This is a genomic window from Martinezella multihospitum, assembly GCF_900094585.1.
Taxonomy (GTDB): domain Bacteria; phylum Pseudomonadota; class Alphaproteobacteria; order Rhizobiales; family Rhizobiaceae; genus Rhizobium; species Rhizobium multihospitium.
In genome coordinates this window covers 1,035,232-1,092,004 of the sequence record NZ_FMAG01000001.1, presented here as the reverse complement: position 1 = coordinate 1,092,004, position 56,773 = coordinate 1,035,232, and the positions used below count along the sequence as shown (strand labels likewise).

Sequence of the window (56,773 nt, the reverse complement as noted above, 5' to 3'; positions counted from 1 at the left end):
CCGCCGACAATTGCCGACAGGATGGCGTCGTGCTGATCGGAGATGCTTACCTGACTTCCTGTCCGGCAAGCGGCCTGGGCGTCAGCCGGCTTCTGACCGATGTAGAGCGCCTGTGCTGCACATATGTCCCGCAATGGATGACAGAAACGGCCATCGATCACACCAAGATCGCCGCTTATTATGACGACCCGGAAAAGCTTGATATGGACATCAGTTCGGTGCAAATGACCGATCGTCACTTCAATTTGACGACGAAAACCGATGTCGGTTGGCGCCTGCGCCGCCAGTTCCATTTCATGCGGCGACGCGTGCTATACGGCATCGAAAGCATAAGTCCAGCTCTTGCCACAAGGCTTCACCAGCTCAAGACGATACGCGCCCGGTCTGCGCTGCGATCGGCGGTGTTGAACACGAAACCGATGGCATAGCCAGACTGACAAGCTGGAAATGATGCTTCGGGAAATATTCGTTAATAGAAATATAGTATGTTTCTAAAATGTGAAGCACGAATTGCTGTATCGGTAATATTGTGGGGTTGACGATGGCAGTTTTAGGCGCATTTCCTCCTGGACTTACTTGCCGGCCGATCGAAGAGAGCGACTGGGAAGGCATCATCGATTGCCTCCGCAGAAACTTTCCGACGCGCGACCGAGGCTATTGGGAACGCGCCGTCACGCGCATGGAAAAGCGGCCTTTCGTGCCCGACCTGCCAAAATACGGCTTCGTCCTGGATATGTCCGGACGCATCGTCGGCGTCTTGCTGGCGCTCTATTTTCGGCATGAGGGGCTGGAGGGCGAAGAGCTCCGCTGTAATCTGTCGAGCTGGTCTGTCGATCCGGAATACCGTGCTTTTGCCGGCAAGATGGTCATCGCGGCGCTGAGACGAAAGAACGTGACCTTTATCAATGTTTCGCCGGCGCCGGGAACCATCAAGGTCAATGAGGCACTCGGCTTCCGCCGCTATGCCGATGGACAGCTTGCTTTCCTGCCGATGCTGAGTGTTGCGAGACGTCCGTACCGCGTGCTCGAAGCCCTCTCCGATCTTCCCGAAATGTCGATGCTCTCGCAGGGCGACAGGGAGATCCTTCTCCAGCATGCGGCGCTCGAATGCCTGTCGCTGATTTGTGTCGACGGCGACAAGGCATTTCCCTTCGTATTCAAGACGCGCCGCATCGTCCATGGCATCGTTCCGAGTGCCCAGGTGATTTACTGCCGCACGCCCGAAGAACTCGGCCGGTGCGCCGGCGCGCTCGGCCGCCATCTCCTGCGAAAAGGCATATTCCTCTGCGTCGTCGACGCGAACGGGCCGGTGCCGGGACTCGTCGGACGCTACTTTGCCGGAAGCGGGACCAAGTATTTCAAAGGCCCGAAGCCGCCCTCACTCGGAGACCTGACATTCACCGAGCTCGTCATCTTCGGTTTCTGATCCTGAGAGAGGACCGACGCCGGGCTTTTGGAGTTTCCGCAAGGCTTAGGCACATTCCAATCGTGCTATTCGTTCCCTTGGACGAACGGCGCCATGCGGGCACGATTGAAGATCGACCGAGTCATAGTTGCCGCGACGGCATATGTTCGCCCGACTGGCTGAGCACACCTCGCGACATGCCGAGCGCACGCCAGCGCGTACCAAAGGAAACACCGACAAGCAGAAGGCAGAAGCCAAGCGCCAGAGGCGAAAAGAACGCTTCTTCCTGCAATACCGCATTGGACGCGATCGTGACGACCGCGACGAAAGCGAAGAGAAAATCCGGGTTGCCGCTGGCAATCAGCTGCTTGCGCGCAGATAGGGCCAGTGCGGCAAGAAAACCGAAGAAGACGAAGCTGCCCACGCCCATCTGGTAGAGCATGACGCCGACCGCGCTTTCGACGGGGACGGAGGCAACACCCTCATCCTGCGCTCGGTCCCAATCCAGATTGAGACTTGTACTCGAAAGATTGCCGCCGATCCCCAGGCCCTGGCCGAGCGGATTGTGCAGGAACTCGCGAACGCCCGCAATCAGGCCGAGAACATGGTAATCTCCATGCGTCGCACCGAAAAGGATGGCCGCGACCGTCCAGACGATGGCCAGCGTGACAACTGCAAGCAACGTCAGTTCCGCACGCGAAGGGCGATAGATCAACCGAGCGCCGATCGCCACCAGCAGCATGAACGTCGCACCCTTGGAACCGATGACGAGCAGCAACGGCAGCGCAGCAATCGGCAGCAGCCAGCGTCCTCTGAAGAGGAGCCAGGCGGACATGATGCTGAGCCCGTAGGCATAGCTGATGGGATGAAAGTTCGGACCGCCATTGCGGAAGATCGGCGGAAACAGGTCACTGAACAGCTTGATGTTGAAGAATGTCGTCATCATCGTGTCTTCGATACCGCGAAGCACGAAACCGGTCTCTCTCAGCTTCTTTTCCCATACACCGGCCTCGATCTGAGCCTTCAGGCCACGGTGAATATAGAGATCGCCGTGAAACAGGCTCAGGAAATCCATCCGGAAGATCTGCTCCAGATAGCCGTATATGATGGCAATGGCGCAGAGCCAGAAAATGCCCTTGCGCAGGTCGATGGGATAGAGACTGGCTGCCAGAATCGCGATGTGGAAACATGCAAGCGGCGTGATCGTATTGCGGAAATAGATGACGGCATCCTTCGGTCCGCCGTGAACAGCCCCAAGCGCCAGATAGAAACAAACAATGCCACACAGCATGAAGCTGAAGATCAGCCAGGGCCGCAATTCTGTCAGAGCCCGCGCGCGGTACTGGAAAGAAGCCATGACGAAAGCGCCGAACGCCGTCATCAGGATGACGAAATTGGCGCCGCGCAGCGCATCGAACGTATTGTGATCGGGCACAAAGGGGGTGAACCAGGCGACCACGAGGTTCTGGTAGAGAAAGGAACAGGCAATGACGATCGGGATGCAACCGGGCTGAGCGATGGACAGGACGAGCGTCAAGGCAAATGTCGCCGCTACCCCAAAAGGCGTCCAGACGGCGAAGGCCGAAACGGAGGCGATGACCGCGAGAATGGCGATGCAGAGATGGAAGACCGCGTCCGAGCGCAGCGAACTCACGCCTCCCGCCCCGAAGCCGGCGCGACCTCCCGTAATGCTCATCGCCAAACTCCATTCGTCCGCATCAGTTGTCGTTCCGCGCTGCCATATTCCTCGGCATTTCAGCCTCCGCCACGGCCATCCAGAAGTGCCGCCATCATGCCGTCGTCAAAACCCTCGGTACTGCGCCGGCTCTTGATGATGCCAAAACCCTGATCGAGCTCCCAATAGGCCCAGCCGACCTGATTGGCCTCTGCCGCTTGCCGCACGGCCCGAACCCAGAACCTGCGGCTTTCGGCGGTGACACAAAAGTTGAGCACCCCAAACTCATTCATCATGACAGGGCAGTCATGCGTCTCGGACCAGCGCCTCAACCTCACGAATTCGGAGGCAATCGCCGCTTCTGTCCAGGGCGTCGCCAGTTGTTCCTCGATGAGGTTTGCGGCCTGCTCATCCCCGTCGGCACGCAGCTTGTCGATGCTCTCCTGCACGAGAGGCGTTTCGATGGTAGCCGGAAAGGGCAAATTCGAAATCCGCGCAAGCGGAGATGCATCCCAGGTCTCGCATTGATGGGTGAAGGCCGTGGGCGCATAGAAATGAATGGCGGCGATCTGGTTATCGTCGGCGAGAGGCGGCGTCTCGCCTATTTCCCAGATGCCCTGAGAGGGCGATGGCCCCCAGATCAGCGTATGGCTCGGGCATTTTGATCGCACGACCTCGGCAAGCCTATCCCGCAGTTGCAGCCAGGCGTCACTCCGCATGGGCGGCTCATTCAGGAGCTCCGGATAGACCTTGTCACTCGGGAGGTTCGCGACAACGCTGCTTAATGCCATCCAGGCTTCAGCCGCCCTTTGCGAACCGGCCTCGAAATCCTGACGGAGAGCCGTGTGCAGACTTTCAGAGGGATGCATGTCTGCAAGGACGGAAAAGCCTAGCCGATTGAGATCGGTCACGCCAGCTTCGATGCGACGGAGCGCGGCCGTGTCAGTTGCTGACAAAAGATCGCCATTGATCGGCAAGCGGATGGTTTCAAAGCCCGTTTGGCGAAGCTTTTCGAGCACCGGCTCGCTTGGCGCCACTCCATCGTGGCTATCGAACCATCCAGGCAGATTGATGCCACGCGAGGGTACGATGGGCTTGGCTGCCGCACGCGCCGCGCCGGCAGCCGGAAGGGCAGCCAGAATGGAGCTGCCTGCCAGTTTGAGAGCGCTTCGGCGTGATATCATCGTCGATCGCAAGCCGCGTCCCACGTTCATCCCCTTGCAGAGATTCGATCGCCCTGCCCTCCATCGTCAGCCGATCGGATGGGTCGCACCACCTGGCTACGGCGCGTATCGATGTTCTCCGGCGCGATCGTCAGCGTGGCGCTGCGCGCGATCTGATCGGCGTCGAGCCGTTGACGAAGCATGTTGGCGATTTCCGCCGCTTCCTCGGCGGGGCTGAGCGCAAAAAGCAAGAGATCCGCTTCAGCGAAAAGCGCTGGGTCCCAATTGCCATCGACGATGGAAGATCCCATCAGAAGCACGAAATCGAACGAGCCGGCAGTGGCCACTATATCGTCGAGGCCAAGGCACACCGACGGTTCCGAATTCTCGGCGACGGGCCTATGGTACACGATGGTCCGCAGGCCGCTCGCCCCGCTGATGAAGACGCCGTTACCGCTGCGCGCTGGCGCCCCCAAGCCAGGCAGGTCTCCGAACTCGACCACGAGCACATTCTGTTCGGCCTGTTGGAGGCCGAGGCCGACCATCGCGCCCGCAAGTCTCGCCGCCAGCGGCGTGTGAAGCGAGGAGACCAGCAGCACATACGGCTTCGGATGCTCCCTCAGATGCCGAATGATGCGCCGCATGAGCTGCAGCACATCACGCGAAAAGGCTTCGTTTCCGGCCTGGAAAAAGCGTCTTCGCATCGCGCGGATGCTGAGATAGGCGCCGACACCGGCAACGCCCGGAAGCCGATACTCTCCAAGATCGACGGGCGCCGGCTCCGTCTTTGCGATTTCCGGCGAAGGGTCTTTATGGGGCTCGACGTCGAGGAGGCTGCGTCTTATGGGGCTCGTTGGATCCTGTTCCGGCTGATGTTTGGGTCCGCGCACCAGGGCAAGACCACAGCCGATGATAAGACCGAACGCAGCGCTGACCGGCAAGAGCAGCAGCGGCTTCGGCCAGGTCGGCTGCACCGGCGGAGCGGCGGCGCTGATCACCCGCGCCTCCTGCAGCTGCAGGCCCTGCATTTGCGATGTCTCCTCGGCGCGCTTCAGGAAATCGTCGAGGACCGTGCGCGCCGCCTTCGTCTTCGCCTCCAGCTGCCGCAACTGCACCTGCGCGGCATCCGAGCTTTCCAGCCTTTGGCGGAGGTCGTCGAGCTTGGTCTGCAACGTTGCAACGTTCTGAACGGCGAGATCGGACTTCGCCTTCAATTCCCGCGTGATGCGTTGCGCCTCGACGGCCATAAGACCCTGCATCCTGTCCAACTCGGATCGCAGTCTTTTAATGATCGGATGACGCGGCTGGTACATGGCCTCGTAATTGGCGAGATCGGCTGCCCGCTGATTGTAGTTTTCGCGAAGTTTGACCGTGGCTTCGGAGGAAAGGATTTCCGAGAGCTTGGCAAGCCCGGCCGGCGAAGTGCCTGCGGCGACCGCCTGAGCATATTTATCCTTGGCCTGATCGGCCTCACTTCGCGCGCCGATCAGCTGATCCGTAAGCTTGTCGATCTGGGACTGAAGCGTGCCGCCCGCGGAAGCATCGAGGATCTGATGCGAGACCTTGAAATCTCCGACTTCCTGCTCGGCATCGCTGACGTTCTTCTGAAGATTGCCGATCCGGCTCGCAAGCAGGGAATTCACGTCGCTGTTTGCAGTCTCCCGCTCACCCGACAGACCGGCCCTATAACGATTGACGATGGCATTGGCGATCCGCGCCGCCTTGTCGGAATATCGAGACGCGAAACTGACATCGATGACATAGGTCAGCCCAGCGCGTTCTACGGTGACGGCGCGCTGGAAATTCTTGAAGATCGAATCCTTCGTGGGATGTGACGCCAGACCGATACGCGACAGGAGACCGCCGTTTGCAAATTCGGGATCGCTCTCGATATTCTCGCTCTCAAAGACCTTCATCAGCAGATCGCGCGATTCAATGACGAACACCTGGCTTGCGATTGCCGCGCTATCGCTGCCGATGCCGGGCAGAACATTGTTGAGGTTCGTCGCGCGCGGATCGCGCGGATCGATCATGACGGAAGCTGTCGCGGTATAGCTCGGCTTTGCCACGGCAAGGTAAGCGAGCGTCAGGAGAAGCACGGCAACGGTACACGCCAACACGGTCAGCCAGCGCTGCCAAAGGATGGTCCACACGGCACCGACATCGAACAGCGGCGGAAGCGAGCGCTCGTCAATGTTAAACGGCTTCATCCTGTTCCTCTCCGCGTGCCGCGGATCTCCGGCTCATCGCACATCACTAAATTCAGTATTAGTGAATAATGTTAATCATCCGTTGAATTTACACCAGAGCGTGTGATCGACTTGAGACATCGCAAGTAACCATGTTGCGACTTCGTTCTGGCGCAAGCATCAGTACTTACGATATTAGAGATACATTCTATTTCAGGCATTGCAGGCCATTCGGTCGACAGCAATCAACACAGGATCAGGGCGTTGGGTGAGAAAGCTGGCAGCAGCGATACTTTATCGGCCGAAACGCCGACGCCCGCGAGCAACCTGCGCTTGTCGATCGGCGCGCTTGCCAGGAGCGGCGCCGTTGCCGGTGCCATCAAGCTCGCCAGTGCCGGCCTTTCGTTCCTGATGTTCGTTGCGGTCGCCATGACGACCGATGAGCGGCAGTTCGGTCTTTATAGCGCCGCCTATGCCGGAGCGAGCCTGGTTTCCTTTTTCGCAATAGTCGGCCAGCAAAGCGCAGTGCTCAGGTTCTGGCCGCAATATGCCGGCAACAACGATCTGAATTCGGCAAACGGCATGATGGCCCGCTCCATCCTTGTTGCGCTTGCCGGGCTTGCAAGCTTCAGCCTGGTCATTCTCCTTATCGGCTTTTTGCCATTCGCCGGCAGGCAAACGCCGGAATGGCTCGCGATCTGCGTGGCAACCATGGTGCTGGCCTTCGCGCTCGGCTGGTCGGAATTCGTGGCTTGCGCCCTTCGCGCCAAGAATGCGCTCATCTTCGCGCTGCTGCCGCGTGACGTCCTGTGGCGGGCAGTGGCAATCCCCGTCTTCGTACTTGCCCATGTCATGCAAATGAAGATGAGCGCGGTGACCGCAACCTACCTGACAGCCGGGTTGCTGCTCCTCATGATCGCTCCACAAACATTCGTGCTTTTTCGCGACACGATCCGCACGCAGCGCGGCCCGCTTACGAAAGAACAGAAGGATGAATTCAAGACGGTGACGTTCGGGCTCTGGGGCGTCACGGCGCTGCCGCCTGCGCTCAGTCAGGCGAGCACCTTGCTTGTCGCGGCCATTCTCGGCCCCGAGGCCGCAGGCGCGATTTTCGTCGCGGATCGAACGATGCGGCTGGTCGTCCTCGCGCTCAACGGCATCAACCAGGCGCTGGCGCCGCAGATCTCGGCCGCCTTCTACACCGGGGACAGGGCGCATGTGCAGCGCATCACCCGCCTCGCGGCGCTCGGCGGCTTCATCATCGCCTTGTGCGTGCTGGTATCGTTCCTGATCTTCGGCGACCTGATCCTGTCGATCTTCAATCACGCCTATGCCACGCCGACGATGCAGGTGACCCTGATCATCTTCGGCATCGGCGCTACCATCGGTACCGCCTGCGGGCCAACCGAAATCCTCATGCAGCTGACAGGCCTCCAGCACGCGCTTTTCAAGCTGCTGGTCATCGTCAACACGTTCGGGCTCTGTGCAACGGCGGTGCTGACCTATTGGCTCGGCCCGATCGGCGCAGCGCTCGCCATCGCCGGCACGATCATCGTCTGGTGCGTGACCGCCGTGTTCATCGCGCGCCGCACCATCGGCATCAACCCATCGATTCTCGGCTTCCTCGCCGGCGAAGACGCCATGGCCGCCCGCTCTTTCCTGAAAGGCCGCTCATGAAAATCTTACAGGTACAGACCCAGGCGGAAGCGGGTGGAGCACAGCGGATTTCGGATATGCTCGGTGAGGGGCTGCGGGCGCGCGGCCATGAGGTGCGTACCGTCTTCATGTACAGGAAGACCGATGTCTATGACCGCGATCCATACGCGGATTTCATCCTCACCAAGCCGCCGCGTGGTTTGCCAGGCCAGATGCGGGCGGCCATTGGACTTGCCGGCTATTTGCGCAAAGCTCGGCCGGATGCAGTGATCACCTTCCAGCACTACGGCAATATTTTCGGCACCATCGGTGCGCGGCTCGCCGGCGCGAACTTCATCATCGCAAACCAGAGCGGTGCACCGCAGACAAGTGGCGTCAGAGGAATCCTGACGCAGATCGACAAGCTGATGGGTACGCTCGGCGTCTATCATGCCAATGTCGTCAATTCGCGCTGGACGGAGGCGCAGTTCGACACCTTCCCAAAAGCCTATCGGCGCCGGACGTCACGCATCGATCATGGCGTTTCCGCACCCTCGACCGCCTTCGACAAGCGGGCGGCGCGCGCCGCCTTTGGGCTTCCCCGAGAGGCATGGCTTGCCGTCTCTTCCGGCCGCATGGCGCCATCGAAAAACCAGATCGCGCTCGTCGGCGCCCTCGTCCATCTGCCTGATATTCATATCGCCATAGCCGGCACCGGTCCCGAACAAGAGTCGATCGTCGCTTTTGCTAAGGACAACGACGTCGCCGACAGGCTCCATCTCGTCGGCGAAGTGCCTCCCTCGCGCATCTTCGAATTCCTCGTAGCAGGAGACGCCTATGCTTTTTCATCATTGACGGAAACCTTTGGCCTTGCCGCCGTCGAAGCCGCCATTTCCGGACTGCCTGTTGTCACCAGCAAGCTGGATGTGCTGCGGGAAGTGCTGACGACGGACGATGGGCAAGCGGCCGCACTCTTCGTCGAAGCCGATGCCAAGAGCATGGCTGAGGGCCTTGCCCAACTCATTGCCATGCCCGAGCTTGCAGCACGGCTCGCCGCGGCCGGACGGCAACTGAAGGAACAATATTCGCCGGCGCGCATGTGCGCCGGCTACGAAGCCCTGCTTCTGTCCCGCTCACTTCCGCACGGCTGCAATCCCGTCAATAACCTCCAGTCGGCCTGAGCGATTGAGCGTATGGATTTTCGGATAAGGCCAATTGCCATGTGCCGCGATCGATTTAGGCGGCGATAGCCGAACCGTCTTCTCATCCAGCTCCAGCAGTTGCGAGATACCGAGCCCGCCACCATAGCCGAGCGTTCCGTCCTGAACCGGCAGATAGATACTACTCCCCTCGCAGACGAAAGCCCCTCCCGGGCGCGCCATGCGACGGTCGATGAGAACCGGGTTCAACACATGCGGCGTCCAGGGGCCTGCAAGTTGCGGCGCATGGAAGACCACGAGCGTATCGGAGGTGCTGCCATAGCCGTCGCGATTGGTCGCAAACAGCCATAGCTGTCCGCCATGATCGAGCAGGGTCGCATCAGAAATCTCGCCTTCGATGAGCACGGCTTCGGGAGCCCAGCGATCCGGAAACGCCGTCGCCCGATAGAGGACGAGCTGCCCGCCCGAGCTCGCCTCCGGCAGCATCCAGATCGCGCCATCACGTTCGAAGACTTGTGGATAGGAGAGATGGTATGGCTCTTCCAGCACGCATCGCGGCTCTTCTGGCACACCGTTGGCATCGAATGGCACGACGGAGATGACTGCCTTGCCTGTCGCATGCGGATAATCCTCCACGAACAGGAAAGAACGATCCTGCCATTGAAAAGGAAAGGGATCGGCATAGAAGCGATCTCCCGCATCCGGCAGCTCCAACCAACCGTCGCCAAGCTCACAGGTGCTTGCCACGCCCGGCCCATCGGTAAAACGATAGCCGACGCGCCAATGCGCATGGCGAAAGCGCGCCCGCCGCATCGCCTCCCGGCCCAAGCGCGGCAGGGCGCTGGCCGCATATGAAGATGCAAACCCCAGCATTCCAGTGACGGGATTTTCAGGCGCTGTGGACACGGGTTCGTCCATAGAGAGCCGGCTTTCGGCAAAGGCGCGAACGGTGGAAACGGCAAGCGTGATAGTACGCGCCAAGACATCTTCGACACCGAGCGAGGCGGATTCCTGCTTGTCGATCATCGGCCAGGCTCGGCCTATCACCGTCTTTCCATCCAGGACGGTCTCTATGACGGGCAAAGCGCCGGAGGCGACCGACATCGGGACCGAGAGATCCGATCGCGATCCGTCGAACCGCAACGCGATGGTCGGAATATCCGATGGCGCAGCATTGCCGGCAAGATCCAGCCGAAGTGCGGCAGGCCTGCTGCGAATGCTGGTGGGGATTTCCGACAGGGGAGCGGCGAGCGCCGGATCGCGCCGGCGGAAGATTTTTCGTTCAAGAGCCAAGGCGGCATTGACCGCTGCCGGCCATGCGTCCGACCTGGACTCATGCAAAACGGCAATGTCGTGTCCGTCCGCTTGCAGACGCGTGATCAAAATCTCCTGCCAGCGGCGCGGCGCGGATTTCGGCACGATGATATCGATCGATGGCATGACGCTCCCATCCGCCGCGGCATCGGCGAACCTTCTGAGGCCTGGGAACTACATTTATTCGGGAAAGCTTACTTTCCCGTTATACTAAGGTTGTATTGAAGAATTGCGCGTCAGTACCGGTCATGAAGAATTTCCATAAGTAAATTGGGGCGATCGCGACACCCATGGTGGAGCGCCGCGATCGCTTATCGCCTAGTTTCACTTCCGCTCCGGCGCCAGCACGAAATCTTGCTCGACCTGCCAGAACGTGCCCCGGAAACCCAGGTCTTTGGCGCGGGTGGGATCTTCGGTGAGCTTGAACTCGGCAAGCAGGCTCTCCTTGACGCCGAACACCGCATCGGAATGGATGTAGGGATCGTCGGGATCGAAGATGTGGGTCGTCAGCGTCTCGAAACCATCCGCCTTGATGATGTAGTGCAGATGCGCCGGTCGGTACGGATGGCGGCCGAGTGCGCCGAGCAATTGACCCACAGGACCATCATCCGGGATCGGATAATATTTCGGCTTCACCGCCCGGAACCAGTAATGCCCGTCCTTGCCAGTGCGGAAGACGCCGCGCAGGTTGAAATCGGGCTGGATGCCCTTCTGCTGGACATCGTAGAACCCTTCATCATTCGCCTGCCAGACATCGAGCACCGCGTTCTCGATCGGCCGGCCGTCGGTATCGAGGATGCGGCCGCTGATCACCATGTCCTCACCCTTCTGGTCGAGGCAGATATTGGCCCCCATCGGCAATTCCGGCGCGTCGGCGACGTGGAAGGGACCGAGGACCGTACTTTCCGAGGCACCCGACGGCTTGCGGTTGTTGATCGCGTCGACCAGCATCGACACGCCGAGCACATCCGACAGCAGGATGAATTCCTGCCGCCAGTCCGTGCAGGTATGACCGGTGCGGGTAAGGAAGAAGATTGCCTCCATCCACTCGTCCTGCGTCGGCTCCAGCTCCTTCACCGCCTCGTGCAGCTTGCGGGTGACGACCTCCATCACCTGCTTCAGCCGCGCATCCTTGGCTTTGGTATTGCGGCCGGTGACCACCTCGACGGAATTTTCCTCGGTGAAATAGCCTTTTTCTTCCACACTCATGGTCGCCTCACAGATCCAGTATTGTCTTTAGCACGCGACGTAGCTCGCGTTCCGGGTCGTCAACCGCCGCATCAGAGCGCCAGGCGACGTGATGGTCCGGACGCACGAGCAAGACGCCAGCATCGCGGATTTCGCGGGCACGCGCCCAGTCTCCGGTCAGATCCTGCCATTCCTGCCGCGGGCCGATCTTGTGAACGGCGATCGGCAGGCCGAGTTCTTTCGACAGCGTTTTTGCCGCCGTGACCCAGCCGTCGCCGCCGATGCCGGTCAGCACCGTGAAGACACCGTGGCCGGTGAGATCGAGGCTCGATACCTTCTCGCCGCTGTCGCTGAACAGCCAGGCGTGCGGCAGTCGTGCGCCCGGCCAGCTCGTTGGCTGGAAATGCAGCTCCGCATCCTGCTCGAAAGCGGGCTCCGGCTGGTCGTCCTTGACGACGGCGTTCGAGGCGTAGCGATGGTTCATCTCGACGCCATGCGCGTCGAACTCATAGACCTTGTAAGCAATCGCCTCGCGAATGGCCGTGCGCTGGCGTTCGGCCTCGGCGGTGTCGTTGCAGCGCGCATCCATATTCTGCTGCATCTTCACCGGATCGACGGAATCGAGCAGGCCCAGCGATTTGAAGATCGGCCCGAACTCCTCGATCGATTTATTGGCGCGGGTGACGATCTGCTTGGCGACCGGCGCGCGCTCCGCCTGATAGCTGTCGAGCAGGCCAATGCCGGCCTGACCCTTCAGCACCAGCGCGAGCTTCCAGGCAAGATTGAAGCCGTCCTGAATGGAGGTATTGGAGCCGAGACCGTTCGAGGGCGGATGGCGATGGACGGCATCGCCCATGCAGAACACCCGGCCGTTCGACATGGTGGTCGCGTACATGTTGTTCACGGTCCAGGTCGAGACGGATTTGATCTTCGGCTTGAGATCGGCAACGCCGACCAGTTCGCGCACGACTTTGGTGGCAAACGCGTCATCGACCTGCGGCGCCGGCTGGTTGATGTCGTAACCCCAGACGATCAACCATTCGTTCCACGGCCTGACCATCCGCACCAGCCCCATGCCGATGCCGCCGACATCGGCGCCAGGCTGCAGCACCCAATAAAGCACCGACGGCCGGTGGGCAACGTAGCGCGAGAGATCCGCTTCGAACAGGATGTTCATCGAACCGGCCACACCCATCTTGCCTTCGAAGGTCAGGCCGGCATGTTCCGCCACCTTGGAATTACCGCCATCGGCGCCGATCAGGAACTTCGAGCGGATCGTCAGTTCCTTGCCGGTCAGACGATCGAGACAGGTCGTCGTGACGCCTTCGGCATCTTGAACGTGGCGCAGATATTCCGTGGACATGCGCGCCTGCGCGCCGCGCGAGCACGCCGTCTTGAAGAGCAGCGGCTCCATATAGGTCTGCGGCAGGTCGTTCATATGGGCGGGCGAAGACAGCAGGTGCTCGGCGCGCGACAGCGGGTGGTTGCCCCAGCTCTGCATGCGGCCGATCTCCTCGCCGGCAACCGCCGTGCAGAAGACATTCTGCCCCATCAGATCCTGTTCGACCGCGAAGAGATAGGCCTCATCCTCGACGTCGCGGCCGAGATCGCGCAGGACCTCCATCGTGCGCTGGTTGGTAATGTGCGCGCGCGGCGTGCTCGCCAGCCAGCGATAGCGGTTGATGACCATCGGCTCGAGACCATAGGTCGCAAGCAGCGCTGATGTCGCCGAACCAGCGGGTCCCGTACCGATAATCAGAACGTCGGTGGTGATGTCAGCCATGTGGCCCTCCCTTGTCATCATGTAGCGTTGATCCGCCTCTCAGCAGGCGGCGGACCGGAAAGAGTTCCCAGCCGGTGCAGCTGGATATGAGCCCCCAGAGGCCTCGTGGCGCAAACAGCATCGTGACGATGGCAAGTGCGCCGAGCGCCAGCAGATACCAGGAGCCATAGCTCGAAAAGGCATTCTGCAGCATGAAGAAGACGAGCACGCCGACCAGCGGCCCTTCGATAGTGCCGATGCCGCCGATCACGACGATGAAGACGACATAGGCCGTCCAGTCGGTGAGCGAAAAGGCAGCATCAGGCGAAATGCGCGCCTTCTGCAGATAGATGAGGGCGCCGACCATGCCCGTCACGAAGGCGGTTGCCAGATAGACGACGATCTTCAGACGACGGGCATCGACGCCGAGCGCACGGGCTGCCGTCTCATTGTCGCGCACGGCGGCAAGGCCAAGCCCCTGCTTGCTGCGTAGCAGCCTGTAGATAAAACCGATCGTCAACGCCGTGAGCGCCAGCGCCAGCCAATAGGCAAGCGCATCCGCCGCCGCTGCCGAGCGCATGCCGAACCAGTCCTGCAGCAGCGAGATACCCAGCATGTTCTTGGTGGCTTCGCGCGGCAGCGAGGTTCCTGTTCCACCACCCAGCATCTTCCACTGGGCAAAAAGCAGCCGCCCGACTTCGGCGATGACCCACGTGCCGATAGCGAAATAGGGACCGTAAAGCCGGAAGGAGAAAAAGGCGGCCGGTGCGGCGATCAACATCGCGAAGAGCCCGGCCAGCGGAATGGCGAGGATCGGGTCGACGCCGGCGAGAATGACGAAGCCGAACAGCGCGTAGGCGCCACAGCCGACGAAAAGCTGCTGTCCCACAGAAATCAGACCTGCATAGCCGGCAAGCAGGTTCCAGCTCTGTGCCAGTGCCAGCATGGTGAGAATGAAGAAGAGATCCTGCACGACGCCGCGCGATACCAGGAAGGGTGCGGCTGCCAGCACGGCAACCACAATAAGCGAAAGAATGGCGAAGATACCGGAAAGCCTTGTGCGCGTTTCCACCCGCCAGCCCTTGGGCGCTGCGATTTCGGTCGACATTGTTTCGAAACCTGTGGTCATGGCCGCCTCAATCCACTGCTCGAGGGAAAAGGCCGCGCGGCCGGAAGAGCAGCACGAGCAGGAAAGCGATATGCCCAGCAAGGATCTGCCATTCGGGATTGATCGCCGCGCCGAATGTCTGAGCGACCCCAAGGATGACACCGCCGGCAAGCGTGCCCCAGAGGGAGCCAAGACCGCCGATGATGACGGCTTCGAAGGCGTAGATCAGCCGCGCCGGCCCGGCCGTCGGATCGAAATTCGCGCGCATCCCGAGATAAAGCGCGGCGACCGTCACGATCATCATCGCAAGCCCGGTGGCGATGGCGAAGATGGAATTCGGCCGGATGCCCATCAGGCTTGCCGTCACCACATCGTCCGAAGTCGCCCGGAAGGCGCGGCCGAGTTCGGTGCGGTAGATCAGCTGATTGAGGGCGACGATGACGAGGACAGCCGAGGCAAAGGTCAAAAGCGGCATAAGGCCGGCATTGATGCTACCGAATTGCAGCGAGGCCGTTTCCAGCGCGCCTGCGGAAATCCGGCGGCTGTCGGCCGTGAAGCCTTCCAGAAGACCGTTCTGGATGACGATCGACAGACCGAAGGTAACGAGCAGAGGCGGCAGGATGTCCTTGCCAAGCGTTCGGTTCAGCAGGTGATATTGCAGCAACCAGCCGGCAGCGAACATTAGAGGTGCGGCGATCAGTGCAGCCAGGAAAGGATTAAGCCCAAGCACCGAAACAAGCACCAGAATCAGGAAAGCCGCCAGCACGATGAGATCGCCGTGCGCGAGATTGACGAGGCGCATGATGCCGAAGACGAGGCTCAAGCCCGCAGCAAACAGCGCATAGAGGCCGCCGAGCAGAACACCTTGCAGAAGCGTATCAAGCCAGTTCATGGGTGTCCGCTCCGAAATAGGCCGCGTGAATTTCGGCGCGATCAAGCTCGGCCGGTCGGCCTGTCAGGGTGATGCGGCCCTCCATCATGCAATAGACGCGGTCGGCAACCTTCAGCGCCTGGGCAATATCCTGCTCGACGATGACGATGGCGGCACCCACCGCGCGGATATGCGTGAAGGCGGTATAGATGTCCTTGATGACTACGGGGGCCAAGCCGAGGCTCAGCTCGTCGCAGAGAAGAACTTCGGGGTTGGACATCAGCGCTCGGCCGATCGCCACCATCTGCTGCTGGCCGCCTGAAAGCGCCGTCGCCGGATTACGGCGCCGTTCCTTCAGGATCGGAAACAGCGTGTAGATGCTGTCGAGCGTCCATGGCCCAGCGATCCGGCGGCCATAACGGCCGATCTGCAGATTCTCCTCCACCGTCAACGACGAGAACAGCTTTCGTCCCTCCGGCACGAGCGCGATGCCGCGCCGCACCACGTCGGATGCGGCTAGGGCACCGATCGGCTCGCCACGATACAGGACCATCTCGGGCTTGTTGGCGATCACACCCGCAATCGAGCGCATCAACGTCGACTTGCCGGCGCCGTTCGCGCCGATGACGGCAATGGTTTCGCCGGCCTCCAGATGCAAATCGACGCCGAGCACGGCCTGGAAATCGCCATAGGAAGCCATAAGGTCGCGGGTTTCAACAAGGCTTGCCATCAGACCTCCATCCCCAGATAAATTTCGCGCACCTCGCTCGAGGCCATGATGGTGTCAGGCTCTCCGATGCCGATCACCCGGCCGAAATTGAGAACGAGGATGCGCTCGACCACCGCCGTCAGGGCGTGCAGCACATGTTCGATCCAGATGATGGCGATGCCGCGTTGGTGCACCCGCTTGATCGTCGCAACCAGTTGACGGCATTCGCCTTCCGTCAAGCCGCCGGCGATCTCATCGAGAAGCAGCAGCTTCGGCTGGGTCGCGAGCGCGCGCGCAAGCTCCAGCCGCTTGCGTTCGAGCAAGGTCAGCGATCCGGCCGGTACATTGGCCTTGGCGATCAGGCCGGTTTCGACGAGGATATCGGCACAGAGAGCTGCGACATCGCTTTCCCGCGCCTTGGCACCGAATGCGCCGGCGACCAGCAGGTTTTCGTAAGTCGTCAGACGCTCGAAAGGCTGCGGAATCTGGAAGGTGCGGCCCATGCCCGCAAGACAGCGCTGCATCGGCGGCGTGTGGGTCACATCGCGGCCATCGAACTGGATCGATCCGCGGGCGACGGAGAGATTGCCGTTGATGAGGTTGAACAGCGTCGATTTGCCGGCGCCGTTCGGCCCGATGACGCCGAGCGCCTCGCCAGGCTCCACAGAGAACCCGATATCCTCGGCAACGACCAACGCGCCGAAAGATTTTGAGACTCCGTTCAACTCCAGTATGGGCATTGTCGTTCTCCGTTGGAGGCCGCCCGATCGAGTGTCGGGCAGCTCTCCTTTCACACCAGGGCTTCGAGCTTGCCGCCAAGCGGCACGTTCGGTGCCAGCCCGTTTTCGACGACGACGAGATCGTAGCCGCCACCCGATTTCAGTCGCCATTGGCCGCCGACCAGCGGCGTCTTGGCGACATTCTTCTGGGCGAACGGCGGTAGCTTCTCATTGCCCCAGGCAATCGGACCGACGAGCGTATCGAGCTTGGTTTCACCGATCGCCTTGGCGACCGCTTCGGCATCGCCCGCATCCCCCGCCCGCTTCGTCACATCGACGGCGAGCTCGAAGAGCGCATGAGCAAAGCCGATCGGCTGAGTCCAAGGGCGACCGGTCGCCTTGGTGAAGGCAGCCGCAACCGCGGCGGCGGTCTCCCCCGTCAACGACGATTTGAACGGATGTGTCGGGGTCCACCAAACCTCGGTCGACAGATTGTGTCCGGCATTCCCCAGCGCCTCGACCGTCTGCGGGAAAAGAAGCGCCTTGCCGATGGAAGCCACCTTCGGCTTCAGACCCTGCTGCTTGGCCTGGTTCCAGAAGGTGGTGAGATCGGGCGGGATCATCACACCGGTGAGGATATCTGTGCCCGCCTGCTTGAAGGCATTGATCTGCGCCGAGAAATCATCCGTCAGGTTCTGATAGCGGCCGGTATCGGTCAGCCCGTAGCCGAGCTTGTCGAGAACCGGCGGAAAGCCGACGACCTTGTCGCCCCAGGCATTACCGTCGCCATCGTTCGGGAACAGGCCGCCGACCTTCTTGTTGGTGTCGATCTGGCTCCACATGCCGGTAAAAACAGCGATGATGTCTTCCAGGCCCCAGAAGAAATGGTAGGTATAGTTGAAGGGCTTCCAGGAGGCCGGGTCGCCCGGATTGCCCTGCTGGCCGATGAACCAGGGCTGCCAGGGCGCGACCGTGGAAATGCAGGGCATCTCTTCCGCCTCGCAGGTGGTGGAGACCGGATTGGTCGTTTCCGGCGTCGAGGAGACCAGCATCAGGTTGATCTGGCTGTCGACGATCAGTTCCTTCGCGACTTCGGCGGCACGGTTCGGGTTGGACTGGCTGTCCTTCACCACGACCTCGTAGTTCAAACCCTTTGCCTTCGTCGTCGCCAGAAAGGCATCGATGACGAATTTGTCGGCTTCGCCGAAGGCCGCGAGCGGCCCCGTCTGCGGGCTGACATAGCCGAGCTTGATTGCCGCATTCTTGGCAATCGCCGGCATAGCCAGCCCCGAGGTGGCAATCAGCGCGCTGCCGGCAGCCGTTGTCTTCAGAAAATCGCGTCTCGTGAACATGTTTCCTCCCCTCATTGTCTCTTCTCCCAAAGCGCGCGCCCGCAGGCGCTATATTCAGTCCGTTGGCCGCCGACCCTCCCAGGCGTCCTGCAGCAGCTGGCGGATCGATCCCCGGTCGATCGGCCGCGGATTCCAGTATGGATTCTCGACGGCAATCGCAGCCGCGCGATCGAGATCCGCTTCCGTCAGCCCGAACTCCTTCAGCGACAACGGCGATCCGATTGCCTTGGCGAAATCCCAGAGGCCTCCGCCGATGGAGCCGCCGAAAATGCCGGCCGCCTCCGCCAGTTCCGATACCGCAGCCGTCGCGTTGAAAGCGGCCGTGTGCGGCAGCATCACCGCATGGGTTTCAGCATGCGGCGTATCGAAGGAACCGCCGAGCGTATGGCAAATCTTGTGGTGCAACGCCATGCCGACCGTGCCGAGCACCGAGCCGCAAAGCCAGGCGCCATAAAGCGCATCGCTGCGCGCCTCCACATTTTTCGGATCATTGACGATAACGGGCAGGCTTCGGGCAAAAGCCCTTAAGCCTTCGAGCGCCATCAGGCTCGAAATCGGATTGCGGTCCCGAGCGTAAAGCCCTTCGACGGCATGCGCCATGGCGTTGAGACCGCTCGTCACGCTCATGGCAACAGGCAGGCCGAGCGTCAGCGAGGGATCGTAGATGACGATCTCCGGCAATATCTTGGCATCGCGTACCGTCGTCTTGCGGCCGCCTTCGGTCTGCCCGAGGATCGGCGTTACCTCCGACCCGGCATAGGTGGTGGGAACGACGATCTGCAGAAGATCAGTACGATAAGCAATCGCCTTGCCGAGCCCAGTGGTCGACCCGCCGCCGAGCGAGACGACACAGTCAGCTCCGGTTTCCGCTACCACCCGCATCGCCGCCTCGGTCACCTCGACAGGCGTGTGCATGGTGGCACCTGAAAAGACGCCGCAGGCAAGTGGCCCGATCTCTTCGGCCAGTGCTTCCGCATCCGCCTTCTGATGCGGCGTCGAGAGCACCAAGGCCCGCTTGCAGCCGGCTTTTGCGACCCACTCCGCCACCCTGCTGCGGCTGCCGGCACCGAAGACGATCTGGGCTGGGCTGCCCGCATAGGAAAAATCTTGGATCATGCTGCCCTCCCCGGCTTTGTTCTCACCATGACGAAGGTCAGGCTCACCGCCTTGGCACGCTGTCCGTCGATCTCCGCGGGCTCGAAGCAGACAATGAGCTCAGGCCGCACCCCGAACAGGGCATCTTCACCAAGATGTGGATCGTTCGCATCGTAGATGTGGGTGGTGATCGTCTCGAAGCCCTTGGCACGGACGACGAAATGCAGGTTTGCCGGACGACGCAGCGGATAGCCTGCCTCAGCGAGCAGCCGCCCGACCGGCCCGTCATCCGGCACGCCATAACCCGACGGCATGACGGAGCGATAGTGGAGACGTCCGTCGGTATCAGTGCGGAACAGGCCGCGCAGATTATGTTCCGGCTGCAAGTCCGGCTGCTGGTTCTCGTAGAAGCCCTCAGCATTGGCCTGCCAAGTCACCACTTCGGCGTCTGCGATCGGCAGGCCATCGAGATCCTGCACCCGCACGGAGACCGCCAGCAGCTCGCCGATACCGTCGAGCGAGATCGACGAACCCGACACCCTCTCCGGCGCGTCATTGCGGAAAAACGGCCCGCGAACGGTATTCGGCGTTGCCGCTTTCGGCCGCCGCGAATTGATTTCCTCGACCAGCGCCGACGCGCCGATAAGGTCGGAGAGAAGCACCCATTCCTGTCGCCTCTCGTCCGAGGCATGGCCCACGTCAGTCAGGAACGCGATGACCTTGCGCCACTCATCCTGGGTCGGGCGAAACTGCTTGATAAGATCGTGAACATGGATGACGGCGGCAGCGATCAGCCGCGACAGATTGCCGTCCCTGCCGGCTGAGAAACGTTCGGAGAAAACCTCCGCCGACGTCGCCTCGCTGAATGTGAGCGCCTTTGCACGCTCCGCCATGCTCATCCTCCACGATCCGCCGTGTATCTGATTTGATACTAGCAGGCCGGCACGCATGGATTGATGATTTTGTTACGAAACAATATAACGGATCGTTATGAAGATAGACGAGCGCCACCTGATCCAGCTTGCAGCCGTTGTAAAGACCGGCGGCGTCACCGAAGGCGCAGCGCTGCTCGGCCTGGCACAGCCCGCCGTCTCGCGCACCCTCTCCATGTTGGAGAAACGCGTAGGCGAGCCGCTCTTCGTCAAGGGCCGCCGACCGTTGCAGCCGACACCGCTTGGTCTATCGCTCGCCGAGCACGGTCTCGTCATGCTGGCAGCCTCGCACAAGGCCTCCGACCTCGTCGAAAGCTTCCGCGTCGGCAAGAGCGGCGTCGTGCGGATCGGTGGCACGCCCTTCTTCATGGATGCACTGATTGCCCGGCTGTGTGCGGAGTTTCAGACAAGCCATCCGGACGTGCGCATCGACCAAAGCTACGGCTATTTCCCGGATCTGCGCGCCGCGTTGAAGGCTGACCAGATCGATCTGGCCATCTGCCCGATCGACATACTCGACGAGGGTTCCGGGCTCGAATTCCAGCAGATTTTGCCGGGCCGCAATGTCGTGGCCTGCCGGGTAACTCATCCGCTGCTTCTGAAGCGCCGGCCACAGCCGAGCCACCTGCTCGACTATCCCTGGATTGCCCCTCCGCCGGGAAGCCCGTTGCTGGCGGACTTACGCGCGCTGCTGCTCTCCTTCGGCGCAACCGAGATCAAGATCCGCTACACCGGCGGCTCGCTGATGAGCGTGATCAATTATCTGAAATCGGCGGATGCGCTGACCATCATGCCGCACAGCGTCGTTTTCGCGCAGCGCAAGGAAAAGACCATCACCGCACTGCCCATCACCATTCCCCATCCGGAACGCGCGCTGGCGATCCTCAAGCGCATCGACGCCCCGCGTGCGCCCGCCGTCGACCAGTTTGCCGAATTCGTCCGCGCCGGGTTCCAGGATCTGCGGCATCTCATCAAACGCCATGAGGAATCGGTGATCTGGGGACTGTGACGACGGCAGCCAACACGCCGAAGACAAAGCCGCCTTGGAATTGCGAAGGCGCTTCCTCAGGCCCACTCTTCCGTCAATCCTCTATCGGCGGCCGCCACCGATTTTTCGGAGAGCGGCTCCAAAGCCGACAATGCATTGGTGAAAGCTTCATCAAGGATGAGCAGCTTGCGGGCATGCGCGTGCGCATATTCCTCATAAAAGCCGCGCGAGATCCACAATTGGGAGCGGCCACGCCGGCCGCTCCAGCCGACGCCTCCGATCGATTCTGCCGCGGCAAGCTTGCGACTGGTATGGGCTCGCGACAGACCGAATGATTGAGCCAGATAGGAAATCGAGCTCACATCCGTCAGGAGCCTGCCTTGTCCGGCCAGCACTTCGGGTTCTATTCCGGCGATCAGCCGGTCCATCAGCAGCCCGCCGGCATCGGCCCAGGTGAAGATCGTATAGAGCGGACCGGGGCTGCGAATTGCGGGGCTCGTCAGAAGTGCATGCGCCGCAATCGGCTGCACCAATGCCAGCAGGTTTTCCGGCTCGGCGTGGAACCTGGCCACCCTGCCGCCGCCGCTGATGAGATCGAGAGCTTGAAAATGTACGCTATACCAGTGAGCCAGCATCTGCAGTGTGAACGGCGCCGGCGCTACCTGCTCCGATGGCAGACCGTTGGGAGCGATGATCGGGCGAACGACATCATATTGCAAGGCTTCGTCAAAGAAAGCATAGGCCGTGTTGCGGCTGGCAATCGCATATTGCAGAGCGAGATTTCCAAGGCCGCGCCGGGTCAGTCCTGCTCCGGACTCGCGAATTGTTCGAAAGTAGTCACCCAGTGCGGCGTGGCAAAGGAGCCAACGTTGCTGTGTTGCGAAAAGTGCTGCGGTTCGCGGCGAAGCCTCGTGAACCGCAACGAAACTACGGGCCAATCGTGAGACGGCCTGGGAAAATGCCACCGGCTCGAACAGAGCGTCCGCCTCGCCGGCCGGCAATGCCCGGTTTGCACATATGCCGCCTGCCGGCCGATGTACCCGAAAATCAAGCACCTTTCCCATGGAAAGCTCTCTCAAGATTGGCGACTGGCTGGCGCCCGGCCATTGCTATGCCGTTCCGGGACAATCATGCTCGTGAAGAATGCACAATCCGAAGAATAGCGGGTTGCAATCAAGAATATCCCTGCCGTTCTTGCCGATATTGAGCACTTCCTCTCAGCTTATGAACAACCGCCGTAATTTTTCATTATCTATTCAAACAATAGTCGGAGCAGGGCGGTGAGGTCCTGATAGGGTCTCGGCAAGGTTCTGATATTTTCTGATATTTTTCTGAAATTTCTGATTTTGTTGGTAGAATTGGCACTTGGCCAATTCCGATTGAGCTTGCCGCTCGGCCAAGCAAGCGATGTGATCCTTTTCTTGGTAGCGGCTTCGGCACGTTGACTGTTGAGCAAGGCTCTCCTTATATTGCGCTATATTTTAAACGGTACAGTTGAGGATCGTTGGGAGCAGGTGTTTTATTTTACTGGATTCGGTCTCGATCCAGATCGTGCCGAGCTTCACGGGCCTGACGGTTCCGCGATCCGGCTGCGCCCAAAAGCTTTTGAACTGCTGAGCTTCCTCGTCGCGAACAACGGGCGCGTTGTCGGCAAGCAGGAACTGATGGACGCTGTCTGGCCCGGGATCTATGTCGGGGAAGACAGCCTGTTTCAATGCATTCGCGAAATCCGCATGGCGCTCGGTGATACTGAGCGGCACATGATCAAGCTTGTGTCTGGTCGTGGCTATCTATTCACCGCTGAAGTAACCGCAAGGCAGGAGAGTGCGGCACCGCAGCCTGCAGAGCGGGATATGCCGGTCTCCGACGCAAGTGTCACGGCAAATGGCGCTGGGACACACGGTCGAGGCGGATCGCGCAAGGTTTTGGCGTTCGGCGCGCTGGCAATGCTCTGTACGATCGCCGTCATTATTGGCGTCACTGTCTTTTTCTCTCGCGTCGGCGATGTTTTGGGATCGGGTCAATCGGTCATCGAAGTTCTGCCTGTTGTCGATACCCTCGGCGATGCCCAGAGCGCCGTTTTGGCGCAAGGCATCGCCGCGGAGATGATCAACGGCCTCGCCGCGATCGACAATATCCGCCTGATAGCGCCGAAGGAGCAGAGCCCGGCGGCAGCCGCCAAACCCATATCCGGATTTGGCGGCGAAGCCGATTTTCTCTTACAAAGTGAGCTGCAAAAAAGCCCGCAATCCTGGATCCTTCAAACACGGCTCATCAAGGTGCGCAGCCGCGAGATCGAATCGGTCGCCGAGGTGACGCTGGACGCCACCGAATCCGACGCGCAGCGCCTTGCCTCACGGCTTGCTGCGGGAGCCGGCTACGACGTTGCCAGCCGCCTCAACAAACTCGAAGAAACAGGTAGCCCTGCAGCCGTAGCCGGCGCCGCCAATGTCGCGATCCAACAGGCAACCGCGTCAATCAATCAGACGACGAAGGAACGCTTCGCGACGGCACGATCGATTCTTGAAAAATATCTGAGCGATCAGCCTGATAATGTCGATCTGCAGATCGCGCTTGCTACGCTGCATCTGCGCGGCATTCAGCTCAGCTGGTATGATCCGACCGAGAGCAGGGCCGCAGAGAACGAGGCAAATTCGCTGATCGAGCACGCGCTGCGAACAAGACCGAATTCTCTCCCTGTGCTTGACATCTATTGCCGTTTCCTGACCGCAACCAACCGTTTTTCCGAAAGCCTTGTGGCCTGCGCAAGAGCGCTGAGCCTCAACCCGTGGGATGGCGCGGCACTGTTCCAACTTGGCCTGACGCAGATCCAGCTCGGGCGTTTCGAGGATGCGCTTGCGACATTCGAGCTGGCGGACCGCTTCGACACGCCGGCTGTGTCTCGCTGGACCTGGCTGCTGGGCGCGGGATGGGCCGATATCCTTCTCAATCGCAATGAAGATGCCATTGGATGGCTGCAACGCTCCATCGCGATCACCTCCGGGACGGGCCGGGCGCATATGCTTTTGGCGACCGCCTATCAGCGATTGGGCCGAACAGACGAAGCCAGACAAGCTCTGGCGAAGGGGCTGGAACTGAGGCCAGGCTCGACAGCCGCGAATATCGCCCTGCCCGCTCGCAATACCAGCCCGATCTACCTTGCAGCACGCCGGGACATCAGCCGAACGCTGATCGAGCTCGGGCTGCCGGCCGGCGACGAAGCGCAAGAATCAGACGACCGGAACTGACAAGAATGTATTGTCGAACACCTATCGCCGACTGCTGAAATGTTCGACGTCTACCTTAGGCAAGGTCTCTTAGAGATAAAGTATCAGAAAGTCTTTTCCACCTGAACATCAGCATAAAAATGCAGCCTGTAGCTACAACTTGAGTCTCCTTCTAAACCACGTCTTTATATGTTTTGCCCATTCTCCGACCAAAGTTTAGGCTTTTCTCTGGTAGGAATAATGAGCACTCACTTTTTGCGGAAGCTAGGCCGCCTGACAAAGGATCGTGCTGGCAATTTCGCAACACTGACGGCGTTGATCGCAGTCCCGCTGGCTGCGGCTGCGGGCTTGGCAGTTGATTACGCATCTGCGGTACATCAGCGAACGAATTTGCAGGAAATCGCCGATGGAGCCGCTCTTGCCGGTGGCAAGATCTTCGATGGTACCAACTTGGCCGCCGCACAGGCAGAAGCCACACGCTTCATTACCGCCTATGCGGACACGACGCCCGCCAACCTCAGTTATACCATCACAGCAAACGGACGCATCCTTTCGGTCAATTTGACCGGGGTGGTGCCGACAAACCTGATGCGCATCGTCAACATCGACAGCGTCAACATTGGCGTGAACTCCCAGGCCACGGCCCCGGCAAAGCCTGATATCGTGACCATCACGCCGACACAGGCGCAGGGATGGTACTACAAAGTCATCACGATCCGCGTCGTCAGGCCCAATGCAACAGCCGAAACCGTGGTCGGCACCGTGACCTATCAGCCGACAACCCATAACAACGATGGTCAGGGCACCATGGCGGCCGTCCCGTCCGGCCCGATTACGCTGGGCCAATATACCAAGCTCGTGCTGCAGATGGACGTCAAGGACGATGGCTGCCCGCTTGGCAAGGTGGCTTCCATCTCGAACAATAATGCCGTGAACTGCAACAGCAAGAACTCGGCCAGCACAAAATACGATCTGACCCTGCGAACGGATGATCCGAATACCTCGAACTATCTCTTCGTCGACGGTAGCCAACTTCCCAAGGGCGTCACCTTGCCGATCGAGAATTATTTCGGCTGCCAGGCCGCACAAAAGCACGCCTGGGAAGATGGCGGCGGTTGGGATCGACAGGACTTTTTCTATACGATCTCGTCGCAATGTTCGTCGGCCGACGGCGATGCCGTGCGCCTCACCAACTGATGCGACGGCAAGCTGACGACCGGTGGGGTCGATGACCTAACCCGGCGCCATGGGCGCCGAGCCTGTCGCAAAGCCGCTTGGCTTAACGGCGCGAGCCGAAGGGACGAAGCGTCATGTGGCGATTGACGTCCTTGTAGAGCAGGTAGCGGAACGGGCCTGGACCGCCGGCATAGCAAGCCTGCGGGCAGAAGGCGCGCAACCACATGAAGTCGCCGGCTTCGACTTCGACCCAATCCTGGTTCAAGCGATAGACGGCCTTGCCTTCCAGCACATAGAGGCCGTGCTCCATGACATGGGTTTCCGCAAAGGGGATGACTGCACCGGGTTGGAGAGTGACGATCGTCACGTGCATATCGTGCCGCAGATCGGACGGATCGACGAAGCGGGTCGTTGCCCAGCGTCCCTCCGTGCCCGGCATGGCGGACGGTGTAATATCCTTCTCGTTCAAGATGAGCGGCTCCGGATGAGCCAGCCCCTCGACGGCCTCATATGCCTTGCGTACCCAATGGAAGCGGGCATGAGCGCCTGAGCGGTTATGCAGCGACCATTTCAGGCCCGGCGGCAGGAAGGCATAGCCGCCCGGCTGGAGAACATGCTTGCCGGAGGGCAAGGTGAGTTCGATCTCGCCGTCGACAACAAACAACACGCCTTCGGCCTCGGCATCCTGCTCCGGCCGGTCGCTGCCGCCACCCGGCGCCACTTCCATGACATATTGCGAAAAGGTCTCGGCAAACCCTGAAAGCGGCCGGGCGATCACCCAGCAGCGCGTGTCGTTCCAGAAGGGCAGATAGCTGGTGACGATGTCCTGCATCACTCCCTTGGGGATGACCGCGTAGGCCTCCGTGAACACGGCGCGCCCTGTCAGCAGGTCGCTCTGCGGCGGATGGCCGCCAAGAGAGGAATAGTATTTTCTTTCCATTGTCTAAGCCCTTCATTCTCATCGTTTCGGGAGACTGAGGCATATGCCTCCCCGTCGTATTGCATGGCGTCGGAAGTCGGAACGTCTCGTTACGTCGCCCCCGCCGCCTCCAGTAATTTCGCGATCCCATCATAACCGCGACTGCGGGCATGGCGCAGCGGCGTCACGCCATCATTGTCGGCCAGATTGACGTTTGCGCCGGCATCTATCAATAGCCTGACGATCTCAACATGACGCGATCCGCCATCGCCGAGAATGATGGCCTCGATCAGAGCCGTCCACCCCAGCCGGTTGACGTGATCGACATCGACACCCGCCTTGATCAGCGTATCGACGGTTTCGACGTGACCGCGTTCGGAGGCGGGAATAAGCGCCGTGCCGCCATAGCGGTTGATGCTCTTGAGATCCGCCCCATGGGCGAGCGTCAGCTTGAGAATATCCAGATGGCCGCGAGCGCCGGCATAGAGATAGGGGCTGTCTTGAATTTCGTCCTTGGCATTGACGTCTGCACCCGCCTCGATCAGCGCTCGTGCGGCATCCACCCTGTTGGCGTGCGTCGCGACCAGCAGCGGCGTCGCGCCCTTTGCATCCCGCGCCTCGATGGCGGCACCGCTATCGAGCAATTGTTGGATGGCCGCGATGTCACCGGTCGCAGCAGCCTTGTGTAGTCGAAGATCCATCGTGTCGCCGAAGGCAAGAAAAGAAGTGCAGACAGTCGTCAGGAAGAACAAAGCCGACAATAGAAGTTTCAACATGCCTTATCCCGGTGGTGCCTCTCCTCTGAAACCTAGCAGGGAACCCGGCTTCGGAAAATCAAATATCCGAGCCCTGACCGCTGAGAAAATGAAAACAGTTTCAGGATTTTGCGCTGCAATAGCCGGCATCCGCGATTTCGGACCGGCATTCACCGCTGTTGCCGCCAACCCATGTCCGCCACCACGACCGACGGCGGTATAGAGCCGATCTGCAGCCGCACGCAAAAACCGTGGCCGGTGTCCAGAAACGAAACCCGTCCACCGTGAAGTTCGGCGGCCTTCTTGACCAGGTTCAATCCCAGCCCCGCACCGGATGAACTGGCATTGATGCGCCGAAACGGTTCGAAGACGCGATCACGCTCCGCCAGCGGTATGCCGGGGCCTTCGTCGCAGACATCGATGGTGCCGCCGGCGCCGACGCGAACGACGATCGAGCCCTTCCCTTCGGCATGGTCGATCGCATTCCGGATCAGATTGACCACAGCCATTTCGATAGTCGATGTCTGGATCACGAAGACTGCTTCCTCGGGGCTCGGCTCGAAGTCAAAATCATAGCCCGCATCCATCGCAATCGGGGCAAGATCGGCGGCGATGTTTTCGACCAACACATTCAGATCCGTCTTCTCCGCACGCAATTCGACCGCGCCGATCGCCTGCATCTCCAGGAGTTGATGGGCGACGCGGGATAGACGGTCGATATCGTCCCGAAGCTGGTGACTGACTTCGGCATCGGGCAGAAGGTCCGCCCGTGTCCGCGCAATCGCGATCGGCGTTCGCAGCTCATGAGCGGCATCGGCAAGAAAGCGATTGTGTCTGTTATATCCTTCATCCAGCTTCGAGAGGGCATGGTTGAACGCGTCGACCAGAGGGATGATCTCGGTCGGCACCTTCGAGTGCTCGAGGCGGGCCGAACGGCTGTCGAAGTCGATCGCCTGCGCCTGCGTTGCCGTCTCCACCAGACCGCTCAGCGACCGGCCGACGGCACGCGGTGTGACGAGCAGCGTCGCAACGCCCGTCAACGCCAGTATGGGAACGACGCCGATCAAAACGACGAATGCCAGCGCCGGCAATACCTTGAGCCATTCGATTTCGCCATGAGGTCCCCTGGCCATCTCGACGCGCATGTTGATCCACACATTCAGACCGTCATTGTCAAAGCCGCGTTCGGTAGCCGCCATGATCTGCAGCTGGCCGATGGACGTCTCCCGGTTTTCGACCGTGGCATGCACCCCGTTGGCGGCTTCGACCCTCACCCGTTCGATCGTCCATGGAAAGCTCTCGTTGAGAGCCGCGGCCGGCATCTCTCCATATTGAAAGAGTACTCCCTTATGGTCGCGGATCATGAACCAGAGGTCCGGATAGCGCTGCTTCAGCTCTATCACCTCCTGCGTCTCGGCCACCTGCAACTGCCCGTCATCATCCCTTGTAATCTGCTGGGCGACGACACGGACGGCCTCTTCATTGGCATCTTCCAGCTCCGGATTGATGATCCATAACCAGGCGACGAGAAGGACGAAGAAAAGAACAAGAAGAAAGGCCTGCAGGACGATCAGGCGTTTTATCAGTCCCCAGCGTAGCGATCGGCTGCGTTCTGCGTTCATGCCTTCGCCCCGATCAGATAGCCGATGTTCCGCACGGCTCTTATCTCGACCGTGGCCTCAGCCAGAAGCAGCTTCTTTCGAATGCGCGAGATGTGCGCATCCAGGGCGTTCGATCCTATTTCGTCGTCGAGGGCATAAACCGCTTCGATCAGGCTCGGCCTCGTCACGATGCGGTTCGGACGGCGCATCAGCGTCTCCAGCACCAAATATTCGCGCCGCGAGAATTCGACGAGCGCGCCACCAACGAAGATTTCATTGGTCCGGGGATCGACGCTCAGATTGCCGAAGGTCAGATATCTGTCGGAGACCGTTGGTCCCCGCCTCTGGAGAGCTCTCAGGCGCGCCAGCAATTCCTCGATCGCGAAAGGCTTGGCAAGATAGTCGTCGGCACCGCTGTCGAGCCCGTCGACGCGGTGATCGACGCTGCCGAGCGCTGTCAGCACGAGGATCGGTACGGGATGCTTGCGCTGACGCAGTGTCGCCACAAGATCCAGTCCTTCGCCGTCAGGCAGGCGACGATCCAGCACGAGGACGTCATAGGTTCCGACGCGGGCCATGGCATCGGCATCCGCAATCGTGCGGACATGGTCGGCAAGCACATCGCGGCGTCGCAACGCTTCAAGCAGCGCGCGGGCCATTTCAGGCTCATCCTCAAGCAGCAAAATTCGCAATGACTTTTCCCCAAAGGACGGCGATTGCCATCCTTCGCCCCCACTGACAGCCAAAGATTGCGGCTACATTACACGCAGATTGCCGAAGTGGCATCAGGATGGATGCCAATGGGTCGCAACCAATAAGAGACGGCTTGGCTCGGAGCCGGAAACCTCATTCGAGCAGACACTTGGAGCATTAGCGCTGCAGCATGCGCGCCAGCATCCGCCTGATGTGATCCTGACCGCCAAAGAAAATCGCCGCAACGACGATCGTTTTGCGTTCCTCGATCGGTAGAAACCAGACGGCGGCCTTGTCGCGCCGCAGGAAGCGGATGCCAGGATAGATATCCGGCCGCAATGTGCCGATATATGGGGTCTCGACCAACCGATCGATTTCCAGACGGAGTTCGCGAATACGGTTGGCCGCGCGCTCCAGAGCTTCTTCCGACGAGTCTCCAAGATCGAGATAGGCCGCAAACAGATGATCGAAGGTCAGCTCGAAATCGAGATCGGCATCCCTGGAATATTCAAGGCTCCACACGAAGAGCTCGCCGTTTGCGCTCGATCATGCTCTCGATCCGCTCTTCCATGTCCTGAGCCGGGATCTTCGGTCCGTCGAGGCGGCGCTGGATGAGCCTGCGCAGCCCCTCCGTCTCGACCGCTTCCGCTTCCGTTTTCTGTCGCAGCAGTTCCAGACCCTGCTGGAGAACCGAACTCAGGCTGGAATAGCGGCCCGTCTCGACAAGCGAGCGAGCAAATGCATCCTGCTGATCGGTCAACGATATCGACGACTTGACGCTCACGGGACAATCTCCTTCAGACGCCTAAGGTGCTACTCAGTCGCACACATGTCAAGACTTCGCAGCGAGACGATTGAAGGCTGCGAGGGATTATTGCCGTCGCTTTGCCACATCGTTGACCCCATCCAGATCCGGTGCCTGTCCATAGCTCATATTTTTCATCTGCTGGATGACACGTGCCATCTCCTCGTCATCGAGAATGGGCGGCTCGCCAAGCGTCAGCGCCTGCACATAAAGGCGGGAGAGGGTTTCGACCTCGATGGCAAGCGCAAGGGCGGCGGCCGGTGTCTTCCCGAGCGAGATCTGCCCATGCTGACCGAGCAGGCAGGCTAGCCTGTCCTGCAGGGCTTCGATCGCAGCATCGGAAAGAGCCTGCGTTCCGAAGGTGGCGTAACGTGCGCAGCGGATCGTCGTGCCGCCCGCGACACCCGTCATATAGTGAAAGCTCGGAATGGTCTTGTGGTGTACGGCAAGCGTGGTCGCATAGACCGAATGGCAATGGAGCACGCAATCGATATCCCCGCGGGATGCGAGAATATCGCGATGGAACCGCCACTCGGACGATGGCCGGCGCTCACCCTCATAGCTGCCATCGAAATACATCTGCACCAGGTCCTTCGGCTGCATCATGTCGTAGGGCAGAGAGGTTGGCGTGACCAGAAATCCCTTGGGATTTCGCACCGACACGTTGCCGGCCGTTCCCTGGTTGATGCCGGATGCATTCATCCGGCGGCAGATCGCCACCATGTCTTCGCGCAGGGCATTGTCATCATAAGTCGCCACGATATCACTCCATTGTCTTGATCAGGGTTTGCCAGCGTTGTCGGTAGGATAAAAGCTCGGGAAGGCCGGAAATATCGGGCGCTTCGGCCACCAGTGCTACAGGTGAAGCACGCCCTTCATGGGACGCCAGCATAGCGGCGCCCGTCGCCGTTCCCGTCGTGCTGCGGCTGACGAGCACGCGTCGATCGGACAGCAAGGCCGCAACGATGGCGCCATAAAGGGGATCGACGACGAAATTGCCGTCCAGCACCACCGCCTCCGTGGGGGGAAGGTCCTGAATGCAGGCGGCGGTCAGCAGCGCCGAATAGAGTACTGCGAGCGTGAACCGGACGTCTTCCTCCTCCGCAAGCGGGCCTTCGAGACGACCGCGGTGGGCCGTGCCGGGAAAGAGCCCGTCATCCGAGCCGAATGTCGGCAGTGCAAAGGTACCTGACGCCACGATCATCCGAAGTGCCTGCAACGAGGCGGGACCCGAAGCTTTTGCCGCGACGATCGAAAATTCCCGGCCGCCCATGGTCAGCATACCCGGCGTCGGGTTGCCGAAGACATCGGCATTGCAGGAATGACCAGGTCGCTCGACGCTGAAATCGACACCGCCGCGATCGGTCAATGCAACGATCCAGGTGCCTGTGGAGACAACGGTGAAATCGGAAAGATCGGCCGCCTGATAGCGGTATAGATTGGCCGAGGAATCGTGCACGCCGCACAGGATGCGCGTCGTCGCTTCCAGGCCGCATCGCGCAGCAAGTTCAGGTTTCAACGGGCCAAGCGTTTCCCATGCTCGTCGCATCGGCGGCATGAGACGCTGCCATCCACGGCTTGCAACGAGCGATGCCGGCCGGCCGTCGGCAGATGCCCACAGATGAGACTGTGCTGCAAGGCTCGTCACCTCGCTCGCCAGCACGCCGGACAGGCGGAACGCCCAATATTGCGGCGTGGCGAGATAGGCGCAGGCCGCCGCAAAAGTCTCCGGCCAGTACATTTCCTGCCACAGCATCTGCCGCGCCAAATGCGCCGCACCCAGCATGATGGCGCTTGCCCTCTCGCGATAGGAACCGGCAATTGCCCTGTAACGAGCCTCGACATCCGCGGGGATCGGCTGCTCATAGTCGATCATCGGCATTGCAGCACCCTGTCCGTCGACCAGCACACCGCCGGACCCATGTGCGCAAGTAATGATCGCGCCTATATCGTGTCTGCGTCCCAGCTCCGTCAGGCTATCTATGAGCCAGACCTCCAGACTGTCGAGATCGTGATGGCGATAGGGCGGGCCATCCCTCACGGTATTCGGCGTCGACAGTGTTTCCAGTACGCGGCCGTCATCAGTTACCGCCGACAGCTTCACATTGGTCTTGCCGATGTCGAAAACCGCAACGATGCTCATTTTGGACCGAAGAAACGTGTTGGCAGCAGCCACATCAGGTAGGGTCGAGCCGTCTGGACCGCAGCGACGAAGATGAGAATGCCGCCCCATATTGCGACAGTCAGGTAATTGCTGAGGCCGAACTGGTTGAAGCCCGAGGAGATGACCTGCAGGATCGCCAGCGCCAGCATCAACCCGCCCGCCGTGCCGAAGCCGCCGAAGGGATCGACACCGCCGAGAACAGCCGCAAGGATCGTCACCAGCAGATAAGATTGCGCGTAGTCCGCGCTCGCCGAGTTGAAGGTCGCCAGCATGACCAGGGCGGCGAAGAAGCAGATCAGGCTCGACATGACATAGACGCCGACCAGCATCCGGCGCGTGTCGATCGCGGAATAGCGGGCTGCCTCGATATTGGAGCCGATCATGGCGCAGGCGACACCGAAGGCGGTGCGCCGCAATATGAGGCTGACGATGACGGCGACCACGATCAGCAGCAGGAAGATCAGCGGCACCCCGACAATGGTCGTCGTGCCGATGCGGCTGAAACCGTCCGGTATGCCCGAAAGGGCCATACCGCGGGTCAGATAAATGCTGATACCGTCGATCAGCGATTTCGTGCCGAGCGTGATGAGAATCGGGTGAACGCCGGTATAGGCAATGAGCGCGCCGGTGATAAGACCGATAAGCAGGCAGAGCACAAGGCCGGCGACGAGCGCCAGCACGATAACGGCGAGTGCCGTCCCGGTGCCACTGTCAGGCGTGATCAGGCTCTGCATGATGAAGGCCATCAGCAGCGCGCATTGGTTGGTGGTCGCGATGATTGCCAGATTGAGGCCACCTGTTATCAGCGGCGCCATCATCGCGAGAGAAAGGAGCCCGAGCAGCGGCAGCTGGTACATGAAGGATTGCAGCGTACCGAGCGAAGCAAAATTGGGAATGAACAGGGAGAAGCCGGCAACCAGAAAGACCAGAAGGACGACAAGCCCGGTATGGGCGCCGGGAATGCCCGTCCGCATACGCGTCATCAGATCGGTGAGGCTGCTGTTGAGATTATAGAGAAGCGGAGGTTCAGCCATTCGACGGCGCTCCTGCGATGATGCGATGACGGCGGCCGGGTCGCGAACTGATGACGGTGATCGAAGTCGAAACCAGGATGGTGATGCCGATGACGATCTGGAAGAAATAGGAGGAGACGCCGAGCAGGTTGAGCCCGTTCTGCAGCACGGCCAGAAGCACGATGCCGAGCAGGACGCCGGGCACGGTGCCGATGCCGCCAGTCAGGCTCGCGCCGCCGAGCACCGCGGCGGACAGCACCGCAAGTTCCGTATTGTACATGGCATTGGGCACGCTTTCGCCGACCCGATGGGCCTGCAACAGGCCGGCAATTGCTGCCATCAGCCCGAGATAGCCGTAGGCGACGAATTGCAGCCGGCCGATATTCATGCCGATCCGCCGCGCCGCCTCCGCATTGCCGCCCATCGCATAGAGCTGCCGCCCGACGGACGAGCGCGTCATCCACGCCCAGGTGAACAGGGTCACCACCACCATGGCGACGATCGGCAACGTCACGCGGACGATATCGCCCGATGCCGTTTCCATGCGCCAGAAGACGATGCGGTTCGTCCACCAATCCGGCAACGTATAGATCGACTTGCCACCGGAGAAATACATCAGCAGCGAGAAACTGACGCTCATCATGGCGATCGTCGCGATGATCGAGGTGATGCGCACATAATGAACCAGCAGCGCATTCAGGCAACCCAGACCGACGCCGATCGCCAGGCCAAAACCAATGACGACGGGCGCGGAGAAGCCGAACTGCGTGGCAAGCAGCGCCGCGCAATATTGTGCCACGGAGGCTGTCGCCGCGAAGGAGATGTCGATGCCGCCCGAAACCAGCACGACGAAGAGGCCCATCGCCATGATCGCCTGCACGGAATAGGTTTCGAGCAAATCGATGATGTTGGCGAGCGTCAGGAAATCGCGGGCCGTCAGGGAAAAGACGATCACGACCGCGGCAATGACGGCCAGAAGCCACGCTTCGGGACGCCGCCTCAATTGTGCGACAAAGGACGGTCCGGCCGTTTGACTGTGCTCACGCATAGATGCGCTCCTTCATGTTGGCCTCGCTGACTTCACCCGGCACCGCTTCGCCGACGATGCGGCCGGCACGCATGTGCAGGATGCGATCGCAGGTCGCAAAGAGTTCGGAGACTTCGTCGGAGATAAGGATGATCGCGACGCCTTGGCGCGCCAGTTCGGCCACCACATCATAGATGCCCTGCTTGTTCTTGATGTCGACGCCGACCGTCGGGGAATCGAGGATCAGCACCTTCGGCCGCGTTGCAAGCCACTTCGCCAGCACGACACGCTGCTGATTGCCACCTGAAAGGGTCTGCACGGCGCGATCGGCCGAGGGAACCTTGATGGCGAGCCGCTTGATCCAATCCTCGGCGAGCTGCCTGCGTGCCTTGTCGGGAATAAGCCCCAGCCGGCTCGCCATGCCCCTCATGACGGCGAGCATGATATTGTCGCCGATCGACTGCTGCAGGATGACGCCGAGGCTCAGGCGATCCTCGGAAACATAAGCGATGCCCGCGCGTACGGCATCGCGATTTGAGCGGAGTAGAAGCTCCCTGCCCTCAAGGCGAATGCTGCCGCTTTCGGCCCGATGCATGCCGAACAGCGTCAGGGCAAGCTCAGTGCGGCCCGATCCCAGCAATCCGGAAATGCCAAGCACCTCGCCACGACGCAGGATAAAATCGATATCGGCGAACTCGCCGCGGCGCGACAAACCATCGACTTCCAGAATAGGCGCGGCCTCACCCATGTTGCGGGCAACGATCGCGTGATCGATATCGAGCCCCGTCATCAGATGAGCGATCTTCTTTTCATTCATTTGATCGGCGGGCCAGGTGCCGACCTTGCGGCCGTCGCGCATGACAGTGACGCGCTCGGCGATCTCGACGACTTCGTCGAGCCGGTGGGAAACGAAGACGACGGCGATACCGTCCGCCTTGAGCCGTCCGACGATCCCCAAGAGGCGATCGACCTCGGCTCGCGTCAGCGACGCCGTCGGTTCGTCCATGAAAATCAACCGTGCCTCGGCTGCCAGACCGCGTGCGATCGCAACGATCTGGCGCTCGGCCACCGAAAGATCGGAAACCACGAGATCGAGGTTGAGTGCAAAGCCTAGCCTGGAAAGGACAGCGCTTGCCTTCTCCCGCATTCGCTTCCAGTTAACAGGCTTCACCAGCCGGTCGAGATGGTTTTCGACTGCGATATTTTCAGCGACAGACAGGTTGGGAAACAAGGACAGGTCCTGGAAAATCACCTGGATTCCCATAGCCTTGGCGCGTGCGGGATCAAGCGGAAGAACCGGCTTGCCTTCGATCTCGATCATACCAGCCGAAGGCGGATGCACGCCGGCCACGGTCTTGATAAGGGTCGACTTGCCGCAGCCGTTTTCGCCGACCAGGCAATGAATCTCGCCGGGCCGCACATCCCAGTCGACCTCTTCCAATGCACGCACGCCGCCGAACCGTTTGGACAGTCCAGTCAAACGCAGAAACGGAATTTCATCGCTCATCGATCCACTCCGATTGTATCGGGTCGGCCGGCGGCGGCATTCAAGCCTGCCGCCGGCCCTCGGGAGGAACAGCCAGAACTTTTCCGCTTTTCTTCGAATTGCGGAAAAGCTCTATCCTCTTGGTTTCTTACGCATTCCGAACGGAAAACCGCTACACATTTTTCCTGGAAATGCTTTAGAGACCAAGTGCCACGAGCCGGTCGATATTTTCCTTATCGAGCGACTCCAGCTTCTGTGCCTGGATGAGCTTCTTGTCCGGATAGACACGCACCTTGCCGACGCCGGTCAGCTCCATGTTGTCGGTCGGCTCCTTGCCGGCCGCCAGCAGGGAGGCGAGCTGGACGAAGATTTCGCCCGCCGTCATCGGATTCCAGATGAAGCCGCCGCGGATGGTGCCGGACTTGACATATTTGACGCCCTGCCCCGGCGAGAAGCCGCCGACGAGCGCGATCGACTTCGCCTTTTCGCGGTCGTCGAGGACACGCGCCGCGCCGATCGGACCTTGCGATCCGAATGTCAGGATACCCTTGAGATCCGGATGGGCACGCAGCTGATCCTGCGTGGTCTTGATGCTGTCATCCAGGCTCTCGGCCACGCCAAAGCGGTCACCGAGCATTTCCATCTTCGGATATTTCTGCTTCTGATAGGCAATCGCCGCATCGGCCCAGGCATTATGCAGGGGAACCGTCAGCGATCCGACATAGACGATATATTTGCCTTCTTCACCCATCTGCTTGGCAAGCAGGTCCATATGGGCCTGACCATAGCCTTCGATGGTCGTCAGCTCGAAGTCCCAATCGGCTTCCTTCTGGTTCGGCCCTTCATGGGCCAGCACCTTGATGCCTGCGGCCCTCGCACGGCCGAGAACGGGATCGAGGGCAGCGGAATCATTCGGCACGATGCCGATGACGGCAACCTTGCGGGCGATCAGATCCTCGATCGCACGCACCTGCTGTGCGGCATCGGCCTGCGTCGGCCCGACCATCCAGGCATTGGCCTTGTATTCAGGCGCGGCCTTCTTGATGCCGACTTCCATGGCATTGAACCATGGAATGCCGCCGATCTTGACCACGACGCCGACCTGCGGCCCGGCCGCCTGCGCCACACCGATCGTACCGCCGAGAGTGCCGGCGACGACGGCTCCGCCTAATCCGGCGAGTAGGGTTCGTCTTGTAACTTCCATTTTTCTCCTCCCAGTTTCGTGTTACCCGCCTCCTCAAGCGGGCTCCGCGGCGTCGAACCGCGGATCTCGACGGCGCAGCGCAGGCGCCGCGTAACCGGCTTTCCTCCGGAGCCGGTCATACGTCGCAACAACAGCGCCCAGGCCTGCTCGGCCATTTCCTCAACGGGCTGGCGCACCGCCGTAATGCCGGGTGCGACCAGCCTCATCCATTCCATCTCGTCGAAGCTTGCAAAGGCGAGATCGCCGGGCACGGAAAGCCCGATCTCCGCCATGGTGCGGTAAGTCAGAAGCGTCGTGCCGTGGTCGAGCGAAAACAGCGCGCTAGGCAAGGGGCGCTGACGCAGCCGCTCCTCGAGGTGCTGCGCGCCATTGGCATCGTCTATGCCGATTTCCAACATTTCGACATGCATACGGCCGGCCGCGGCTCGCACGCCCTCCCAGCGTTCGCGAACATTGGTGATCGAAAGGCTGCTGCCCAGAACCAGGCAATCACCATAACCCTGCTTGTCGAGATGAGCGGCGATCGAGCCGGCGGCCGGGCCATTGTCGACCGCGATCAAATCGAAACCGGCCGCGTCCGGTATACGGTCGGCCAGCACGACCGGTGCGAAGAAGCCGTTCGGCAAGCGTTCGGCAAAGGCGCCATCACAGGGGATGACAATCAGGCCGGCCGGACGCCATGAGCGGATCTTGCGCAGCCGGTCGGCCTCCTCCTCGGCATTGTTGCGCGCGGAGACGACCACCAGATCGTAATCGTCGAGACGCGCCAGATGCTCCAGCGTGGAAACAAAGGAGGCAAACATCGGATTGGTGAGATCCGGCACGACGACGCCGGCAAGCTGCGCCTTGCGCGAGCGCAACCGCGATGCGCCGAGATCGACGACATAGCCAAGCTCAAGCACCGCGTCGTTCACGCGCCTGGCGAAATCCGGAGAGACCGTGGGCTTGCCGTTAAGGACATTCGAAACGGTTGCCACCGAGACGCCTGCCCTATCAGCCACCATCTTGATGGAAGGGGTTCGCGATTTCGACATTCTGCCCTCCCTTCAACAATCTCAGATTGATACTACGAAAATTCTGGTGAAACGTTTTATTGTAAGCTATACCAGCATACATGCGGTGTCAACGTGAGCGTTTTCAAGTATAAAACGATTCATATCTTTTGCAGCGCAGCAAATATTTTTTGCATCCACGAAACCGGGAGGACGATCATGAACAAGCTGGGAGTTCACGCGCTGGTATGGGAGGCCGGCTGGAGCCGCGACGAATGCGCCCGCGCCATCGCGAACAGCGCCGAGGTAGGCTATGATTTCATCGAGGCGCCGGCGCTCGATCCAAGCCTGATCGATCCCGAATTCACGCGCCGCCAGCTGGAAAAAAATAGCATCGGCATCAACTTCTCGCTCGGTCTCGATTTTGAAACCGACATCTCAAGCGGCGACAAGGAGAAGGGGCGGCGCGGCAAGGAGAAGCTGGAACAGGCGATCGCCGTCTGCCGCGATTGCGGTGGCGAATATATCGGCGGTATCCTGCATTCGGCCTTCGGCAAATATACCGAGCCGACGACGGCGGCCGGCGTCGCGCAATCGGTCGACATTCTGCGTCAGGTGGCCGAGACGGCGGCGAAAAGCAACATTACGCTGGTGCTGGAAGTCGTGAACCGCTACGAATCCAACGTGCTGAACACCGCCGCCCAGGCTGTTGAGATGTGCAAACGCATCGGCATGCCGAACGTGAAGGTGCATCTGGACGTCTATCACATGAATATCGAGGAATCCGATATTCAGGCCGCCATTCTCGAAACTGGCGATTACCTTGGATATTTCCATACCGGAGATTCCCATCGCGGCTATATGGGCTCGGGCACAATCGATCTCACCGGCGTCTTCCGGGCTCTCGTCCGTTCCGGCTACAAGGGACCCATCACCTTCGAATCCTTCTCCTCTCGCGTCGTCGGCCAACCGCTCGAAGGCATTCTCGGCATCTGGCGCAACCTCTGGGACGACGGACGCGACCTTGCCGAACATGCGCTGATGTATACGAAGGCGCAGCTCAAGGCCGCGCAGGAGGCTCAGCGTCAAAGCCAGCAGCGCAGTCTGTTGCCCTGATCGCTAAAGGTTTGCGCGATCTCCTTCTCCCCACCAGGGAGAAGGAGATTATAGCCCTACAATCCCCCTTGAAAGGGAAGCCGCTTTCTCTCAGGCAGAAATCGCCTTGCTTTGAAGCGGCGTCTGATGAACGACGATGCGCGCATGGTATGGAATACGCTCGTAGAGGTCGATGACGTCCTGGTTGACCAATCGAACGCAGCCAGACGATGCCGCCTTGCCGATCGAGCGCCATTCCGGTGAACCATGCAGACGGTAGAGCGTGTCCTTGCCGTTCTGGAAGATATAGAGAGCGCGGGCACCCAGAGGGTTCTTGATCCCCGGGTCCATGCCGCCATTGGCAACTGAATATTTCGCGAGTTCGGGCTTGCGGGCGATCATGTCGCCCGGCGGCTTCCAGCGCGGCCAATGCTGGCGCCAATGGATGATCCCTTCGCCCTGCCATGCAAAGCCGTCGCGGCCGATGCCGACACCATAGCGCATGGCCGTGCCGCCGCGCTCCACGACATAGAGAAATCTCGATGCCGTATCCACGACGACCGTACCCGGCGCCTCGCCGGTCGGATCGGGGACGCGCTGACGATAGAATTTGGGGTCCAGCTTGCGATAAGGCACGGCCGGAATGACATGGCCGCCATCGACCACGGAGGCATAGCGTGCTTCGAGTTCTGGATCGGGCGTGATGACGCTCTGAGGTTCTGACGCCACCGGAACGACGGGTGGCATACGAACAGGGGCTGCAATGGGAGTTGGGACCGGGGCCGTGGTGGCACAGCCCGCAAGCGCTGCGGTCGCAGAGATCGACCCGAGCATGAAAGCCCGCCGGGAGAGAGTCTTTTCATTCTTGGTTGAGCGCATTCCTATCCTAACAAACCTCGCACATTGATATCGCGCCTTCGACCGATGAGGCCAAAAGAGGCGACATGTCTAATCATTAAGTGGTGATGACCTCATAGCCACTCGGAACCTGTGATGACAAGTTCGCCAACACCATAGTCGCACAAACTCAATCGACGAGTGTGGGCCATATGCCACAGGGATCTTGCATTTCCGCGAGTGTATTGGGCGCTCGCAGCCATACCGGCACTCAAACGCCCTGATTGCAGGCGCGGCGCCTACTCGCCGCAACGCTGCGATATATACCGGCTCGCGACCGAGGAATGGCCGGGCAAGACATTGTGCCCATGTCCAGCCAAGCCCTCATGCCGGGCTGCAAGCAGTTTCTAAAGGTTGCGCGAGGACTCGGCTCCAGATTGATTTTGCTGACGGGATTTGCGCTCGTCGTGCAAGGTCAGATCTCGCCTTGCCCGCGCGCTCGCGGCTTCGATCGGCCCCGCCTTTCCCTGCTCGGCAATGACAGCCCGCGCCCGCTCGATATCGACCATATAGTCACGGGCCAACGGCAGAGCGGAAACGTTCTTCGTCAGCTGCAATTGCCAGTTCATGTGACCCATGCGACGGAAGGCGAGTTCGGACCCGACGAGGTAGAATTCAAACATCCGACAGAACCGCTCGTCATAGAGCTTGGCCAAGGTGCTTCTGTTCTTCATGAAACGGTCGCGCCACTGCTCGAGCGTCTTGGCATAATGAAGGCGCAGGATCTCAATGTCGGTCGTCCAGAGACCGGATTTCTCAACTACGGACAGGACTTCGGAGACCGCCGGCGAATAGCCGCCGGGGAAGATATATTTCGCAATCCATGGATTCGTGCTGCCGGGACCATCCGCCCGGCCGATTGCATGGATCAGTGCAACGCCATCTTCCTTGAGCACGGAGCGGATCTTGTCGAAGAAGGTCTTGTAATGGTTGATGCCCACATGCTCGAACATGCCGACCGAGACGACGCGGTCGACCGGACGCGTCCAGGAGCGATAATCCAGCAGCTCGAACGTGACCATATGCTCCAGCCCGGCATCCTTCGCGCGGGCTCGTGCGGCCAGCAATTGCTCTTCCGAAAGGGTGAGGCCGGTGACCCTCGCTCCGAACTCCTTGGCGAGATAGAGCGCCATGCCGCCCCATCCGCAGCCGATATCCAGAACCTCAAGGCCGGGGCGATCGAGCATCAACTTCGATGCTATATGCCGCTTCTTCTTGAGCTGCGCTTCTTCCAGCGTCTCGTCGCCGATGGGGAAATAGGCGCAGGAATATTGCCTGTCGTCATCCAGCATCAAGGAGTAGAGCCGCGCATCGAGATCGTAGTGATGCGCGACATTGCGCTTCGAGCGACCGGCAAAATTCAATTGATCGAGATTTCGGCGCAGCCAGCGCACCTTTTCCATCAGCTTTTCGAAAGGATGGCTTCCGCCTTCCATCAGATTGAGGGCAAGCAAATCCACCATTTGGAAGAGATCGCCGGATGCCGGCTCGACTTCGCCATCCATATAGCCCTCACCTAGCGCCAAGGCCGGATTGAGGAGCAGACGGCGTTTTGCACGGGCAGTATTTATTTTCATCGTTGCGCGCGGTTCCGACCCCGTACCGAAACTGCGCGTGGAACCGTCCGGAAAAATGACCGTAAGCGTTCCGATTTTGATCAAGCGAGAAAGGGCTGCTTCTAAGAACATGACAACTACCTGCTTATCGTTTCCTTACGGAAATATCCGTACCCGAGGGCGCCGAAGAATCCCGCACCGGTATTGATCTCGAAAGCGTACTACTTAATCTGGTAAAATATCCAGATCATTTGCGACATCAAGGTTGAGTAAACTCAATCGCGATTGCGGAGATGCGCGACCCGTCTTCAGGATCACCGCTGAAGCTTTATATAGTCGGTCGGCTCCGGGAATGTGAGACGTCTGCCGGCGGCAAAAGGTGCGCCCCGGCCGAATGCGGACCGAAGAGCACCCACTCTGCCGGGCAGCTACGCTTGCAACGAATGCACCTCCCCAGCGGGATGGGCTTACCAGCAGGTGAAGCCGGCATCCACATTGACGATCGCACCCGTCATCAGGCTCGCAGCACCCGATGCCAGGAAGAGAACCGCGCTGGCAACTTCCTCCGGTGTTCCCATCCGCCCCATCGGCGTATCGGCAAGCCAGGCCGGAATGCGCTCACGATTGGCCTCGACCGCCATCACCATAGGCGTCTCGATATAGGTCGGAGCGACGGCATTCACCCGGACGCCATGCTCTGCCCATTCCGCCGCCATCGACCGCGTGAGATGATGGACCGCGGCCTTCGAAACATTGTATGGCGTCTGCGTCTGCGGCTGCGGCCGGTTGCAGATGATTCCGGACATCGAACCGAGATTGACGATGGCGCCGCGTTTCCGAGCAATCATGTAACGGCCGAAGGCGCGCGAACACCAGAACACGCCGTTGACATTGACATCCATCATTCGAAGCCAATCAGCGTCGCTAACATCCTGCGAGGGAATGCCGCTCTGGCCGATCCCGGCATTGTTCACCAGGATCGTCGCGGCACGGCCGCCATCGGCAAATTCCGTGGCGATCGCTTCCATTCGCGCGGAGTCCGTGACGTCACCGGTCCGCAGATCGATATCGTAACCCTTGTCCCGCAACACGAGAGCTCCCCGTGCATCGGCCTCGTCACGCTCGATGACGACGACTGCAGCACCCGCTTCGGCCAGTGCCTCTACGCAGCAAAGGCCGATGGCACGACCCCCGCCGGTAACCACAGCGCGCTCGCCGTTGAGCCGGAATTTCTCCTGATAGCCCATGGCTTTGCTCCTCAGATGTCGAAGGCGCTCGGCAGAACCACGACGTCGCGGATCGTCACGTTGCGCGGTCGTGTCAACATGAACATGATGGCATCGGCGACTTCCTTGGGCTCGATCAAGGCGGCGGCTTCCTTGGCATTGCGCAAGTTTTCTTCGGGCCAGTCGGCGAGCAAGGCGCTGATGACCGGGCCTGGAGAAACGGAGCCGACTCGAACACCGCTCTTCAGAAGCTGGCGCCGCATGGTCTGGACGAAGCAGGTCATTGCCCATTTCGAGGGCGAATAGACAGGCTCCCAAGGGATCGCTGAGTGCCCCGCGACCGAACTCGTGACGATGATGTCGCCCGTCCCGCGCTCGATCATATGCGGCGCCACGGTTCGAACATTCTTGATGACGACATTGACGTTGAGGTTGAGCATCCTGTCTATGGCATCGAGATTGGCCTCCACCAAGTCGCCGCCGATATAGGTGCCGGCATTCGCATGAAGGATATCGAGGTGATCGACCTTGGCGAGAATGCCATCCAACAGCGAGGCGCATTGCTCCGGATCGAGCAGATCGAGCGCAAGCGGGATGGCTTGGTCACCCAGGCGCTCGCACACCGATGCCAATGCTCTCTCATCGCGATCGACGAGGATGACCTTCGCCCCCGCCGCAATCATGGCTTCCGTCGAGGCCAGCCCGATCCCCGATGCCGCACCGGTCACCGCGGCGATTTTCCCCTTCAATTCGTCCATCGTCTTCTCCTCCTTGGGTTAAAACAGCTATCATTTGACGGCACGCAGACCGGGCAGTCATTGGCAAGGCGCCGGATAATCCGCGACATCCATCGTGCGATCAGGCTTACCGCGCCTATGGAGCGATCGCCATAGAACGGCCTGTACCTCCAAGCATGGCCGCTCCGCCGGAACGGATCCGCATCAGGAACGTCTTTCCGTGGCTGCGATGAACGCGTCGAGTTGCTCTCGGGTGCCGGCTCCCTCCATCGGGCCGACAACGGTGACATTGCGCGCGCCTGCCGCAGCCGCATAGATCAGGGCGTCCGTCGCCGACATGCCCAGACGGCGGCAGGTGAGATAGGCGCCACCGAAGCAATCGCCGGCGCCGGTCGGATCGATTTCGCTGACGATGAAGGCCGGCGCATCAACGCGCTCGCCTTCCCTGCTGTAATAAGTGGCGCCATCGGCTCCGCGCTTCAGCACGATTTCCTTGACCCCGATTTCGAACAGGCGGCGGATCGCACTGGTTTCGCCCTCGACGCCGGCGGCACGCTCAAGCTCCTCCCCAGAGGGCAGCAGCAGATCGGCCTTGGCCACGAGCTGGGCAAACCGCTGTTCGGTCGCCTCGTCGAGCTTGAGTTCCTTGCGAATGTTCGGATCGACGGAAAGCGTGCCGCCGCGGGCCTTGACGATATCGACTGCCTTATCGATCACCTCGCATGCGCTCGGAACGGATAGCGCCGAGCCCATCACATGCAGGTGTCCGGCACGGCCGATGAGATTGCTGACGCCCTCGCTCCAGCCAAAGCGAGCGGCCGCAGACGTCGCGATATTATAGACGAAGTCGCGGGAACCGTCCTTGCGGTAGCGAACGAAGGCGCTGCCTGTCGGATAGTCCGGGTCGATGGATATTGCCGAGATATCGACGCCGTCGCCCTTGAGCCTTTCGAGATTCACTCGGCCGAAATCATCGGCGCCGACAGCGCCGATCATCGCTGCGCTGCCGCCAAGCCGCCCGCACTGGGAAATGAAGATCGCCGGCGCGCCGCTGGCAAACGGTCCGACGAGCGGCTGTGCCTCCATGAAACCATTGCCGACCGTCGTGGCGACGATTTCCACGAGGATTTCCCCGACGCAGACCGTTGGGCCAAGCTGGTCGGGCGCCAGTACTGAACTCATTGCAATCCTGCTTTCGATACCTGTTGTTTTCAACCCGCCGCGGCGTGTCGCTGCGCTCCATCCTCATCGCAAGGCTGATTGTTTTCCAGCAAAAAGAAACGCTGGCGAAACATATATGCTGTGTTGAACGTCTGACCAGAAGCATTCTTCTCTTCATGGCGATTTCAGCATTCGCAATGAATTCAAGCATGATTCCAGCGGCTTGCGAGCGCGGCCCTTCGACGCGGCAATTATGGATCGCCGGGACAGACACCGTGAAATCCAGCGACTTGTGCGACTTTCGGATGCCTTGGCCCGCGGAGAAATTCGGTTCGCTTCGGATGGAACGCTGCATTTTCATGTTGACCCCTGCCGCATTCGCCTCTTCGATCGGGAAACAGGCAGGAGATCGAAAGAGGAAGTTCCGATGAGTTTCGAAGGCAAGAGAGTGATCGTCACCGGCGCAGGCAAGGGCATCGGTCGAGTGACGGCGGAAATGCTGATAAAGCGCGGCGCACATGTCGTGGCGCTGACCAGAGGCGCAGCCGACGTCGCGTCCTTGCGCGATGAGCTGGGTTGCGAAGCCATTCAGGTCGATCTTGCCGACGCCGATAGAACACGGGAGGCAGCAATCGCTGCGCTTCCCGCAGATTATCTTGTCAACTGCGCAGGCACGACCGAGCTGCAGCCGTTCCTTGAGACAACGGTCGAAGCCTTCGACCACCTGCATGCGGTCAACACCCGCGCCCCGATGATCGTGGCCCAGGAATTCGCTCGCTCTTTGATCGGCAGAGGCCTTCCCGGCGCAATCGTCAATGTCTCCTCCATTGCCGCCTTTATCGGCATACCGGATCATGCGTCCTATTGCGCGTCGAAGGGCGGCTTGGACGGCCTGACGCGCGTGATGGCCAGGGAACTGGCGCCCAAGGGCATTCGCGTCAACGGCGTGCATCCGACGGTGACGCTGACACCGATGGCCGTCAAAGCATGGAGCGATCCCGAAAAGGCAGCTCCCATGCGCGATCGCATTCCGGCCGGCCGCTTTGTAGAACCGACAGAGGTTGCGGAGGTGATCCTGTTCTTGCTTTCCGACGCCGCGGCCATGGTGAACGGCATCTCCATGCCGATCGATGGCGGCTATATGATCGCCTGAGATCATATCCACGGCATCCTGATCGAAATCGACCACCAGACGGAAGTCGCCGAAGAGGCTGAGATATTCGACAAGGAGCTGATGCTATGGGGTGCCGGGGAAGCTCGGCACTAGGCTGCCGCCTCATAGATCAGATCTGGTGCGACGATCCATTCCCCCTGCCTGAGCGCCAGGACGTCGAGCCTGCCCTGGCGATCCCGAACGGCGATGCCGACGAACCGATAGCGGCTGCCGTTTCTGTCCACGACGGCAGCCGAAATCGATTTGCCGTTGATGTAACCGACAACGGGGCCTTCCTCCCTTGTGGCGGAAAGCAGGAAATATTCGTGAGGAATGTTCCGACTGACCATCAGCCCTGATCCCCGTACTGACGGGTCAGGCCCACACTCGCCCTGGCACCTTTCTTCGCGCTCGTGCTCTCACGCTTCGCTTGCTCAAGAGAGGATTTCGAGCGGGGACGCCTGTTCTTCTTGATCTCGACCACGAATGGCTTTCGCTGCGGCCGCATTGTCCGTCCTTTCGACTCTTGATTCACTTTAATTGAAGATGCATTCGACCTGGCCGAGCGGCCCGAAGTCGACGGCCAAATGTTGGCCGGCGCAGACCTGGAGGACCGCAGTGCAGGAACCGGTCGCCACGATATCGCTCGGCTCGAGCCGCCTGCCCTTTGCCGCAAGCGCAGCGGCAAGCCACGCAACTGCGTTCAGCGGATTGCCCATGATCGCCGACGAGCTGCCGGACACCATGGTCTGCCGAAACAGAAACGCCGTGACCTCGATTCCCGCGAGATCGCCAATATCCACGTTTGCGGCATGGTCGCCGCAAAGCGTCGCGACGTGCAGGCCGAAATCCGCAATCGCAGCATTTGCGCCAGCAAACGCCTGCCGCGTCCGACGGCCGACGACCCCGATTGCCGGGCGGCAGCCCATGATCGCATCAGTCACGCTGTCGAGGGAGATTTGCTCGCCTTCGTCCGGAAATGGCCTCAGCATCGTGAAAACGAGCTCGCTTTGTATTCCGATGGTTCCCGGCGGCAGGCGGAAATTTTGCGCCTCTTTTGCAGGGCGGCAGACGGGATTTCTGAATAGATCGGCCCCTTGAGGCCGAACGTGCGGCACGACAGATCACTCGTGCCGACAATCGCATAGCCCTTGCGCTCAAAGCCGAGTGCATCCTGCGCCGCGGCCTGGATGTCGTAGGCCTCATGTTCCGAGACGATCAGATCGAGCGGAAGATCGCAAAGCTCTTCGTGACGGCGACACTTCGCCAGAAGATCGGCTGTGGTATCCTTCAATTCGAAATACATCTTCGCGCTCCAATCTCGACAACTGGCTGTCACGCAAAAATGGCTCGACATGCATAGCCGTTCCATTCGGCGCAATGCGCGAAGAAATTAAAATCTCATAGTGATCGCTTTTTCTCGTTGAGTGATATGCGGGGTCCCCTCCGTCGTTCCGTGCCTTATCACTGCCGGTTTGACTGAGACCGCGGGCGGCGAAGCTACGCTCGAAGAGGAATCCCGTATCGGCCGCGAGACTGGCGCAAGGACGCGGACGCCATGAAATCGAACAGCATGACAGGTGTGCGGCCCGAGAGCATCGAGCCGCAGTCGCTATGGCTTCAATGCCGACATAGCCATATCGGATGGCCCATCGGCCGCAGCGTTTCAGATCATCCTGCTGGCTATGACGCCAGGGTCCGCTCAGGATTTCTTGCGCGCGGCCTTAAGGGCAATCCATCTGCGCGCGCCGCAATCGGGCATGCGCAGAGGGAGTCTGCCGGATCGTGCTGCGAGAACCAGCCAGTACCGACCAGTACGCAGAATACACGATTGAGGCCAACGCTAGGGGGAATCGGCCCGCCTGTCTGCGTCCATTTTTGAACATATCTAAGTTGGTTCACCCCTCCGCTCGCTGCATCCGAGAAAGGAGGGCTGAGGGTTTGGAGCGAATAGGAGAAGAGGATAGGGATGCCCTTGCGGAGCAAGGCCGGATATCCGATCAACGTCATCAATCCGGGCAGGTTGCCGAACACAGCAAGGTCTTAGACCCTACCGCCGAGTTTGACGGGATCGACCGAAATTGACCGCCCTCGTTCCGGCCGGCGCCTCTCCCCAAAGATTTTGATGACCTTAAACATGATTGAGGTCGCGGCGCGGGTTATCTTTCGGCATGATCGGCTGGAAAATTGCTGCCAATCCTTCACGAACCGATCAATGCTCTTCATTCCATTTCCGTTTGTCGTCGCCATTTTGCTCGTCACTCTCTTTGCAGCCGTCAAAGCTCGCGATGACGAGGCGCCACCCAATTTGCCTTTCCAGGCACTGATCCTTCTCAGCGCATTTCAGTCCACGCTCTCCGGTCTGCGATGGGGCTATGCCGTTCAACCCGTCATGTATGTCATGCCGGTGGCGGCCGCGATGGTGCCGCCACTTGCGTATCTCGGCGTGTCCAGACTGGTGCGCAAAAGCTCGCTTTCCCCACTTCAGCAGATCTGCCTGCATGCACTCCCGGCCGGGCTCATTATCGCGCTGATCGCGATGTGGCGCGACGCGATCGATATCGCCATCGTACTGATCGACGTCGGCTATGCCGTGGCGATCCTGCTTCTCATGCGCTCGGGCACGGACGCGCTTCGTCTCGCGCCATTCGAAAATGCCGACCCGACCTATCGGGCCATCCTCTTTGCCGCCGGCGCTCTTCTTTTATCGGCGATGGTCGATACCTTCATCTGGCTGGATCTTGCCTGGGCCGGCGGTGAGTATGCGTTGAAGGTCATCAGCGTCGGAAATCTCTTGGGACTGGCCATCCTGGCCACCGCAGGCGCTGCCGCCAGCCGCAGCCACGCACCCGTCGACAAGGGAGGGGCTATCCAGCCGCCTGAAATCCTTCAGGACACCCAGACGCTTGCTGCCGTACAGACACTGATGAAGGAAAGGCGCGCCTATCGCGATGTCGATCTCAATCTCGACCGGCTGGCGCGCAAGCTCGCGATTCCCGCCCGGCAGATTTCCACAGCCATAAACCGCGCGACCGGCAAGAACGTCTCGCAATATGTCAACGAGTTCCGGATCGCGGAGGCTTGCACGCTGCTGGCCGAAACCGAGAAGCCGGTGACGGAGATCATGTTCGATGTCGGCTTTCAGACCAAGTCGAACTTCAATCGTGAGTTCCGGCGCGTCACCGATACGACACCGCTCGAATGGCGCGACAAGTCGCGCAGGTCCTCCAAGTCCACCGCCGCGCTAACGGCTGACTGAATCGCGATCGAGCACGATCCGGAACGTGTTTAACGTCTCTCCAATCCGGTCGGCATGCCTTTAACCAGTTTTTAATCATCAAGTTGAAGCAACAACCATCCTCGGATAAAGGAGGGGTATCGCCTCCTCCGTCGTTCCGTGGATAGCAAATTGACAATGGAAAATTTGCTTCAATTGCTCGATTTCATGGAGGAGTACACCGATCGTATTCTTCCGGTCGCGTTCCTGTTGCTCGCCGCAGAGATCGCCTTTCCGAAGTCTCGCTATACCTATGTATCGAGGCTTCGCGGCGCTATCTTCTGCGTGACGAACATCCTCATAACCAAGGCAAGCCTGACGCTCTTCTACTGGCTTTGGGCAGGCATCGGCATAAAGCCGCTGTTTGCGATCGACCTGACGTTCCTCTCCAAGTTTTCGAATGCATGGCTGCTGCATCTGCTGGGAGCCATCGCTGCTTCTTTTCTCGTTCTACAGGTCAGCGAGTTCTTCTACTACTGGTTCCACAGGCTGCAGCATAGCAATAGCTTCTTCTGGCGCTTCCATGCCGAGCATCATTCGCTCGAGGAAATGAGTGCCTTCAACAGCAACCACCATTTCAGCGAGGAGATCTTCAGAATTCCGTTCCTGATCATTCCCGTCTCGCTGCTCTTTGATTTCAAGCAGGGCTATGTTCCCTGGATCTGGGTGTTCTTCGTGCGCTGGCAAGGCTATTTCGAGCATAGCTCGACGCGACTGAACCTGGGCTGGGTCCGTTACGTCTTTCCCGACAACCGCTTTCATCGCATCCACCACTCGGTCGAGCGACAGCACTTCGACAAGAATTTCGGCAGCGGCTCGGCGATCTGGGACATTCTGTTCGGGACCGCCTATTATCCGAAGGCCACGGAATGGCCCGATGTCGGCCTGCCCAATATCCGGGAGCCGCAAAACTTGACCGAATTTCTCGTCCGGCCCTTTCGACGCAGCAGGCACAGCTAGAACGCCGCTTGCTACAATTCCCGGATTTTCATCATGCTTTCAGCCCGATGCTCGGTCTAAAAACACGCCTTCGTTAGAATTTTAGATAAACCTAAAATCGATCATCAAGACCACGGCTCTACCATAGATGTGTCTGGCCGAACAAGGTTCGGCGGCACTATGACAGTGCCAAGGCACCCTCAAGCCGGGTTTTGCCTCAGACGGTTGCACTTTTGAACGGGGAGTCCCTAAAGGGACAAAGTGCTCAATGCCTCTTTCAGCATTTCTTCGTCGCCGCACAGCAATCGCGGTCCGCGTGCACGACACCTTATGCACGTTCATTGACGGAACGATTGTCGCTCGGGCGGATAATTGGCGCCCGCTTCGCAATAACGGCGATACGCGCCGGGCGCTCGGTCATACCTCATATCGTGGCGAACTGGTGCCGGTTTATGATCTGGCGACGAAGATGGGCAACAGTCCCTCAAGGAGCTGTGAAATCGCCATCATCAAGATGACGGGCGGCTATGTGGCGTTTCTGATCGACGAATTCATCGGCAGTACGTCGGCGGCGAGCGAAGCCATCCGCCTTTCGCAGCTCGACATTTTCGGCCGCGACCGCGTGGCCGTATAGCATCGCTATCCCGATGCCGAAGAGGGTGTCCTCCCCCAGCGGACAACCACGTCCGGATCGTGGCTGACAGGCACGAAGGTCATTCCATGTGCCGCCTTCAGATCGTTAAGAAGATTGAGAATTCCAGCCTGCACTCAGGATATCACTGGCAGGATCTCAATTATCCGGCACTCCTCCCAGGGTTCGTTCGGATTCCATTCATGTGGAATGGATAGACTGGCAACACAGTTCAGCGATCCGTACGAAGGACCGACACCCACGATAGATCGGCTTTTCATTCGTCAGACGTGGCTCTGACGAAGGAGATAATGATGGAACATGATGAAGACTCAAAATTCGAACGGCGGCGATATGCTCGAAAGGCGCTTCTGACCATCTTTGTTTGCGTCGCCCTGGCGGCCTTGGGAGCTTGGCTTATCCAGCCCGAAACGGCCTCGGCAAAACTGGACGGGCATTCCACACAGCCGACGGCGCCCACTCTTTCGCACCAGACAATTTAGCGCAGAAGTCAGAAGTGTCGACCTGACGGTCCTACACCTCTCTTGAGGTGTCCGCCGAGGGCATCCGGAAATGCGGCCGAGTCTCGCTTCCGCAGGCCGTGAAGAAAGTCATTCCCCACTGATTGGCCGGCTCACTGACTCCTCCCGGGCCTCGAGGCCCTTGACGGTCGTCAGCCCTCTTGATTCCCCAATACGGTAAAGTCACCGGTGCTCGAAGGTCATCTCTTCGCAACAACCACCTACCTCACTTTCTGTACGCTATGACCAGCCGCACCCGAATTCTGGAACAGATTTTCAGTATGACACACGACTGAAGCATGCACGCCCTCATGCCGCATCAATAACGGCCAATCTCGGAAATATTTTCTCCATACTTCACTTAAATTGGCAGATCCAGCAATCGCAAGGGGCTTCGTTACCAGATATTGTCGATCAAGGTACTAGACATTCGGGATTCGACGGACATAAACTTGATGGATGAACGCGCGCCAGAAAAAGAAAGCGATCATAGCCTTGATCTCAACCGGAACGGCCACGTCGATGCTGACGGCTCTCCCTTGGATATGGAGCTGGTGAATGCCGTATGATCCAAACATGTCCCGATCGCGCTGGCCGCTGCCGTTTCGCCGGCAGTCATGGGAAACATTGATTGGTCTGGTCTCTGTAATCCTGCTGGTCGGGATCATATGTGCAAACCTGCCGAGCACATGGACCACGGAGCGAAACGTATCCGTGGCTTCTTCGAGCCGCACCGGACATTGACGGATTGAGATCGCTCCGCCGTTAATGCGAGGCGATCGGAAGCCTTTGTCGGATTGGCCTCTTGTATCCGTCCATATCCGGTAACCGGTTCCGGCAGTCGCGAACGCGAGAGCTGTATTAAGGCAATCCCTGTGTTCCATCACCGGAATAAGCTCGGAGCGTGATGAATTCCCCATAGTCCCGATGAAGGCCGTTTGCGTGAGGCTTTGGTCCGACGCATCGTGAGACCGCCGCCCCAATTTCACCCGACTGAAGCCCAAGGAGAGGAACAGACTGGGACGAAGCTCTGTTTTACCGACAGTTCCGTCAATGACGGACGAATAGAAGGTGAAAGGAGATTCTGATGAAAACGAAAGTACTTAGTGTTGCGGCACTCGCGCTTGGCCTGACCGCCGGATGTGCCTTTGCCCAATCGTCGACCGTCACCGGCGCCGCAGGCGGCGCGGTTACCGGAGCCGTTGTCGGTGGCCCGATCGGGGCTGCCGTGGGCGGCGTGGCTGGCGCCATTGTCGGCACGGCCATCGATCCGCCGCCTCAGAAGGTGGTCACCTATGTCCGCGAACAGCCCTTGCCTGATGAAGGAATGGTTGTCCGCGAACGAGTGGTCGTTGGCAGGTCACTGCCGGATACGGTCGTTGTTCGCACAGTTCCGCAGAATCCGCGATATGCCTATGCAGTCGTCAACCACGAACGCGTGATCGTCGAGCCTTCCTCGCGCAAGGTTATCCAGATTCTGAACTAGCCATCGTGGGGAGCGGGCAGCCGCTCTCCACCCCCCTGTACGCCATGGCCGTATCCACTCCGACCGAAGCGTGAAGGCGGCCGGTTTACAGCCCCCAAGCTCTGAGGTTCTCGCACTGGCTTCTGCAGGCGCCTCTCATAAGCTCTTGCACACCACATTCTATAGTTGGTCACTTGCGTCACGCAGCAAATTGCCTATCGCCGGATCGAGCAGCGTCTGGGGCGGAAGGCCCGACCCGGCGATAGAGCCGGTGGGCGGACCGGCTAGGGAATGGCGTGCATCGACGCCAAACTCATAAACTCAAACTTGTGAACACGATCGCAGAAACTTCGTGTCGCATAAGCGCCCGGCGATCGGCATGCTCATCGCAAAGCACTGCTAGCGCAGTGCCTTCAATTGACAGTCGCCGTATCGCTCTCGGACGGCGACGCGGTTTCGGATTTCTTTTCCAGTGCGTCACGGACTTCAGCGATTTTTCCGCTGTTTGTTCCGACCCCGAGAATGCTCTTTGCTTCGGCGAGTGTCTGATCCGTCACCGGCTTGTTCGACAGCTGCGCCAGCGCCGAACGCAGGGCGTTGTCGCTGAGGGCCGGATCCGTCGGCACAGCCGTCGTTCCGTATTGAATTTCGAATTCCGCATATGCCTTCACATAGGCGGAGAGCGCTGCCATCTTGGGATCTTTCGAGTTCAAGTAGGCGTGGTAGTCTCTCCTGAGCGAGCTGAGCCGACCCTCGCCGGGCTTCGAGACATGCGTCTTCGAACTTGCGCTGTGGGCTCTGGAATGTTTGTCCGCATGATGCCCCAGCAATGACGATGAAGCACCCTGTGCTGTCGCCGCATTCGTCGAAGTGCTGCTTGTATCGTCGCTGCCGGACTTTTCATGACCAGAATTTCCTTCGCCATGGCCGCCGCCATTGCCATTGCCATTGCCGCCGCCGTTTCCGCCCTTGGCGAATGCCGCCTGCGTGAAACCGACAGCTGCTCCTCCCATGGGAGCGAGGGCAAGCACGAAGCCGAGGCTCGTTGCACCGATAATGGAACGGATTTTCATGCGCATTTCCTTCACAAAACGTCCACCGCCTGCGGCAGCGGTCGTATCCAGCAAATCACTGCGCACTAGAATATTGCCGAAATCTCAGGTTTCTACATCGGTCCGACCTATGCCTTGGGCATTAGGACCATAGTCTGATTGATCCCGCCCGATGGTCCCTTAGATTGTGTGCGCCGGATGGCAATACCCTCTTCACGGGACAAGGCGACCAGTGCCGACATTGCGACAGTTGACACTCCATCCCACTGGGATAGCTATACAGGGTTGGGAGATCAGTGCTGATTATGCCAGTTCTGCGAGCAAACCATAAATACAAGCTATCTCTGGCAAGTCTTATCGAACGCTGGAACTCCCAATCTTTGGCCAGACAGTTCCTGCTCGCCGGCGGCCTCGTCGCGCTCTGTGCGATGCTCGTTGTCGGCTCTTTCGTTGCCGGCCTGATCGAAAATGCAGTGACGCGCAATTCCGCGGCAACGACGGCGCTTTACGTCGACAGCGTCATCGCCCCGCTTCTGCCGGATATGCAAACCACCCAGGCTCTCGATGACACAGTCACACGCGCTCTTGACGAAACACTCGGTCAGGGCGCGCTTGGCACGCGGCTGTTTTCGTTCCGATTGTGGCGTAACGACGGGACGATCCTCTATTCCAACAACAAGGATCTTTCCGGAAAGCGATTTCCGCTCTCAGATAGCCTGAAGACGGCTTTTTCCGGCCGAATGGTCGCCAAATTCAACAGGATCGACGATGTGGAAAGCGTCGCCGAACGCAATAGCGGCAAACCGCTTCTGGAAATCTACAATCCGGTGCTGCAGCCCTGGTCGGGCAAGGTCGTCGCCGTCTCCGAATTTTACGAGGTTGCCAACGATTTCGAGTGGAGCCTCACCCAGGCCCGCCTGCTGAGCTGGCTTGTCGTTGCCTTGTTCACTCTGACATTCTTCGCTCTTCTGTCGATCATCGTCCTGCGCGGCAGCCGCACCATCGACAATCAGCGCAAGGCGCTCAACGGCCGCATCGGCGAACTGTCGACGCTTCTTCAACAGAATGAGGCGCTGCGAGCCCGCGTTCAACGCGCGACCCAGCGTGCGGCGGCGCTTAACGAGAGCTATTTGCGCCGTATCGGCGCCGACCTGCATGACGGCCCCGCCCAATTGATCGCCTATGCCTCTTTGCGGCTGGACAGCCAGACCCTGATCAGCCCCACGGCCTCACCGAACGAGCGCGAGGCGTCGCTGCACGCGATCAAGTCCAGTCTTGACGACGCCATGACCGAAATCAGGAGCGTCTGCAGCGGACTGATGCTGCCCCACATCGAGACGGACAATCTGATCGACCTCCTGAGGCGCGCAATCCGAGCCCACGAACTGCGCACCGGCGTCACCGTTGCGCTTCTGGTGGGCGCGACGCCGGCAGACCTTTCGACCTCCGCAAAGATATGCGTCTATCGCTTTGTTCAGGAAGCCTTGAACAATGGCTATCGGCACGCCGGCGGTATCGGACAAAAGGTCGTGCAGACCTTGGAAGACGGCCAGATCGTAATCGAGGTTGCCGATGAAGGGCCGGGATTTGATCCGAAAGAGGTCGGCCCGCAAAAGCTTGGCCTTGCCGGCCTCAGGGATCGGGTCGAAAGCCTCGGCGGTATTTTTCAACTTTTGTCGTCGAACCGGGGAACCATCGTTCGCATGTCCCTGAACATCGAGGAAATGGAGCAGGCATGACAGCTGCAATCAGTTTGGCGGTCGTAGACGACCACCCTCTCTTCAGGGAGGGCGTTATCAGAAGCCTGACCGAAATGGATGGGTTCAGCATCGTCGGTGAGGGCAGCAGCAAGGAGGATGCCCTGCGCATAGCGGCGGAACACCGTCCGGACATCCTGCTGCTCGACATTTCCATGCCGGGAGGAGGGCTGGATGCCATCTCTCTCATCCTCGAGCAGATACCCGATCAGAAGATCGTGATGCTGACGGTCTCCGAGGCAAGCGACGATGTTATGGCGGCGCTCAAGAACGGTGCGAAAGGCTATGTTCTCAAAGGCGTTGGATCGCGGACCCTCGCCGATATCATTCGCAGCATTGCGGCCGGTGACAGCTATGTCGCACCGACGCTATCAGCGCGGCTGATCTCGGACAACGGATCCGGTGCCCAGATCAATCCCTTCAGCGCATTGACGGATCGCGAGCGGGAAGTCCTCGAGCTGGCTTCTGCTGGATTGAGCAACAAACATATCGGGCTGAAGCTCGATCTGCATGAAAAGACCATCAAGCATCACATGACCCAGATCTTCACCAAGCTGGAAGTGAGCAACAGAACGGAAGCTGCGATGGCGTTCCGGGATGAGCTCGAGAGGCGCCGTCAGTGAAGGAATGCTTTGAGCCGCTGCTCGTCGGCGGTCGTTGCATTGCGGTTGACGATGGTGCGGCCTCTTGAATCCCTCATCACATACCGTCCGCTCCGTATATTTTCGCTCATGCCATCCTTGTGGTGAACAGTAATCGAGCCGCCGCCGTCATCGGTAGACTGATCGGAATCGACCTGACTTTGCGTTGCGCTCTTGGTGCTGGACGATTGGCCATTGGCATTGGCATTGGCATTGCCGTTTCCATTGCCATTGTTGCCATTCCCGTTTCCATTGCCGTTGCCGTTGTTTCCGTTCCCGCCTCCATTGCCGCTGTTGCCACCGCCGTTTCCGTTGCCTCCCCCATTGCCGTTTCCGCC

The 56,773-nt window shown here is 59.9% G+C and carries 53 protein-coding genes (2 of these 53 running past the window's edge); 16 read left to right on the top strand and 37 right to left on the bottom strand.

Features of this window, described 5'->3' with window-relative positions; translation table 11 throughout:
- Together GA0061103_RS04945 and GA0061103_RS04940 are read left to right on the top strand one after the other, a co-directional pair.
- Positions 1-428 carry the end of an FAD-dependent oxidoreductase gene (locus GA0061103_RS04945; RefSeq protein ID WP_092707608.1) on the top strand. The gene continues 826 nt to the left of window position 1, outside the view, so the window shows 428 of its 1,254 coding nt (coding positions 827-1,254); its start codon lies off the left edge, out of view; its stop codon occupies positions 426-428.
- Positions 429-541: 113 nt separating this feature from the next.
- Positions 542-1,426, top strand: a complete 885-nt coding sequence (locus tag GA0061103_RS04940) for a GNAT family N-acetyltransferase (protein WP_245304657.1) — start codon at positions 542-544, stop codon at positions 1,424-1,426.
- 121 nt (positions 1,427-1,547) lie between these two features.
- On the opposite strand, the gene GA0061103_RS04935 is transcribed toward GA0061103_RS04940, so the two are convergent.
- The 3 genes from GA0061103_RS04935 to GA0061103_RS04925 are packed head-to-tail and all read right to left on the bottom strand — an operon-like array spanning position 1,548 to position 6,453.
- Positions 1,548-3,101 (bottom strand): hypothetical protein, encoded by a 1,554-nt coding sequence (locus GA0061103_RS04935; RefSeq protein ID WP_092707606.1) that lies wholly within the window; start codon positions 3,099-3,101, stop codon positions 1,548-1,550.
- A gap of 59 nt (positions 3,102-3,160) precedes the next feature.
- Positions 3,161-4,264 (bottom strand): glycoside hydrolase family 5 protein, encoded by a 1,104-nt coding sequence (locus GA0061103_RS04930; protein ID WP_245304656.1) that lies wholly within the window; start codon positions 4,262-4,264, stop codon positions 3,161-3,163.
- Between the two features lie 26 nt (positions 4,265-4,290).
- On the bottom strand, positions 4,291-6,453 hold the full coding sequence (locus GA0061103_RS04925) for a GumC family protein (RefSeq protein WP_092707604.1): 2,163 nt from the start codon (positions 6,451-6,453) through the stop codon (positions 4,291-4,293).
- Positions 6,454-6,696: 243 nt separating this feature from the next.
- On the opposite strand from GA0061103_RS04925, the gene GA0061103_RS04920 reads away from it, so the two are divergent.
- Together GA0061103_RS04920 and GA0061103_RS04915 are read left to right on the top strand one after the other, a co-directional pair.
- A complete protein-coding gene (locus GA0061103_RS04920) occupies positions 6,697-8,109 on the top strand; it encodes a lipopolysaccharide biosynthesis protein (RefSeq protein ID WP_167376522.1) in 1,413 nt (470 codons plus the stop codon).
- Complete coding sequence (locus GA0061103_RS04915; protein ID WP_092707601.1) at positions 8,106-9,248, top strand: glycosyltransferase family 4 protein; 1,143 nt, start codon at positions 8,106-8,108, stop codon at positions 9,246-9,248. Before GA0061103_RS04920 ends, GA0061103_RS04915 begins: the two co-directional genes overlap by 4 nt.
- Here GA0061103_RS04915 and GA0061103_RS04910 read toward each other — a convergent pair.
- The 10 genes from GA0061103_RS04910 to GA0061103_RS04865 all read right to left on the bottom strand — a co-directional run bounded on the left by GA0061103_RS04910 (position 9,201) and on the right by GA0061103_RS04865 (position 20,238).
- On the bottom strand, positions 9,201-10,667 hold the full coding sequence (locus GA0061103_RS04910) for a glucosamine inositolphosphorylceramide transferase family protein (RefSeq protein ID WP_092707599.1): 1,467 nt from the start codon (positions 10,665-10,667) through the stop codon (positions 9,201-9,203). The genes GA0061103_RS04915 and GA0061103_RS04910 overlap by 48 nt on opposite strands.
- A gap of 198 nt (positions 10,668-10,865) precedes the next feature.
- On the bottom strand, positions 10,866-11,750 hold the full coding sequence (locus tag GA0061103_RS04905) for an intradiol ring-cleavage dioxygenase (RefSeq protein ID WP_092707597.1): 885 nt from the start codon (positions 11,748-11,750) through the stop codon (positions 10,866-10,868).
- Positions 11,751-11,757: 7 nt separating this feature from the next.
- A complete protein-coding gene (locus tag GA0061103_RS04900) occupies positions 11,758-13,512 on the bottom strand; it encodes an FAD-dependent oxidoreductase (protein WP_092707595.1) in 1,755 nt (584 codons plus the stop codon).
- Positions 13,505-14,620 (bottom strand): branched-chain amino acid ABC transporter permease, encoded by a 1,116-nt coding sequence (locus GA0061103_RS04895; protein ID WP_092707593.1) that lies wholly within the window; start codon positions 14,618-14,620, stop codon positions 13,505-13,507. The genes GA0061103_RS04900 and GA0061103_RS04895 overlap by 8 nt, the downstream gene beginning before the upstream one ends.
- Before the next feature lie 7 nt (positions 14,621-14,627).
- A complete protein-coding gene (locus tag GA0061103_RS04890) occupies positions 14,628-15,491 on the bottom strand; it encodes a branched-chain amino acid ABC transporter permease (RefSeq protein WP_092707591.1) in 864 nt (287 codons plus the stop codon).
- Positions 15,478-16,200 carry an ABC transporter ATP-binding protein gene (locus GA0061103_RS04885; protein WP_092707589.1) on the bottom strand — a complete coding sequence of 241 codons (723 nt, stop codon included), beginning with the start codon at positions 16,198-16,200 and terminating at the stop codon, positions 15,478-15,480. The genes GA0061103_RS04890 and GA0061103_RS04885 overlap by 14 nt, the downstream gene beginning before the upstream one ends.
- On the bottom strand, positions 16,200-16,919 hold the full coding sequence (locus GA0061103_RS04880; protein ID WP_092707587.1) for an ABC transporter ATP-binding protein: 720 nt from the start codon (positions 16,917-16,919) through the stop codon (positions 16,200-16,202). The genes GA0061103_RS04885 and GA0061103_RS04880 overlap by 1 nt, the downstream gene beginning before the upstream one ends.
- A gap of 50 nt (positions 16,920-16,969) precedes the next feature.
- Positions 16,970-18,250 (bottom strand): ABC transporter substrate-binding protein, encoded by a 1,281-nt coding sequence (locus tag GA0061103_RS04875; RefSeq protein ID WP_092707585.1) that lies wholly within the window; start codon positions 18,248-18,250, stop codon positions 16,970-16,972.
- Between the two features lie 54 nt (positions 18,251-18,304).
- A complete protein-coding gene (locus tag GA0061103_RS04870; RefSeq protein WP_092707583.1) occupies positions 18,305-19,366 on the bottom strand; it encodes a maleylacetate reductase in 1,062 nt (353 codons plus the stop codon).
- Positions 19,363-20,238: a dioxygenase family protein gene (locus tag GA0061103_RS04865; protein WP_092707581.1), complete on the bottom strand. Its 876-nt coding sequence runs from the start codon at positions 20,236-20,238 to the stop codon at positions 19,363-19,365. The genes GA0061103_RS04870 and GA0061103_RS04865 overlap by 4 nt, the downstream gene beginning before the upstream one ends.
- A gap of 97 nt (positions 20,239-20,335) precedes the next feature.
- Between GA0061103_RS04865 and GA0061103_RS04860 the strand changes: the two genes are divergently transcribed.
- The gene (locus GA0061103_RS04860; protein ID WP_092707579.1) at positions 20,336-21,286 is read left to right on the top strand and encodes a LysR family transcriptional regulator; all 951 of its coding nucleotides are present in this window, start codon (positions 20,336-20,338) and stop codon (positions 21,284-21,286) included.
- 56 nt (positions 21,287-21,342) lie between these two features.
- Here GA0061103_RS04860 and GA0061103_RS04855 read toward each other — a convergent pair whose 3' ends face one another.
- Positions 21,343-22,329, bottom strand: a complete 987-nt coding sequence (locus GA0061103_RS04855) for a hypothetical protein (RefSeq protein ID WP_208603480.1) — start codon at positions 22,327-22,329, stop codon at positions 21,343-21,345.
- Between the two features lie 450 nt (positions 22,330-22,779).
- Between GA0061103_RS04855 and GA0061103_RS04850 the strand changes: the two genes are divergently transcribed.
- Together GA0061103_RS04850 and GA0061103_RS04845 are read left to right on the top strand one after the other, a co-directional pair.
- Positions 22,780-24,513 carry a winged helix-turn-helix domain-containing protein gene (locus tag GA0061103_RS04850; RefSeq protein ID WP_092707577.1) on the top strand — a complete coding sequence of 578 codons (1,734 nt, stop codon included), beginning with the start codon at positions 22,780-22,782 and terminating at the stop codon, positions 24,511-24,513.
- Positions 24,514-24,732: 219 nt separating this feature from the next.
- Positions 24,733-25,689 (top strand): pilus assembly protein TadG-related protein, encoded by a 957-nt coding sequence (locus tag GA0061103_RS04845; protein WP_092707575.1) that lies wholly within the window; start codon positions 24,733-24,735, stop codon positions 25,687-25,689.
- 82 nt (positions 25,690-25,771) lie between these two features.
- On the opposite strand, the gene GA0061103_RS04840 is transcribed toward GA0061103_RS04845, so the two are convergent.
- The 13 genes from GA0061103_RS04840 to GA0061103_RS04780 form a co-directional block, all read right to left on the bottom strand.
- The gene (locus GA0061103_RS04840; protein WP_092707573.1) at positions 25,772-26,608 is read right to left on the bottom strand and encodes a bifunctional allantoicase/(S)-ureidoglycine aminohydrolase; all 837 of its coding nucleotides are present in this window, start codon (positions 26,606-26,608) and stop codon (positions 25,772-25,774) included.
- A gap of 89 nt (positions 26,609-26,697) precedes the next feature.
- Entirely contained in the window at positions 26,698-27,363 is a 666-nt protein-coding gene (locus GA0061103_RS04835; RefSeq protein ID WP_425349459.1) for an ankyrin repeat domain-containing protein, read from the bottom strand.
- A gap of 149 nt (positions 27,364-27,512) precedes the next feature.
- Positions 27,513-28,964: a sensor histidine kinase gene (locus GA0061103_RS04830; RefSeq protein ID WP_092707571.1), complete on the bottom strand. Its 1,452-nt coding sequence runs from the start codon at positions 28,962-28,964 to the stop codon at positions 27,513-27,515.
- A complete protein-coding gene (locus GA0061103_RS04825; RefSeq protein WP_092707569.1) occupies positions 28,961-29,635 on the bottom strand; it encodes a response regulator transcription factor in 675 nt (224 codons plus the stop codon). Before GA0061103_RS04825 ends, GA0061103_RS04830 begins: the two co-directional genes overlap by 4 nt.
- A 178-nt stretch (positions 29,636-29,813) precedes the next feature.
- Positions 29,814-30,158, bottom strand: coding sequence for a type II toxin-antitoxin system RelE/ParE family toxin (locus tag GA0061103_RS04820; RefSeq protein ID WP_092707567.1), 345 nt, complete (start codon positions 30,156-30,158; stop codon positions 29,814-29,816).
- On the bottom strand, positions 30,145-30,420 hold the full coding sequence (locus GA0061103_RS04815) for a ribbon-helix-helix domain-containing protein (protein WP_092707565.1): 276 nt from the start codon (positions 30,418-30,420) through the stop codon (positions 30,145-30,147). Before GA0061103_RS04815 ends, GA0061103_RS04820 begins: the two co-directional genes overlap by 14 nt.
- An 87-nt stretch (positions 30,421-30,507) precedes the next feature.
- Positions 30,508-31,164, bottom strand: a complete 657-nt coding sequence (locus tag GA0061103_RS04810) for a class II aldolase/adducin family protein (protein ID WP_092708661.1) — start codon at positions 31,162-31,164, stop codon at positions 30,508-30,510.
- A gap of 40 nt (positions 31,165-31,204) precedes the next feature.
- The gene (locus GA0061103_RS04805) at positions 31,205-32,584 is read right to left on the bottom strand and encodes an FGGY-family carbohydrate kinase (RefSeq protein WP_092707563.1); all 1,380 of its coding nucleotides are present in this window, start codon (positions 32,582-32,584) and stop codon (positions 31,205-31,207) included.
- Positions 32,581-33,639, bottom strand: coding sequence for an ABC transporter permease (locus tag GA0061103_RS04800; protein ID WP_092707561.1), 1,059 nt, complete (start codon positions 33,637-33,639; stop codon positions 32,581-32,583). The genes GA0061103_RS04805 and GA0061103_RS04800 overlap by 4 nt, the downstream gene beginning before the upstream one ends.
- Entirely contained in the window at positions 33,632-34,666 is a 1,035-nt protein-coding gene (locus GA0061103_RS04795) for an ABC transporter permease (RefSeq protein WP_092707559.1), read from the bottom strand. The genes GA0061103_RS04800 and GA0061103_RS04795 overlap by 8 nt, the downstream gene beginning before the upstream one ends.
- Positions 34,659-36,152 carry a sugar ABC transporter ATP-binding protein gene (locus tag GA0061103_RS04790; protein WP_092707557.1) on the bottom strand — a complete coding sequence of 498 codons (1,494 nt, stop codon included), beginning with the start codon at positions 36,150-36,152 and terminating at the stop codon, positions 34,659-34,661. Before GA0061103_RS04790 ends, GA0061103_RS04795 begins: the two co-directional genes overlap by 8 nt.
- Positions 36,153-36,327: 175 nt before the next feature.
- Entirely contained in the window at positions 36,328-37,335 is a 1,008-nt protein-coding gene (locus tag GA0061103_RS04785; protein WP_092707555.1) for a substrate-binding domain-containing protein, read from the bottom strand.
- Positions 37,299-38,369 (bottom strand): LacI family DNA-binding transcriptional regulator, encoded by a 1,071-nt coding sequence (locus GA0061103_RS04780; RefSeq protein WP_092707553.1) that lies wholly within the window; start codon positions 38,367-38,369, stop codon positions 37,299-37,301. Before GA0061103_RS04780 ends, GA0061103_RS04785 begins: the two co-directional genes overlap by 37 nt.
- A gap of 177 nt (positions 38,370-38,546) precedes the next feature.
- Between GA0061103_RS04780 and GA0061103_RS04775 the strand changes: the two genes are divergently transcribed.
- Complete coding sequence (locus GA0061103_RS04775) at positions 38,547-39,443, top strand: sugar phosphate isomerase/epimerase family protein (RefSeq protein ID WP_092707551.1); 897 nt, start codon at positions 38,547-38,549, stop codon at positions 39,441-39,443.
- Positions 39,444-39,533: 90 nt separating this feature from the next.
- Here GA0061103_RS04775 and GA0061103_RS04770 read toward each other — a convergent pair whose 3' ends face one another.
- The 5 genes from GA0061103_RS04770 to GA0061103_RS04750 all read right to left on the bottom strand — a co-directional run bounded on the left by GA0061103_RS04770 (position 39,534) and on the right by GA0061103_RS04750 (position 45,020).
- Positions 39,534-40,256, bottom strand: coding sequence for a L,D-transpeptidase (locus GA0061103_RS04770; protein WP_425349458.1), 723 nt, complete (start codon positions 40,254-40,256; stop codon positions 39,534-39,536).
- 410 nt (positions 40,257-40,666) lie between these two features.
- Positions 40,667-42,007, bottom strand: coding sequence for an SAM-dependent methyltransferase (locus GA0061103_RS04765; RefSeq protein ID WP_092707547.1), 1,341 nt, complete (start codon positions 42,005-42,007; stop codon positions 40,667-40,669).
- Between the two features lie 335 nt (positions 42,008-42,342).
- Positions 42,343-43,122 carry an SDR family NAD(P)-dependent oxidoreductase gene (locus GA0061103_RS04760; protein ID WP_092707545.1) on the bottom strand — a complete coding sequence of 260 codons (780 nt, stop codon included), beginning with the start codon at positions 43,120-43,122 and terminating at the stop codon, positions 42,343-42,345.
- A gap of 11 nt (positions 43,123-43,133) precedes the next feature.
- Entirely contained in the window at positions 43,134-43,859 is a 726-nt protein-coding gene (locus GA0061103_RS04755) for an SDR family oxidoreductase (RefSeq protein WP_092707543.1), read from the bottom strand.
- Between the two features lie 183 nt (positions 43,860-44,042).
- The gene (locus tag GA0061103_RS04750) at positions 44,043-45,020 is read right to left on the bottom strand and encodes a tagatose kinase (protein ID WP_092707541.1); all 978 of its coding nucleotides are present in this window, start codon (positions 45,018-45,020) and stop codon (positions 44,043-44,045) included.
- Between the two features lie 23 nt (positions 45,021-45,043).
- Between GA0061103_RS04750 and GA0061103_RS04745 the strand changes: the two genes are divergently transcribed.
- A complete protein-coding gene (locus GA0061103_RS04745; protein ID WP_092707539.1) occupies positions 45,044-45,430 on the top strand; it encodes a hypothetical protein in 387 nt (128 codons plus the stop codon).
- Positions 45,427-46,152 carry an SDR family oxidoreductase gene (locus GA0061103_RS04740; protein WP_092707538.1) on the top strand — a complete coding sequence of 242 codons (726 nt, stop codon included), beginning with the start codon at positions 45,427-45,429 and terminating at the stop codon, positions 46,150-46,152. Before GA0061103_RS04745 ends, GA0061103_RS04740 begins: the two co-directional genes overlap by 4 nt.
- Positions 46,153-46,262: 110 nt before the next feature.
- On the opposite strand, the gene GA0061103_RS04735 is transcribed toward GA0061103_RS04740, so the two are convergent.
- The 3 genes from GA0061103_RS04735 to GA0061103_RS35325 all read right to left on the bottom strand — a co-directional run bounded on the left by GA0061103_RS04735 (position 46,263) and on the right by GA0061103_RS35325 (position 47,458).
- Complete coding sequence (locus tag GA0061103_RS04735; RefSeq protein ID WP_092707536.1) at positions 46,263-46,502, bottom strand: hypothetical protein; 240 nt, start codon at positions 46,500-46,502, stop codon at positions 46,263-46,265.
- 186 nt (positions 46,503-46,688) lie between these two features.
- On the bottom strand, positions 46,689-47,144 hold the full coding sequence (locus GA0061103_RS35330; protein ID WP_245304655.1) for a fumarylacetoacetate hydrolase family protein: 456 nt from the start codon (positions 47,142-47,144) through the stop codon (positions 46,689-46,691).
- The gene (locus GA0061103_RS35325; RefSeq protein WP_245304654.1) at positions 47,138-47,458 is read right to left on the bottom strand and encodes a hypothetical protein; all 321 of its coding nucleotides are present in this window, start codon (positions 47,456-47,458) and stop codon (positions 47,138-47,140) included. The genes GA0061103_RS35330 and GA0061103_RS35325 overlap by 7 nt, the downstream gene beginning before the upstream one ends.
- A 909-nt stretch (positions 47,459-48,367) precedes the next feature.
- On the opposite strand from GA0061103_RS35325, the gene GA0061103_RS04725 reads away from it, so the two are divergent.
- The 4 genes from GA0061103_RS04725 (at position 48,368) to GA0061103_RS04700 (ending at position 53,006) form a co-directional block, all read left to right on the top strand.
- A complete protein-coding gene (locus GA0061103_RS04725) occupies positions 48,368-49,411 on the top strand; it encodes a helix-turn-helix domain-containing protein (RefSeq protein WP_092707534.1) in 1,044 nt (347 codons plus the stop codon).
- Positions 49,412-49,567: 156 nt separating this feature from the next.
- On the top strand, positions 49,568-50,389 hold the full coding sequence (locus GA0061103_RS04720; protein WP_092707532.1) for a sterol desaturase family protein: 822 nt from the start codon (positions 49,568-49,570) through the stop codon (positions 50,387-50,389).
- A gap of 247 nt (positions 50,390-50,636) precedes the next feature.
- A complete protein-coding gene (locus tag GA0061103_RS04715) occupies positions 50,637-51,002 on the top strand; it encodes a chemotaxis protein CheW (protein WP_092707530.1) in 366 nt (121 codons plus the stop codon).
- A 1,605-nt stretch (positions 51,003-52,607) separates the two neighbouring features.
- Positions 52,608-53,006, top strand: a complete 399-nt coding sequence (locus GA0061103_RS04700; protein WP_092707526.1) for a DUF1236 domain-containing protein — start codon at positions 52,608-52,610, stop codon at positions 53,004-53,006.
- A 392-nt stretch (positions 53,007-53,398) separates the two neighbouring features.
- Here GA0061103_RS04700 and GA0061103_RS04695 read toward each other — a convergent pair whose 3' ends face one another.
- On the bottom strand, positions 53,399-54,058 hold the full coding sequence (locus GA0061103_RS04695; RefSeq protein WP_092707524.1) for a hypothetical protein: 660 nt from the start codon (positions 54,056-54,058) through the stop codon (positions 53,399-53,401).
- A gap of 284 nt (positions 54,059-54,342) precedes the next feature.
- Between GA0061103_RS04695 and GA0061103_RS04690 the strand changes: the two genes are divergently transcribed.
- The gene (locus GA0061103_RS04690; protein WP_092707522.1) at positions 54,343-55,776 is read left to right on the top strand and encodes a sensor histidine kinase; all 1,434 of its coding nucleotides are present in this window, start codon (positions 54,343-54,345) and stop codon (positions 55,774-55,776) included.
- On the top strand, positions 55,773-56,417 hold the full coding sequence (locus GA0061103_RS04685) for a response regulator (protein WP_092707520.1): 645 nt from the start codon (positions 55,773-55,775) through the stop codon (positions 56,415-56,417). The genes GA0061103_RS04690 and GA0061103_RS04685 overlap by 4 nt, the downstream gene beginning before the upstream one ends.
- On the opposite strand, the gene GA0061103_RS34960 is transcribed toward GA0061103_RS04685, so the two are convergent.
- Positions 56,411-56,773 carry the 3' portion of a hypothetical protein gene (locus GA0061103_RS34960; protein ID WP_167376501.1) on the bottom strand. The gene runs 168 nt beyond the window's last position, so only the last 363 of its 531 coding nucleotides appear in the window; its start codon lies beyond the right edge, outside the window — the gene reads right to left on this strand; its stop codon occupies positions 56,411-56,413. The genes GA0061103_RS04685 and GA0061103_RS34960 overlap by 7 nt on opposite strands.

What these genes read in the sequence shown, in the direction of transcription:
- GA0061103_RS04790 (WP_092707557.1), bottom strand. Translation starts at nt 36,152, where the DNA reads ATGAGCGATGAAATTCCGTTTCTGCGTTTGACTGGACTGTCCAAACGG.
- GA0061103_RS04835 (WP_425349459.1), bottom strand. Translation starts at nt 27,363, where the DNA reads ATGTTGAAACTTCTATTGTCGGCTTTGTTCTTCCTGACGACTGTCTGC.
- GA0061103_RS04860 (WP_092707579.1), top strand. Translation starts at nt 20,336, where the DNA reads ATGAAGATAGACGAGCGCCACCTGATCCAGCTTGCAGCCGTTGTAAAG.
- GA0061103_RS04775 (WP_092707551.1), top strand. Translation starts at nt 38,547, where the DNA reads ATGAACAAGCTGGGAGTTCACGCGCTGGTATGGGAGGCCGGCTGGAGC.
- GA0061103_RS04905 (WP_092707597.1), bottom strand. Translation starts at nt 11,750, where the DNA reads ATGAGTGTGGAAGAAAAAGGCTATTTCACCGAGGAAAATTCCGTCGAG.
- GA0061103_RS04840 (WP_092707573.1), bottom strand. Translation starts at nt 26,608, where the DNA reads ATGGAAAGAAAATACTATTCCTCTCTTGGCGGCCATCCGCCGCAGAGC.
- GA0061103_RS04770 (WP_425349458.1), bottom strand. Translation starts at nt 40,256, where the DNA reads ATGCTCGGGTCGATCTCTGCGACCGCAGCGCTTGCGGGCTGTGCCACC.
- GA0061103_RS04940 (WP_245304657.1), top strand. Translation starts at nt 542, where the DNA reads ATGGCAGTTTTAGGCGCATTTCCTCCTGGACTTACTTGCCGGCCGATC.
- GA0061103_RS04755 (WP_092707543.1), bottom strand. Translation starts at nt 43,859, where the DNA reads ATGGACGAATTGAAGGGGAAAATCGCCGCGGTGACCGGTGCGGCATCG.
- GA0061103_RS04855 (WP_208603480.1), bottom strand. Translation starts at nt 22,329, where the DNA reads ATGGGAAAGGTGCTTGATTTTCGGGTACATCGGCCGGCAGGCGGCATA.
- GA0061103_RS04785 (WP_092707555.1), bottom strand. Translation starts at nt 37,335, where the DNA reads ATGGAAGTTACAAGACGAACCCTACTCGCCGGATTAGGCGGAGCCGTC.
- GA0061103_RS04800 (WP_092707561.1), bottom strand. Translation starts at nt 33,639, where the DNA reads ATGGCTGAACCTCCGCTTCTCTATAATCTCAACAGCAGCCTCACCGAT.
- GA0061103_RS04890 (WP_092707591.1), bottom strand. Translation starts at nt 15,491, where the DNA reads ATGAACTGGCTTGATACGCTTCTGCAAGGTGTTCTGCTCGGCGGCCTC.
- GA0061103_RS04880 (WP_092707587.1), bottom strand. Translation starts at nt 16,919, where the DNA reads ATGCCCATACTGGAGTTGAACGGAGTCTCAAAATCTTTCGGCGCGTTG.
- GA0061103_RS04740 (WP_092707538.1), top strand. Translation starts at nt 45,427, where the DNA reads ATGAGTTTCGAAGGCAAGAGAGTGATCGTCACCGGCGCAGGCAAGGGC.
- GA0061103_RS04845 (WP_092707575.1), top strand. Translation starts at nt 24,733, where the DNA reads ATGAGCACTCACTTTTTGCGGAAGCTAGGCCGCCTGACAAAGGATCGT.
- GA0061103_RS04735 (WP_092707536.1), bottom strand. Translation starts at nt 46,502, where the DNA reads ATGGTCAGTCGGAACATTCCTCACGAATATTTCCTGCTTTCCGCCACA.
- GA0061103_RS04895 (WP_092707593.1), bottom strand. Translation starts at nt 14,620, where the DNA reads ATGACCACAGGTTTCGAAACAATGTCGACCGAAATCGCAGCGCCCAAG.
- GA0061103_RS04765 (WP_092707547.1), bottom strand. Translation starts at nt 42,007, where the DNA reads ATGTTCTTAGAAGCAGCCCTTTCTCGCTTGATCAAAATCGGAACGCTT.
- GA0061103_RS04725 (WP_092707534.1), top strand. Translation starts at nt 48,368, where the DNA reads ATGCTCTTCATTCCATTTCCGTTTGTCGTCGCCATTTTGCTCGTCACT.
- GA0061103_RS04760 (WP_092707545.1), bottom strand. Translation starts at nt 43,122, where the DNA reads ATGGGCTATCAGGAGAAATTCCGGCTCAACGGCGAGCGCGCTGTGGTT.
- GA0061103_RS35325 (WP_245304654.1), bottom strand. Translation starts at nt 47,458, where the DNA reads ATGTATTTCGAATTGAAGGATACCACAGCCGATCTTCTGGCGAAGTGT.
- GA0061103_RS04780 (WP_092707553.1), bottom strand. Translation starts at nt 38,369, where the DNA reads ATGTCGAAATCGCGAACCCCTTCCATCAAGATGGTGGCTGATAGGGCA.
- GA0061103_RS04830 (WP_092707571.1), bottom strand. Translation starts at nt 28,964, where the DNA reads ATGAACGCAGAACGCAGCCGATCGCTACGCTGGGGACTGATAAAACGC.
- GA0061103_RS04720 (WP_092707532.1), top strand. Translation starts at nt 49,568, where the DNA reads ATGGAAAATTTGCTTCAATTGCTCGATTTCATGGAGGAGTACACCGAT.
- GA0061103_RS04690 (WP_092707522.1), top strand. Translation starts at nt 54,343, where the DNA reads ATGCCAGTTCTGCGAGCAAACCATAAATACAAGCTATCTCTGGCAAGT.
- GA0061103_RS04700 (WP_092707526.1), top strand. Translation starts at nt 52,608, where the DNA reads ATGAAAACGAAAGTACTTAGTGTTGCGGCACTCGCGCTTGGCCTGACC.
- GA0061103_RS04930 (WP_245304656.1), bottom strand. Translation starts at nt 4,264, where the DNA reads ATGATATCACGCCGAAGCGCTCTCAAACTGGCAGGCAGCTCCATTCTG.
- GA0061103_RS04910 (WP_092707599.1), bottom strand. Translation starts at nt 10,667, where the DNA reads ATGCCATCGATCGATATCATCGTGCCGAAATCCGCGCCGCGCCGCTGG.
- GA0061103_RS04900 (WP_092707595.1), bottom strand. Translation starts at nt 13,512, where the DNA reads ATGGCTGACATCACCACCGACGTTCTGATTATCGGTACGGGACCCGCT.
- GA0061103_RS04810 (WP_092708661.1), bottom strand. Translation starts at nt 31,164, where the DNA reads ATGGTGGCGATCTGCCGCCGGATGAATGCATCCGGCATCAACCAGGGA.
- GA0061103_RS04715 (WP_092707530.1), top strand. Translation starts at nt 50,637, where the DNA reads ATGCCTCTTTCAGCATTTCTTCGTCGCCGCACAGCAATCGCGGTCCGC.
- GA0061103_RS04805 (WP_092707563.1), bottom strand. Translation starts at nt 32,584, where the DNA reads ATGAGCATCGTTGCGGTTTTCGACATCGGCAAGACCAATGTGAAGCTG.
- GA0061103_RS04885 (WP_092707589.1), bottom strand. Translation starts at nt 16,200, where the DNA reads ATGGCAAGCCTTGTTGAAACCCGCGACCTTATGGCTTCCTATGGCGAT.
- GA0061103_RS04875 (WP_092707585.1), bottom strand. Translation starts at nt 18,250, where the DNA reads ATGTTCACGAGACGCGATTTTCTGAAGACAACGGCTGCCGGCAGCGCG.
- GA0061103_RS04915 (WP_092707601.1), top strand. Translation starts at nt 8,106, where the DNA reads ATGAAAATCTTACAGGTACAGACCCAGGCGGAAGCGGGTGGAGCACAG.
- GA0061103_RS04935 (WP_092707606.1), bottom strand. Translation starts at nt 3,101, where the DNA reads ATGAGCATTACGGGAGGTCGCGCCGGCTTCGGGGCGGGAGGCGTGAGT.
- GA0061103_RS04925 (WP_092707604.1), bottom strand. Translation starts at nt 6,453, where the DNA reads ATGAAGCCGTTTAACATTGACGAGCGCTCGCTTCCGCCGCTGTTCGAT.
- GA0061103_RS04865 (WP_092707581.1), bottom strand. Translation starts at nt 20,238, where the DNA reads ATGGCGGAGCGTGCAAAGGCGCTCACATTCAGCGAGGCGACGTCGGCG.
- GA0061103_RS04685 (WP_092707520.1), top strand. Translation starts at nt 55,773, where the DNA reads ATGACAGCTGCAATCAGTTTGGCGGTCGTAGACGACCACCCTCTCTTC.
- GA0061103_RS04750 (WP_092707541.1), bottom strand. Translation starts at nt 45,020, where the DNA reads ATGAGTTCAGTACTGGCGCCCGACCAGCTTGGCCCAACGGTCTGCGTC.
- GA0061103_RS04870 (WP_092707583.1), bottom strand. Translation starts at nt 19,366, where the DNA reads ATGATCCAAGATTTTTCCTATGCGGGCAGCCCAGCCCAGATCGTCTTC.
- GA0061103_RS35330 (WP_245304655.1), bottom strand. Translation starts at nt 47,144, where the DNA reads ATGCTGAGGCCATTTCCGGACGAAGGCGAGCAAATCTCCCTCGACAGC.
- GA0061103_RS04695 (WP_092707524.1), bottom strand. Translation starts at nt 54,058, where the DNA reads ATGAAAATCCGTTCCATTATCGGTGCAACGAGCCTCGGCTTCGTGCTT.
- GA0061103_RS04795 (WP_092707559.1), bottom strand. Translation starts at nt 34,666, where the DNA reads ATGCGTGAGCACAGTCAAACGGCCGGACCGTCCTTTGTCGCACAATTG.